Here is a 57671-nt window from a genome sequence, read left to right as displayed (position 1 = left end):
GAAGGCCGCGCGCAGCGCTTCTTCCAGGTTTACGATCCGTCCTACTACGATGACAAAATCCAGATGCTGGAAAGCTGGCGCTGGCTGCACTCGCTGGCCAGCACCATCAGCAGCCGCGAAGTGGACTGGACGCAGCTCGATCACGTGATCGATGCCTGCGTGGCGGCACTGCCGCAGCTGGCCGGGATCAAGGCCGCCGCGCCGGACGCCAGCTTCCGTATTCGCGGTCAGAAACTGGCCCGCTCGCCGATCCGCGCCAGCGGCCGTACCGCGGCTCGCGCCAATATCAGCGTGCACGAACCGCGTCAGCCGCAGGATAAAGACACCATGTTCGCCTTCTCTATGGAAGGGAACAACCAGCCGAATGCGCCTCGTTCGCAGATCCCGTTTGCCTGGGCGCCAGGCTGGAACTCTCCGCAGGCGTGGAATAAGTTCCAGGACGAAGTGGGCGGCAAACTGCGCTTTGGCGATCCGGGCGTGCGCCTGTTCGAAGCGGGCGAAGGCCAGCTGGAATGGTTCACCGCCGTGCCGGAAGCCTTCGCGGGCAAAGAGAACGGCTGGCGCGTCGCGCCTTACTTCCATCTGTTCGGCAGCGAAGAGATGACCCAGCGTTCACCGGTATTCCAGCAGCGTATGCCGCTGCCTTACGTGATGGTTAACCCGCAAGACGCGGCGAAACTGGGCGTCAACGCAGGCGCTACGGTCGCCTTCCGCTGCGCGGGCGAAACGCTGCGTCTGCCGGTTCGCTTCTCGACCGCCTTGCAGGCAGGGCAGGTGGGTTTACCGTTGGGCTTGCCGGGCGTACCGCCGTTCCTGCTGGGGGCAAGTATTGAGGATCTGCAGGAGGCAACACAATGAGCTGGCTGACACCGGAAGTTACAGATGTACTGATTGCCGTCGGCAAAGCGCTGGTGATCCTGTTTGTGGTGGTAGGCTGCGGCGCCTTTATGAGCTTTGGCGAACGTCGCCTGCTGGGCCTGTTCCAGAACCGCTACGGGCCAAACCGCGTCGGCTGGGGCGGTTCGCTCCAGCTGGTGGCGGACATGATCAAAATGTTCTTTAAAGAGGACTGGACGCCGCCGTTTACCGACCGCGTGATTTTTACGCTGGCGCCGATGATCGCGTTCACCTCGCTGCTGCTGGCAATGGCCATTGTGCCGGTCACCTCGACCTGGATGGGCGCGGATCTGAATATCGGTCTGCTGTTTTTCCTGATGATGGCCGGTCTGGCCGTGTACGCGGTGCTGTTTGCGGGCTGGTCGAGTAATAACAAATACTCGCTGCTGGGCGCGATGCGCGCCTCGGCGCAGACGCTGAGCTACGAAGTGTTCCTCGGCCTGTCGCTGATGGGCGTGGTGGCGCAGGCCGGTTCCTTCAATATGGTGGATATCGTCAACAGCCAGCAGCACCTGTGGAACATCATTCCGCAGTTCTTTGGCTTCCTGACCTTTGCCATTGCGGGCGTCGCGGTCTGTCACCGTCATCCTTTTGACCAGCCGGAAGCAGAGCAGGAGCTGGCCGACGGTTACCACATCGAATACGCCGGTATGAAGTTCGGCCTGTTCTTTGTCGGTGAATACGTCGGTATCGTAACCGTCTCTTCCCTGATTGTGACGCTGTTCTTCGGCGGCTGGAACGGTCCGTGGCTGCCGCCCGTTTTCTGGTTCGCGATTAAAACAGCTTTCTTCATGATGATGTTTATTCTGATCCGTGCTGCGCTGCCGCGTCCGCGCTACGACCAGGTGATGTCGTTCGGCTGGAAAGTATGTCTGCCGTTGACGCTGTTGAACCTGCTGGCGACTGCCGCAGTGATTCTGTACAACGCGCAGTAAGAGGTTATTACCATGAAAATAAAAGATATTCTGGTAGGGTTCGGCACCACGGTACGCAGTATCGTCCTGATCGGATCGAATGCTTTTGCCAAGCGTGAAACGCAGATGTACCCGGAGGAGCCGGTCTATTTGCCGCCTCGCTACCGTGGCCGCATCGTGCTGACCCGCGATCCCGACGGCCAGGAGCGCTGCGTGGCCTGTAACCTGTGCGCGGTAGCCTGTCCGGTAGGCTGTATTTCGCTGCAAAAGGCAGAAACGCTGGACGGCCGTTGGTATCCGGAGTTTTTCCGCATCAACTTCTCGCGCTGCATTTTCTGCGGCCTGTGTGAAGAAGCCTGTCCGACCACCGCTATCCAGCTTACCCCCGATTTCGAGCTGGGCGAGTTTAAGCGGCAGGATCTGGTTTATGAAAAAGAGAACCTGCTGATCTCCGGGCCGGGCAAATATCCGGAATATAACTTCTACCGGATGGCGGGCATGGCGATCGAAGGCAAAGACAAAGGTGAAGCGGAAAGCGAAGCCAAACCCATCGACGTCAAGGGTTTGTTACCTTAAGGAGCCAGGCATGGAATTTGCGTTTTATCTTTGCGGACTGGTGGCCGTGCTGACGACGTTGCGCGTTATCACCCACACCAACCCGGTCCACGCGCTGTTATATCTGATTATTTCACTGCTTTCGGTGGCGGGCGTGTTTTTCTCGCTGGGCGCTTATTTCGCCGGGGCGCTGGAAATTATCGTTTATGCGGGCGCTATCATGGTGCTGTTCGTGTTTGTGGTGATGATGCTAAACCTGGGCGACAGCGTGCAGGCGCAGGAGCGCGAGTGGCTGAAGCCGGGCGTCTGGTTCGGCCCCGGTCTGCTGTCGCTGCTGCTGCTGGTGGTGATGGTTTACGCCATCCTGACTATTAATGACCAGGGCATTGACGGCACGATGATCGATGCCAAAGCGGTCGGCATCAGCCTGTTCGGCCCTTACGTTCTGGCGGTGGAGCTGGCTTCCATGCTGCTGCTGGCCGGTCTGGTGGTGGCTTACCATATCGGTCGCGAACAGCGTCCGGGCGAGGTGTTAAGCAATCGCCCTGATGCGGTGAAGAAGGAGGAAAACGCATGATCCCTTTGCAACACGGGCTTATCCTGGCGGCCATCCTGTTTGTGCTTGGCCTGACCGGCGTGGTGATCCGCCGCAACCTGCTGTTTATGCTGATCAGCCTTGAGATCATGATCAACGCGGCGGCGCTGGCGTTTGTGGTCGCGGGCAGCTATTGGGGACAGGCGGACGGTCAGGTGATGTATATCCTGGCGATCAGCCTGGCCGCTGCCGAGGCAAGTATTGGCCTGGCGCTGCTGCTGCAGCTGCATCGTCGCAGCCAGAACCTCAATATTGATAAAGTGAGCGAGATGCGCGGATGAATCTTCTCTATTTAACTATTTTATTCCCGCTGATCGGTTTCGTGCTGCTGGCGTTTTCGCGCGGCCGCTGGTCAGAAAATCTGGCCGCTACGGTAGGGATGGGCTCCGTAGGGCTGGCCGCGCTGGTCACGCTCTATGCCGGACTGGATTTCTTTGCGCAGGGCCAGGCTGTTTTTAATCAGGCGCTGTGGACCTGGATGCACGTTGGCAACTTTGATATCAAAGTCAACCTGACGCTGGACGGCCTGTCGCTGACCATGCTGTCGGTGGTCACGGGCGTTGGCTTCTTTATCCATATGTTCGCCTCCTGGTATATGCGCGGCGAAGAGGGCTACTCGCGCTTTTTCGCCTATACCAACCTGTTTATCGCCAGCATGGTGGTATTGGTGCTGGCCGATAACCTGATGCTGATGTATCTGGGCTGGGAAGGCGTGGGGCTTTGCTCTTACCTGCTGATCGGTTTCTACTATACCAACCCGAACAACGGCGCGGCGGCGATGAAAGCTTTTATCATCACGCGCGTCGGCGACGTCTTCCTGGCGTTTGCGCTGTTTATTCTCTACAACGAGCTGGGCACGCTGAACTTCCGTGAGATGGTCGAGCTGGCGCCTGCGCACTTTGCGGCGGATAACCCTATGCTGCAATGGGCGACGCTGATGCTGCTTGGCGGCGCGGTAGGTAAATCGGCACAGCTGCCGCTGCAAACCTGGCTGGCGGATGCGATGGCAGGCCCGACGCCGGTCTCTGCGCTGATCCACGCCGCGACCATGGTAACGGCGGGCGTTTATCTGATTGCCCGCAGCCACGGTCTGTTCCTGATGACGCCGGAAGTGCTGCACCTGGTGGGGATTATTGGCGCGATTACGCTGGTGCTGGCGGGATTTGCCGCGCTGGTGCAAACCGATATCAAACGCGTGCTTGCCTACTCCACCATGAGCCAGATTGGCTACATGTTCCTGGCGCTTGGCGTGCAGGCGTGGGATGCGGCGATTTTCCATCTGATGACCCATGCGTTCTTTAAAGCGCTGCTGTTCCTCTCGTCCGGTTCGGTGATCCTGGCCTGCCACCACGAGCAGAACATTTTCAAAATGGGCGGCCTGCGCAAAAGCATCCCGCTGGTTTATGCCTGCTTCCTGGTAGGCGGCGCGGCGCTGTCGGCGCTGCCGCTGATCACCGCTGGCTTCTTCAGTAAGGACGAGATCCTGGCGGGTGCGCTGGCGAACGGTCATATTAATCTGATGGTGGCCGGTCTGGTCGGGGCCTTTATGACCTCGCTCTACACCTTCCGCATGATTTTTATTACCTTCCACGGCGAAGAGAAAATTCACGCGCACGCAGGCAAAGGCATTACGCACCATCTGCCGCTGATTGTGCTGCTGATCCTCTCCACCTTTATTGGTGCGCTGATTGTTCCTCCGCTGCGCGGCGTGCTGCCGGAAACCACCGAGCTGGCGCACGGCAGCGTGCTGACGCTGGAAATCACTTCTGGCGTAGTGGCGATTATCGGCATCCTGCTGGCGGCCTTTCTGTGGCTGGGCAAACGCTCGCTGGTTAACAGCATCGCTGGCAGCGCGGTTGGCCGATTCTTCACCACCTGGTGGTTCGCCGCCTGGGGCTTCGACTGGCTTTACGACAAGATTTTCGTCAAGCCTTATCTGTTCGTCGCCTGGGCCCTGTCACGCGATCCGCTGAATGCGCTGATGAATATCCCGGCCCTGTTCTCCCGCCTGGCGAACAAAGGGCTGGTGGTCAGCGAAAACGGCTATCTGCGCTGGTACGTCGCTTCGATGAGCGTCGGTGCGGTCGTGGTGCTCGCGCTGTTGATGGTGGTCTAAAAGTTTGTGAGCGGGGTGGGGTAAACACTCACCCAGAATTAAGAGATGTTAAAAATTACCTGAATGTTGGGCGTCATCGGCGCAGTCAGTTTTGTCACCGCCAGCGCGCCGCACCCGCAGCATACTTTAGTATGTGAGGACTGCGAGCACTGCCGGGGGCAAAAATGGCCAGTAAGATAGCCCATGCAGGTTCAGAAAAGGGAATCAAATCGCCATGTTATTACCCTGGCTTATACTCATCCCGTTCATCGGCGGCCTGCTTTGCTGGCAGTTTGAACGCTTCGGGAGCAAGGTGCCGCGTTGGATAGCGCTGATCTCGATGGGGCTGACGCTGGCGCTCTCGCTACAGCTCTGGCTGCAGGGCGGCTATTCGCTGACCCAGGCCGCCGGGCTGCCGCAGTGGCAATCCGAGTTTCTGGTTTCCTGGATACCGCGTTTCGGTATCAACGTGCATCTGGCGCTGGACGGCCTGTCGCTGCTGATGGTGGTGCTTACTGGCCTGCTGGGCGTGATGGCTATCCTCTGCTCATGGAACGAAATTGAGAAATGGCAGGGCTTTTTCCACCTGAACCTGCTGTGGATCCTGGGCGGCGTTATCGGCGTGTTCCTGGCTATCGATCTGTTCCTGTTCTTCTTCTTCTGGGAAATGATGCTGGTGCCGATGTACTTCCTGATCGCGCTGTGGGGACACAAGGCGTCGGACGGGAAAACGCGTATCACCGCGGCCACCAAGTTCTTTATCTACACTCAGGCCAGCGGCCTGGTGATGCTGATTTCGATTCTGGCGCTGGTCTTCGTTAACTACAACGCCACGGGCGTCTGGACGTTTAACTACGAAGATCTGCTGAAAACGCCAATGAGCAACACCGTTGAGTATCTGCTGATGCTGGGCTTCTTTATCGCCTTCGCGGTGAAAATGCCGGTGGTGCCCCTGCACGGCTGGCTGCCGGATGCGCACAGTCAGGCCCCGACGGCCGGTTCCGTTGACCTGGCGGGCATTCTGCTGAAAACGGCGGCTTACGGTCTGCTGCGCTTTGCGCTGCCGCTGTTCCCGAACGCGTCCGCCGAGTTCGCGCCGATTGCGATGTGGCTGGGGATTATCGGGATTTTCTACGGTGCCTGGATGGCCTTCTCGCAGTACGACATCAAACGCCTGATCGCCTACACCTCTATTTCGCACATGGGCTTTGTGCTGATTGCTATCTATACCGGCAGCCAGCTCGCTTTCCAGGGCGCGGTGGTGCAGATGATTGCGCACGGTCTTTCCGCCGCAGCGCTGTTTATCCTGTGCGGCCAGCTTTATGAGCGTCTGCACACTCGCGATATGCGTCAGATGGGCGGGCTGTGGGCGCGCATCAAGTGGCTGCCAGGTCTGTCGCTGTTCTTTGCCGTAGCGAATCTGGGGATGCCGGGCACGGGTAATTTCGTTGGCGAATTTATGATCCTGACCGGCAGCTTCCAGTCGGTGCCGGTGATCATCGTCATTGCTACCTTTGGTCTGGTGTTCGCTTCCGTATACTCGCTGATTATGATGCAGCGGGCCTATTACGGCGCACCGAAGTCAGAAACGCCGCTGCGGGGGATGTCGCCGCGCGAGTTCCTGATGATTATGGTGCTGGTGGTTCTGCTGCTGCTGCTGGGCGTTTACCCACAGCCGATTCTGGACACCTCACATGCTGCAATGAGCAATATTCAGCAGTGGTTTACCGCTTCAATTTCAACTACAAGGCCGTAATTCGCCATGACAATAACTCCTCAACATTTGATCGCGCTGCTGCCCATGCTGATCGTCGGATTGACGGTGGTAGTCGTGATGCTCTCCATTGCGTGGCGGCGCAACCACTTCGTCAATGCCACGCTGGCGGTAGTAGGGCTGAACCTGGCGCTGTTCTCGCTCTGGTTCGTGGGACACGCGGGCGCGATGGACGTGACGCCGCTGCTGCGCGTCGATGGCTATTCAATGCTCTATACCGGCCTGGTGATTTTAGCCAGCCTGGCAACCTGCACCTTCGCCTATCCGTGGCTGACCAACTACCCGGATAACCAGGAAGAGTTCTACCTGCTGGTGCTCATTGCGGCATTGGGCGGCGTGGTGCTGGCAAGCGCTAATCACCTGGCTTCGCTGTTTATCGGTATTGAGCTGATTTCCCTGCCGCTGTTCGGCCTGGTGGGCTACGCCTTCCAGCTGAAGCGCTCGCTGGAAGCCAGCATCAAATACACCATTATGTCCGCTGTGGCTTCCTCTTTTCTGCTGTTCGGTATGGCGCTGCTTTATGCCAACTCCGGCAACCTGGGCTTTATTGCGCTGGGCCGCAGCCTGAACGACGGAATGCTGCAACAGCCGCTGCTGCTGGCGGGGCTGGGCATGATGATTGTGGGCCTGGGCTTTAAGCTGTCGCTGGTGCCTTTCCACCTGTGGACGCCGGATGTCTACCAGGGCGCGCCTGCGCCGGTGTCGACCTTCCTGGCGACCGCCAGCAAAATCGCCATTTTCGGCGTGGTGATGCGCCTGTTCCTGTACGCGCCGGCCGCCGACAGCGAAGCGGTACGTCTGGTGCTGGCGATTATCGCGTTTGCCTCGATTCTGTTCGGCAACCTGATGGCGATTTCGCAGAGCAATATCAAACGTCTGCTGGGCTACTCTTCCATTGCGCATCTGGGCTATCTGCTGGTGGCGCTGATCGCTATCCAGACGCATCAGCTGTCGCTGGAAACGGTGGGCGTTTACCTGGCCGGTTATCTGTTCAGCAGCCTGGGCGCTTTCGGCGTGGTCAGCCTGATGTCCAGCCCGTATCGCGGCCCGGACGCGGACTCGCTGTATTCCTATCGCGGCCTGTTCTGGCACCGTCCGATCCTGTCGGCGGTGATGACGGTAATGATGCTGTCGCTGGCGGGTATCCCAATGACGCTGGGCTTTATCGGTAAATTTTACGTGATTGCCGTAGGCGTGGGCGCGCAGCTGTGGTGGCTGACTGGTGCGGTAGTGGTAGGCAGCGCAATCGGCCTTTACTACTATCTGCGCGTGACCGTTAGCCTGTATCTGAACCCACCGGAGCTGTTGCAGCGCGATACGCCAGCTAACTGGGCCTTTACCGCCGGCGGCGTGGTTGTACTGATCTCGGCGATTCTGGTGCTGGTGCTGGGTATTTATCCGCAGCCGCTGATCTCGCTGGTGCAGATGGCGCAGCCGCTGATGTAACTCAGCAGGCTGTTAAAAAATCCCGGCTCCTGACTGACAGGCCGGGATTTTTTTTGTGCGCAACCGGGCAGGCTTCAGTCCACCAGGTTGACGCCCAGGCTTTCCAGCAGGCTTAACGCTTCCAGACGGGAAAACGTTGCGCCTGCCACCGAATTGTTCAGTACATTGATGGAGAAATCGCGCGAGTCGGTCAAATCCGCCGCCTGAAGATTGGTTCTGTTAAACAAGCTTCCGGCCAGATCGCAGTTCAGTATTTCGGCTTTGCTCAGATCGCACTCTCTGAAATCCACGTCATGCAATTGGCACTCCATCATTTTCACTTCTTGCAGCGTCAGGCCGAAAAAGGAGACGTTGGACAACAGGCATTGCGTAAAACGCAGCTCGTGATCCAGATTAAAAGCGGGCCAGTAAGCGCGCGTCCAGTCTGTGCCGCTGAGTTTGCATTCGGTAAAGCTGACCTCGTTAAAACGCGAATCGGGCATTTCCATCACGCTGAGATTACACTGGTCGAAGCGGCAGTTAATAAATTTGCAGCGGATAAACCTGGCGGCGGTAAAGTTGCAGTGGCTGAAGTCGCATCCTTCAAAAATGACGCCTTCAAAACAGGCGGACGGCAGCGCCTGCCTGTCGAAGCAGGTATCGAAATACTCTTTATGATCGGTTATTTTTGTCATATAAAACCTTAGCCTGTGCGGAAGGGAATGGCAGTATCCCTCACCTGACAGTAACAAAATTGACGCACATCGGGAGAAAGAAAATGGAGATCCGCTGGCAGAATCTACATCATAGCGAGCTGAATGCAACTCAGCTGTACCAGATCCTGGCGTTACGCAATGCGGTGTTTATCGTCGAGCAGAACTGTCCTTATCAGGACGTGGACGGCGCGGATCTGGCCGGTGAGAACCGTCATTTACTGGGCATAGCGAATAACCAGCTGCTGGCCTATGCGCGCCTGCTTGCGCCAAAAAACGACGAGGAGCCGGTAAAGATTGGGCGAGTGATCGTCTCTGGCGAGGCGCGAGGCCTGAAGCTGGGCAACCGGCTGATGGAGCAGGCGATTGTTGACTGCGAGCGCCACTGGCCGCAGCACGACATCTTTTTATCCGCTCAGGCGCATCTGCAGGATTTTTACGGACAGTTTGGCTTTAAGCCGACGGGCGAGGTCTATCCGGAAGACGGCATCCCGCATGTGGATATGGAAAGGGCGCGGATACACAAATAAGTAAGAGAGCGGAAAGACGCCTTAACAATGGCTTCTTAACAGCACGTCGGCTGCTGACATTTGCCAGCGGTGGCAAGCCCTGCGTTAGCAGGGCTATCCGGGCGGGTCACGCCACTTTTTTTGCTTTCTTGCCGGACTGTTTTTTCATCTCTTCAGAGTGAACCTGGCGTAAAATTCTTTTTTTCTCGCAGTCGGTAAATCTTGTCAGCACCTGCCTGATCAGCGGCTGATAGCCCAGCCCCGCAAGCTCTGCAATCATTTTGAGATCTTCAATCAGCGACTTGTTAAGACGTATTGAGATGGGCTGTAGCTCAAGCGCCTCATTAATCTCTTTTTCAAACGCCGCAGCGCTTGCCTCGCTGGAAATTTTAACATGCGCTTCGCTACGCCCAAGCACGCCTTCTTCCCATGCGGCATCCGTTGAGGCGATGAGAGAGGCGTTTTGGTCTGGCTTGTTAACGTTGTTACTCATAGTTTTTCGTATCCATATTTGTTGTAGATGCGTATTTCGTCATCGTTAGGGGCGTAGGCCGTCCTGATAGCTACCCCTCTACCCGGATAAAAGATAAAAACCACTTTGAGTTTTATTCCATAATCCGTTTCAGCAATAAACCAACGCGTCGGAGGATCTGACTGATGATCCTCTCTGTTATCTTCAAGAAAATGCCCGTCCCTGTTGGAAAAGCACTGGATTATTTCATCTTCCGTTACGGGAGGCTTTTTTTCAGACAGTTTCAGCCTGATTTTCTGAGAAATCATCAGCTCCATGATGTTTCATCCTTCTTCCCTGGTTTTTGTATATACAAGATAAGTCCACTTTATAGCCATTTCAAGTGGTTTTCTTATTTTAATACCAAAGTTAAAGGATTTTTTGTATATACAATTTTCCATTGCGGATATTGGCGATCGGATTGATGACAGAGGCCAGCAAGCTCGATACGGAGTGGCTGGCTTAGAATTACTTAGCTCAACCGGGCGTGAGGCAGGGGCGTCAGGTTGGCTTGCGCTACCCGATGGGATAATGCTGTCCGATTTTTTCTACAGCAGGCAGCGCCGTTCTTCTCGCGCCAGGCATCGTAGCCTGATGTCGGCACAGGACTTTCTTTGTAGGTAACAGAAATTAGCCGGACGGCTTTTGCGAGTACCCCTGTGCCATTTGCCTGAATTGAACAGGGATAAAAAAGGCGAGGAGTTCCTCGCCTGTTAACGTTTAGCCCGCCGTCATCTGCCGGTCATCAACGTATTTACGCTTATCCGGCGCCGGTGGGAAATACTGATAGAGCCAGGTTTCGGTCAGCGTCTGGTCTTTGGTGCGCAGGAACAAACGCAGGTTAACCGGCTCGACGGAATCGCTGTTCGGATACCAGTCAAACAGAATGCGATAGCCGTCAATCGGCTCGACATACAGGATCTCGACCTGTTTAACGGTGCCCGAGGTAACCGTAATCACCGGTTCGATGCCTTTTGGCGCGGCCGCTTTCAGATCGCCGCCGACAAAATCCACCGCAAAACGGCGTGCCCAGACGTCCGGATAATGCTCGCCCGGCGCCCAGCCTTCAGGGAAGCCGCCCATACCGGTGCGGGTTGCCTTCACGCGCGACAGATCGCTGTGAACCGGCGGCAGGCCGCTCCAGTAAAGCTTGTAGCTGAAGCTGTGCGCGCTGCCGGCCTTGATGCTTTCTGTAGGACGCCAGAAGCACACGATATTATCCAGCGTTTCGCCCGTGGTCGGGATCTCCATCAGGTTAATTGCGCCTTTGCCCCACTTGCCGACCGGCTCCACCCACAGGCTCGGACGCTTGTTGTACCAGCCGATCACATCCTGATAATTCTCAAAGTCGTGATCCAGCTGCAACATGCCGAAGCCGCGCGGGTTCTCGTCCTGATAGGCGTTAAACGTCAGCCGCTGTGGATTATTCAGCGGGCGGCAAATCCACTCGCCGCTGCCGGTCCACATCGCCAGGCGATCGGAGTCGTGGATCTGCGGATGGATAGTGTCACACATGCGGCGCTCGTTGGTGCCGCAGCTGAACATGGTGGTCATTGGTGCAATGCCCAGCTGGTCGATATCTTTACGGGCATAAAGGTGGTTTTCCACCTCCATGACTACGCGTTTCTCTTCGCAGTGAATAATAAATTTAAACGCGCCGGTGCAGCTCTCGCCGTCCAGTAAGGTATAGACGGTGAAGGTGGTGTCATCGGCTTTTGGCGTTTCAAACCAGAAGGCGGTAAAGTCCGGAAACTCTTCTTTGCTGCCGAAGGTGTTGATAGCCACGCCGCGTGCGGAAAGACCATACTGATAAGTATCGTCAACCGCGCGGAAGTAGCTGGCGCCCAGAAAGGAGACGATATCACGGCTGGCCAGCTCCGGCTTTTTAAACGCGCGGAAACCGGCGAAGCCTAAATCGGTTTTGCCTTCCAGCTGTTTAGTATCGACTTTGGCGTCGTTGTAGTTAAACAGCTCGGGGCGGAAGTGAATTTCACGCGCCTGCCGATCGGCATCCACGGAGAACATGCGTAAACGGCGTTTAAACCCCATGCCGACGTGGAAAAACTGCACGTCAAGCTCGCGATCGGCGTTGCCGTTCCACAGCGAATGATTCGCATCGTACTGAATTTCGTTGTAGGCCTGCGGCGTCAGGGTGGCCAGCGTTTCGGGCAGGGGAGCGGGCGCGCCGCCGTAAGGTTTCTGCGCAAGGGTTGCGGCCATTTTTTGCAACACGTCAAAATCGAAACGCTTTGCCGAGCCGTCGGCGATATCGGTGTCGGCCCAGGCGGCCTGTGCAAACAACGTCGATAAACCGGACATCCCGCTTACCGTAGCGAAAGCCATTGACGCCTTCATAAACATTCTTCGATTCATGCCAGAGTCATATCCTTTGCTGAACGGAACTGTAAAAACTGCGCTAGATCTGTGGCTATAAGAGCCTGTTTTAGCTGAATTGTGAGCGGGTCACAGGGAGTTACGACAGCGTGTGGCGTCAGAAATTCAGTCAGGCAAAATTTAGCAGATAAATCTGACAAAAGCAGGCATTTAACGGGAATCAATATCAGCCGATTCCTGGGCGGATAAACAAGCAAAGCGGCAAAAAGTGTCTATAGTTAAAGGTATTATTCGCACAAGGAGATGTTATGGCTAAGACAACTGACCCACAAGAACTCGACACCCGCCTGGATGACGATCTGGCTCTGCTGACCGAAACGCTGGAGGAAGTGCTGAAATCATCTGGCGATCCGGCCGATCAGAAATATGTTGAGCTGAAAGCCAAAGCGGAAAAATCGCTGAACGACGTTAAAGCACGCGTCAGCAACGCCTCAGATAACTACTACCATCGCGCTAAACAAGTTGCCAGCCGTGCTGATGAGTATGTTCATGAGAAGCCGTGGCAGGGCATCGGCGTAGGCGCTACGCTGGGCCTGGTGGTAGGACTGCTGCTGGCGCGTCGCTAAGCGATAACGCCGGGCGCTACGCCAGTAATAACGGGCACCTTCAGGGTGCCCGTTTTGTTTTTGCCGCCCAGGTTGCCAAAGTGAAAATAACACGTTAATCCTGCCCTAAATCAAAATCGGCCCGCCTGGGCGCTCTTATACTGCCCGCTGCTTGTTTGATCTGGAGTGGGTGATGTCGCACAGTATCTTCAACCGCCGCTGGGCCGCCGTTATACTGGCAGCCCTTAGCCGTCATGGCGTGCAGCACATCTGTATTGCACCCGGTTCCCGATCCGCGCCGCTGACGCTGGAAGCCGCCGCGGGCAACCTGATCTGTCATACCCACTTTGACGAGCGCGGCCTCGGCTATCTGGCGCTGGGCCTGGCGAAAGCGACGCAGCGTCCGGTGGCGTTAATCGTCACTTCCGGCACCGCCGTCGCCAATCTTGCGCCCGCCGTGATCGAAGCCAGCCTGACCGGCGAACGCCTTATCGTGCTCAGCGCCGATCGCCCGCCGGAACTCATCGGTTGCGGCGCCAATCAGGCCATCATCCAGCCCGGTATTTTCGCCAGCCACGTCGGCGGCGCGCTGGATCTTCCCCGACCCTCTGCGGATATTCCGGCTCGCTGGCTGGTTTCGGCCATTGATGCGCTGCTGCAACAGCATCCTACAGGCGCCGTGCATATCAACGTGCCTTTTGCCGAACCTTTATACGGCGAAGCGTCATCGGCGTTCCAGACCTGGCACGATGCGCTGGGCAAATGGTGGCTCGAAGACACGCCCTGGCTGAACATCCATGCGGAGCGGGCCACGCCTGTGCTCGACAGCTGGCCGCGCTGGCGGCAAAAGCGTGGGCTGATTATCGCGGGCAAAATCACGGCGCAGGAGGGCGTGGCGCTGGCTGAATGGGCAGAGACGCTGGGCTGGCCGCTGCTGGCGGATATACAGTCCCATACCGGCGCGCCGTTTCCCTGTAGCGAACTCTGGCTCCAGGAGGAACATGCGCGGCAGGCGCTCGATCGGGCGGAAATCCTTATTCAGTTTGGCGCCCGGCTTACCGGGAAAAGGCTGACCAGCTGGCTGGCGGCAGCGGATCCGGCGGCATACTGGCTCATCGATCCGCTGTCCGGCCATCTGGATCCCGCCCATCATCGCAGTCAGCGCATAGTGGCCGACATCGGCAAATGGCTTGTCGCGCATCAAGCCGTTTCGCAACCCGCATGGCTGCCTTCTCTACAGGCGCTGGCGCTGGAAACCCATGCAGCGCTCGCCGAAAGGCTACAGGATTTTGGTGAAGCGCAGCTGGCGCAGCGGCTGGCAGAGCTGCTGCCGGAGCAGGGCGCGCTGTTTCTGGGCAACAGCCTGACCATCAGGCTGGCCAACGCCTTTGCCCGCCTGCCTGCTGGCTATCCCGTCTATGCCAGCCGCGGTGCCAGCGGCATTGATGGGCTACTTGCCACCGCGACCGGCGTACAGCGCGGCAGCCGCAAACCGTTGCTGGCGATAGTGGGCGATCTCTCGGCGCTGTATGACCTCAACAGCCTGGCGCTGACCGCCGGGCCGCTGGTGCTGATTGTGGTCAATAACGGCGGCGGACAGATTTTTTCCCTGCTGCCGACGCCTGAAAACGAGCGGGCGCGCTTTTTCACCCTGCCGCAGCAGGCGTGTTTCGCCAGCGCCGCCGCTATGTTCGGCCTGGCTTACCGTCAGCCGGAAGACTGGCCGTCGCTGCAGGCCGCTGTTGAAGCGGGCTGGCGTAGCACCACCGCCACGCTGATTGAGCTGAAGGTTGAGGCGGGCGCACCGTGGCTCGCCGGAGCATGGCGAAAATGATACTGCACGCGCGCTGGCAGGGCGAACACCGCAGCGACAGGCCGACGCTGGTCTGGCTGCACGGCTTTTTGGGCAGCGGTCGGGAGTGGCAGCCGGTGCAGGATTTTTTCCGCGACTGGCCGCAGCTGAGCATTGACCTAGCCGGACACGGCGGCTCACGGGCGCAGCGGGTCAGCGGTTTTGAACAGCTTTCGGCGCGGCTGAACGCCACTTTGCGACAGCATCGCATTCAACGCTACTGGCTGATCGGCTATTCGCTCGGCGGCCGCGCGGCGCTGTATCACGCCTGCCGCTATGCAGATTCGTCGCTGGCTGGCGTGGTGGTGGAAGGCGCTCACTTCGGGCTGGCGTCGCCCCATGAGCGGGCGCAGCGGCTGGCTGACGATCGCCACTGGGCCAGCCTGTTCCGCCAGCAGCCGCTGGGCGACACGCTGCATAAGTGGTATCGCCAGCCGGTGTTTGCCGATCTGCGCGAACCGCAGCGGCAACAGCTGATCGCCCTGCGAGCCGATAACGATCCGCAGGCGCTGGCCGCTATGCTGCTCAATACCTCGCTCGCCCGCCAGCCGTATCTGCTGCCGGAAATCCAGCGCCTTCCTGTTTTCCACTATCTCTGCGGCGAGCACGACCTCAAATTTCAGCGTCTGGCCGCCGGGGCCGGGCTGCCGGTTACCACTATCCCGGCGGCGGGTCACAACGCCCATCGCGCCTGCCCACAGGCCTTTGCCGCCGCCCTGGCGCAAAAGCTCAACCCCGTTTAAGGAGAAATCATGATTTATCCCGATGAAGCGATGCTGTATGCGCCGACAGAGTGGCGGCCATGTGGCGACTACAGCGATATCCTCTATCACAAAACGTCGGACGGCATCGCCAGGATCGCCATCAACCGGCCCGAGGTGCGCAACGCTTTTCGGCCGCAAACCGTTAAGGAGATGCTGTATGCTCTGAGCGACGCGCGGCACGACGAGCAAATCGGCGTCATTATCCTTACCGGATCGGGCGATAAGGCTTTCTGCGCCGGCGGCGATCAAAAAATTCGCGGTGACTACGGCGGCTACCGCGACGAGGCAGGCGTACATCATCTTAACGTGCTGGATTTTCAGCGTCAGATCCGCACCTGTCCCAAGCCGGTAGTGGCGATGGTGGCAGGCTATGCGGTCGGCGGCGGGCACGTGTTGCATATGCTGTGCGATTTAACGATAGCGGCGGACAATGCGCAGTTTGGCCAGACCGGCCCCAAAGTCGGTTCTTTCGACGGCGGCTGGGGTGCGTCTTATATGGCGCGCATTGTTGGTCAGAAAAAGGCGCGTGAAATTTGGTTCCTGTGCCGGATGTACAACGCGCAGCGGGCGCTGGAAATGGGCCTGGTTAATACGGTCGTGCCGCTGGCTGAACTGGAAAAAGAGACGGTGCGCTGGTGTCGTGAGATGCTGCAAAACAGCCCGATGGCGCTGCGCTGCCTGAAGGCGGCGCTGAACGCCGACTGCGACGGCCAGTCGGGGTTGCAGGAGCTGGCGGGCAACGCCACCATGCTGTTCTACATGACGGAAGAGGGCCAGGAAGGGCGCAACGCTTTTAATCAGAAGCGGCAGCCGGATTTCAGCCGCTTTAAGCGAAATCCCTGATGCGCCGGGCGACGCTCTTTAATTACAACATACTAATGACGGCGGGCGTGGTACTGCGCGATCGGCGGGTAGCATCGCGCCACGGGCTGCTGGTCAGGCTGGAAGAGGCGGGCCGGGAAGGCTGGGGCGAGATAGCGCCGCTGCCCGGCTTCAGTACGGAAACGGCGGCGCAGGCGCAGGCTGAAACGCTGCGTTGGCTGCAAGGCTGGCGATCGGGCGCGGAAACGGGACATGGCTTGCTGACGCCCGTGTCGCCATCGCTTTCGTCCTCAGCGCCATTACCAAAAGAGCACGGCCTGTCGCCTTCCGTGGCGTTTGGCCTCAGCTGCGCGCTGGCGGAACTGGCTGGCCTGCTGCCGTCAGCGGGCAACTATTCTGGCGCAATGCTGTGCACAGGCGATCCCGACGAGCTGATTGTTCAGCTTAACCAGCGGCCGCAGCCGGTAGCCAAGCTGAAAGTGGGCCTTTACGAAGCGGTGCGCGATGGCATAACCGCATCGCTGCTGCTGGAAGCGGTACCGACGCTGAGGCTGCGGCTGGATGCGAACCAGCAGTGGAGCCTGGAGAAAGCCAGGCAGTTCGCCCGTTTTGTGCCGGAGCCTCTGCGCTCGCGTATCGCTTTTATCGAGGAGCCGTGCCGAACGCAGGAGGATTCACGTCTCTTTGCGCAGGAAACGGGCATCGCGCTGGCCTGGGATGAGAGCAGCCGCCTGCCGGGATACGTTCCGACCGCGGAACCCCATTTGCGCGCTATCGTGATCAAGCCAACGCTTGTCGGCAGCCTGGCGACGGTTTGCGAAACTATCGCCCGAGCCAGCGAGGCCGGCCTGACGGCGGTGATTAGCTCGTCGGTGGAGTCGAGCCTGGGCCTGACGCAGCTGGCGCGGATAGCCAGCTGGCTGACGCCTGGCGTCGCGCCCGGTCTGGATACGCTTTCGCTAATGCAGCAGCAGCTGGTACGCGCCTGGCCGGGGTCGCCGCTGCCGCTGACGGCTGCTGAAGACCTGGAGGAAGTATGCTGAGCGCTGACTGCTGGCCCTGGCTGTCGCTGACGGCTGCTGAAGACCTGGAGGGAGTATGCTGACTTCAGGCTGCTGGCCCTGGCTGCCGCTGACGCCTGCTAAAGACCTGGAGGAAGTATGCTGAGCGCTGACTGTTGGCCATGGCTGTACTGGGCGAAGCTGGCGCCGACTCGCCTCGCGCTGACGGTTGACGATCGCGCCTACTGCTGGGCGCAGCTGGCAGACCAAATCGAGGCGCTGGCGGCAGGCTTCCACGCGCAGGGCGTAAGCGCCGGAAGCGGCGTGGTGTTACAGGCCGCCAACAGCGAACGGGCCGTGCTGGCCTGGCTGGCGCTGCTGCGCTGCGGCGCGCGCCTGCTGCCTGTCAATCCCCGGCTGCCGGCCTGGCAGACTGCCGCGCTGCTGCCTTCGTTAAATATGGACTATGCGCTGACGCTGAACGGCGAGGGGCCAGCAAATATCCCTGCGTTAAAGATAATCAATCAAGCTGGCCCGATCCCGGCCCGCTGGCAGCGCGACGCCATCGCCACGCTGACGTTAACCTCCGGCTCCATCGGCCTGCCGAAAGCCGCTGCACACACCTTTAACGCGCATTTCGCCAGCGCGCATGGCGTAACAACGAGGCTTAACTTCGGGGCGGACGACAGCTGGCTGCTCTCGCTGCCGCTGTTTCATATTTCCGGCCAGGGCATTTTCTGGCGCTGGCTTTACCGCGGCGCAAGGCTGGTGCTCAGCGATAACAAAATCAGCCCGGAAGCGACTTTTGCCTCGCTGGTGCCTACGCAGCTCTGGCGTTTACTGCAGGAGCCGACGCTGCGGCTGGGCACCGTTTTGCTTGGCGGGGCGGCTATTCCGCCAGCTTTGACCGCTCAGGCGGAAGCGCGCGGCATCGCCTGCTGGTGCGGCTACGGCATGACGGAAACGGCCTCGACCGTGGCGGCGAAAAGGGCGGACGGCGAGCCAGGTGTCGGCGAGCCGCTGCCTGGTCATAGCATCAGGCTAAACGAGGGAGAAATTACGCTACGTTCAGAGGCGTTGGCCTGTGGCTACTGGCAGGACGGGAAGCTGCTGCCGCTTACCGATAAGGAAGGATGGTTTCACACGCGCGATGGTGGTGTGCAGCGCGGTAACAATCTGCTGATTAGCGGTCGTCTGGACAATCTGTTTTTCTCGGCGGGGGAAGGTATTCAGCCCGAACAGCTGGAAGCGGTGCTGGCCCGGCACGAAACGGTGGAGCAGGTTTTTATCGTGCCGCAGCCTGATGAGGAATATGGTCACCGGCCGGTTGCGCTGGTGGCGCTCAAGGGCACGTCTTCGTTCGCGCCGCTCCAGGACTGGGCGGCAAAAAATCTGGCCGGGTTTCAACGCCCGGTGCGCTGGTACACACTGCCGAAGCTGAGCGGCGGCGGCATCAAGCCTTCCCGCAGGCAGCTGGCGGAGTGGGTGTTACGGCAGGAAAAACAGTAATGCCGGAACAAATTCCGGCATTACTGACTGTTGACAAAACTATGCTCAGCCGTCAGTTCGCTACTTCGTTGGGTGAATAGCCGCAGAGACAGAGCGGAACACGGAGACGCCGTGAATACGACTATCCAGGCTTGTTGCCCGTCCGCTCAGCCTCTACCGCTGTGGTGCTGCTGTAAAAAACGGCAATACACCCGCAGGCTTTTAAGTTGGTCATCAAACAATAATGCCGGGAAAATATCCCGGCATGGCTATGCTGACTGACGCTATCGAGGCCGAAGACGGCCCGGCATTTAGCCCTGTTTTGCTTCTTTCAGCGCCTGTTCCACGCCTGCGCCGTAGGCCGGATGCACCTGATAAAAGAGCGCGAGCTGGCGCTGCTGGATAAACTCCGGTATCTGACGCAGCTCTCCGGCGATACGCTGGAACATCCGCTGGTGTTCCTCTTCGCTCAGCAGGTTAAACAGCGCGCGCGGCTGGGTGAAGTAGTCATCATCTTCGCGATGGTTCCAGTGGTCGGCTGCGCCCTCCAGCGACAGCGGCGGCTCGCTGAAATCGGGCTGCTCCTGGAACACGTTAAAGCTGTTGGGTTCGTAGGTGGCGCCGTTGCCGCTGTTACCGTCCACGCGCATCGCGCCGTCGCGATGATAGTTGTGGAAGGGACACTTCGGCGCGTTCACCGGGATCTGATGATGGTTGACGCCCAGACGATAGCGGTGCGCGTCACCATAGGAGAACAGGCGACCCTGTAGCATCCGATCCGGCGAGAAACCGATGCCGGGCACTACGTTAGCCGGGCTCATGGCGACCTGTTCCACTTCGGCAAAGTAGTTGTCCGGATTGCGGTTCAGCTCAAACTCGCCCACTTCAATCAGCGGATAGTCGGCGTGCGGCCAGACTTTGGTCAGATCGAACGGGTTGTAAGGCGTGGAGGAGGCTTCGGCTTCCGGCATAACCTGCACAAAGAATTTCCAGCGCGGGAAATTGCCTTGCTCAATGGCGTCGAACAGATCGCGCTGCGAGCTTTCACGGTCGCGACCAATCAGCAGCGCGGCCTCATCGTCCATCAGGTTCTGAATGCCCTGTTCGCAGCGCATATGGAATTTAACCCAGAAGCGCTCCTGCTGGTCGTTGATAAAACTATAGGTGTGGCTGCCGAAACCGTGGATATGGCGATAGGAAGTGGGCAGGCCGCGATCGCTGAAGTCGATGGTCAGCTGGTGCAGCGACTCCGGCAGCTGCGAGAAGAAATCCCATTTGTAGGTTGGGTTACGCAGGTTGGTACGCGGATCGCGTTTCACCACGTGGTTCAGATCGGGGAACTTCAGCGGATCGCGCAGATAGAAAACGGGGGTGTTGTTGCCGACCAGATCCCAGTTGCCTTCTTCGGTATAAAATTTCATCGAGAAACCGCGAATATCACGCTCGGCATCGGCACCGCCGCGCTCGCCGGCCACGGTAGAAAAGCGCATAAACAGGTCGGTTTTTTTACCCACTTCGGAAAAAATCTTCGCCCGGCTGAAACGGGTAATATCTTTAGTTACGGTAAAGGTGCCGTAAGCGCCGGAGCCTTTGGCGTGCATACGGCGCTCCGGGATCACTTCGCGGTCGAAGTGGGCCAGCTTTTCCAGAAACCAAACGTCCTGTAGCAGCATCGGGCCGCGGCGTCCGGCAGTCATTACATTATTATTATGGGCGACTGGCGCGCCTGAGGCGGTGGTGAGTCCTTTTTTGGTCATGAGCGCATATCCTCGTTAACTGAAGTGATACCTTTCAAAATTTCTTTTTCAATCGGCACTGGCTATTGTGTGAGCTATATTGCCCGCTTCGGTTAATCGACGGCAATCTGGCGTTAGCTATTGCTGCCATTTGCCGTATTGATGGTGAAATGACGTTGTAATTTCCCGTGAGGCTTCATACTGTTAAACAGGTCTGAACAATGCGGAGAAGAACATGATCAGAGTGGAAATGCTATCTACCGGCGATGAAGTGCTGCACGGGCAAATCGTGGATACCAATGCGGCCTGGCTGGCCGAACTGTTGTTTCAAGAGGGATTACCCATGACGAGCCGCCAGACCGTTGGCGACAGTATGGAAGAGCTGGTCAGCGTGCTTACCGAGCGCAGCAAGGTGGCGGATGTGCTGATCGTCAACGGCGGCCTGGGGCCGACCAGCGATGATTTAAGCGCGGTTGCGGCGGCGAAAGCGGCAGGCGTCGGGCTGGTGATGCAGGAAGAGTGGCTGGCGAAGATGGAGGCGTTTTTTGCCGGACGCGGCCGCAAAATGGCCGACAGCAACCGCAAGCAGGCGGAAATCCCGGCGGGTGCCGAGATGATCGACAATCCGATCGGCACCGCCTGCGGTTTTGCGCTTCAGCTCAACCGCTGCTGGATCTTCTTCACCCCCGGCGTGCCGTCAGAATATAAAAGAATGGTCGAGGAGCAAATTCTGCCTCGTCTTAAAGCTCGCTTCCCGGTGTCAGACCCGCCGGTATGCCTGCGGTTGACTACCTTTGGTCGCGGAGAAAGCGATCTGGCGTCAGAAATCGAACCGCTGCCGCTGCCGGAAGGCGTGGTAATGGGCTACCGCGCCTCAATGCCGATTATCGAGCTGAAGCTGAATGGCCCGGCCTCTAAGCTGCCTGAGATGGAGCAGTTCTGGCAGCAGGTGCGCGAGATCGCTGGCGAAAGCACGATTTTTGAAGGTGCGGAAGGGCTGCCCGCGCAGCTGTCGCGTCGCCTGCAGGAGCAGACCCATCGCCTGGCGGTCAGCGAACAATTTACCGCCGGACTGGTGCAGTATCAGCTCGCCTCGGTACAGGCGCCGCTGGCGGCGGGCAACGTGCTGCCGTCACAGGATGAAAGCCTGGCTGAACTGATGCAGCGCGCGCAACGGTTAGCCGAAGCGGATAAAGCCGATCTGGCGCTGGTGGTTGGCGCAGAAAAAGAAAATCACCTCGGCTTTGCCCTCTTTACGCCGCAGGGCTGCTGGAGCCAGCGGGTAAAGTTCAGCAACAACCGGCACGGGCTGAAGGCGCGTCAGGACGTCTCTGCCATGATGGCGCTGAATATGCTGCGGCGCTGGCTGGATGGTCTGGAGGTTACGGGTGGCCACGGCTGGATTGACGTGGTGGAGACGCAGCGGGGCTAAAAAAACCGCGCCGGAGGGCGCGGTTATTCAGCGTACAACTAAAGGTGCAGGATCTCGATCTCAATATCACCTTTAGCCTTGCAGCAGCACGGCAGGATCTCTCCCGGCTGAATAAAGGCCAGCGGTTTCTCCGCATAGCTGACTTCCCCTTTTACCAGGCGCATACGACAGGAGCCGCAGTAGCCTTCACGGCACTGAAACTCCACCTGATAGTTGTGGGCTTCCAGCGTCGTCAGCAGGTTAGGGTGATCCTCAGCGCATTCCAGACGCGTGCCGCAGGCGCTGAGGGTAACGTACATCCGCATGTTACAGCTGGAAGTCGTCGAAGTCGTTTTCGCCTACTTCGGAATCGATCTGCCCAACCAGATAAGAGCTGACCTCTACTTCCTGCGGCGCAACCTGCACGTTGTCCGAAACCAGCCAGGAGTTGATCCACGGGATCGGGTTAGAGCGGGTTTTAAACGGCAGCTCCAGACCCACAGCGTTCATGCGGATATTGGTGATGTATTCGATGTACTGGCAAAGAATATCTTTGTTCAGGCCAATCATCGAGCCGTCGCGGAACAGGTATTCCGCCCACTCTTTCTCTTGCTGCGCGGCCAGCACAAACAGGTCGTAGCACTCCTGCTGGCACTCTTTAGCGATTTCCGCCATCTCCGGATCGTCTTCGCCGCTTCTCAGCAGGTTCAGCATATGCTGAGTGCCGGTCAGGTGCAGCGCTTCATCACGGGCAATCAGCTTGATGATTTTCGCGTTGCCTTCCATCAGTTCACGCTCGGCAAAAGCAAACGAGCAGGCAAAGCTGACGTAGAAGCGGATCGCTTCCAGCGCGTTCACGCTCATCAGGCAGACATAAAGCTGTTTTTTCAGCGCTCTCAGGTTAACGGTCACGGTTTTGCCGTTGACCTGATGCGTGCCTTCGCCCAGCAGATGCCAGTAGTTGGTCATCTCGATCAGATCGTCGTAGTAGCCGGAGATATCTTTGGCGCGCGACAGGATCTGCTCGTTGGTAACGATATCGTCAAACACCACCGCCGGATCGTTAACGATGTTGCGGATGATATGCGTATAAGAGCGCGAGTGGATGGTTTCAGAAAACGCCCAGGTCTCGACCCAGGTTTCCAGCTCGGGGATCGAAATCAGCGGCAGCAGCGCCACGTTCGGGCTACGTCCCTGAATGGAATCCAGCAGCGTCTGGTATTTCAGGTTGCTGATAAAGATATGCTTTTCGTGGTCCGGCAGGCCCTGGTAGTCGATGCGGTCGCGCGACACGTCCACCTCTTCCGGACGCCAGAAAAAGGAGAGCTGCTTTTCGATCAGCTTTTCAAAAATGCCGTATTTCTGCTGGTCGTAGCGGGCGACGTTGACCGGCTGGCCGAAAAACATCGGTTCGTTCAGCTGGTCGTTTTTATTTTGCGAGAACGTGGTGTAAGCCATGACATTATCCAGTGAGGAAGGGCAGGGAAAACCCGGCCCGACGTAAAATCAGGGGGCGAAGCTCGCCCCGCTTTGGTTAAATCTTGCAGGCGCCGCTTTCACAGCCGTCATCCTGAATGGATGGCGCCAGGTCGTCCTGAGCATCTTCCGCGCCGTCGCGGGTGTTCTGGTAATAAAGCGTTTTCACGCCGAACTTATAGGCGGTCAGCAGATCTTTCAGCAGCTGTTTCATCGGCACGCGACCGTTGGCAAAGCGCGTCGGATCGTAGTTGGTGTTCGATGAAATCGCCTGGTCGATAAACTTCTGCATCAGGCCGACCAGCTGCAGATAGCCGTCGTTATTCGGCATATCCCACAGCAGCTCATACTGATCTTTCAGACGCTCATACTCCGGCACTACCTGACGCAGAATGCCGTCTTTGGAAGCCTTGATGCTGATATGGCCGCGCGGCGGCTCAATGCCGTTGGTGGCGTTGGAGATCTGCGAAGAGGTCTCTGACGGCATCAGCGCGGAAAGCGTGGAGTTGCGCAGGCCGTGCGTTTTAATCGCCTCGCGCAGCGCTTCCCAGTCCAGGTGCAGCGGCTCGTTGCTGATCGCATCCAGATCTTTCTTGTAGGTGTCGATCGGCAGAATGCCCTGCGCATAGGTGGTTTCGTTAAACCACGGGCAGGCGCCTTGCTCCTGCGCCAGCTCGTTGGAGGCCTTCAGCAGGTAGTACTGAATGGCTTCAAAGGTTTTGTGCGTCAGGTTGTTGGCGCTGCCGTCGGAATAGCGCACGCCGTGCTTCGCCAGATAGTACGCGAAGTTGATCACGCCGATACCCAGCGTACGACGGCCCATCGCGCCGCGTTTGGCGGCCGGGATTGGGTAATCCTGATAGTCCAGCAGCGCATCCAGCGCGCGCACTGCCAGCGTGGCCAGCTCCTGCAGATCGTCCAGGCTTTCAATGGCGCCAAGGTTGAACGCCGACAGCGTACAGAGCGCGATTTCGCCGTTCTCGTCGTTGACGTCCATCAGCGGTTTGGTCGGCAGCGCAATCTCCAGGCAGAGGTTGGACTGGCGCACGGGCGCGATAGCCGGATCGAACGGGCTGTGGGTGTTGCAGTGGTCAACGTTCTGAATATAGATACGGCCGGTTGAGGCGCGTTCCTGCATCATCAGTGAGAACAGGTCTACCGCTTTTACGCGCTGCTTGCGGATGCTGTCGTCCTTCTCGTATTTGGTATACAGGCGCTCAAACTCTTCCTGATCGGCAAAGAAAGCGTCATACAGGCCAGGCACGTCGGACGGGCTGAACAGGGTGATTTCTTCGCCCTTCAGCAGACGGGTGTACATCAGTTTGTTGATCTGTACGCCGTAGTCCATGTGACGCACGCGGTTGCCTTCCACGCCACGGTTGTTTTTCAGCACCAGCAGGCTTTCTACTTCCAGATGCCACATTGGGTAGAACAGCGTCGCTGCACCGCCGCGCACGCCGCCCTGCGAGCAGGATTTCACCGCCGTCTGGAAATGCTTGTAGAAAGGAATACAGCCGGTGTGGAAGGCTTCGCCGCCACGGATCGGGCTGCCCAGCGCGCGGATGCGGCCAGCGTTGATGCCGATACCGGCGCGCTGGGAAACATATTTCACGATGGCGCTGGAGGTGGCGTTAATCGAATCCAGGCTGTCGCCGCACTCGATCAGCACGCAGGAGCTGAACTGGCGGGTTGGGGTGCGCACGCCGGACATAATCGGCGTCGGCAGGGAAATCTTAAAGGTAGAAATCGCGTCGTAGAAACGTTTTACGTAATCCAGACGCGTCTCACGTGGATAGCCGGAGAACAGGCAGGCCGCCACCAGAATATAGAGGAACTGCGCGCTTTCGTAGATATCGCCGCTCACGCGGTTCTGCACCAGATATTTGCCTTCCAGCTGCTTAACGGCGGCATAGGAGAAGTTCATATCGCGCCAGTGGTCGATAAAGCCGTCCATCTGCTCGAACTCTTCCACGCTGTAGTCTTCCAGCAGGTGGCGATCGTATTTACCCAGATCGACCATGCGCTTCACCTGATCGTAAAGCTTCGGCGGCTCAAACTGGCCGTAGGCTTTTTTACGCAGGTGGAAGATAGCCAGGCGCGCGGCCATGTACTGATAGTCCGGCGCATCGCGGGAGATCAGGTCGGCAGCAGACTTGATGATCGTCTCGTGGATGTCGGAGGTCTTGATGCCTTCGTAAAACTGGATATGGGAACGCAGTTCAACCTGAGAGACGGAAACGTTTTGCAGACCTTCTGCAGCCCAGTCAAGCACGCGGTGGATTTTATCCAGATTGATGCGTTCGGTGCGGCCATCGCGTTTAGTGACAAGCAGGCTCTGATTCATGTGGCGTTTTTATCCTGTCCGTGAGATCGAAAATATCCCCCGTTTATACACAGACTGCTCACGTGTGAGTAACTCTGTGGATAAACACTATATATAGGGGGTGGATGAAGTATTGATAACAATATGGTGGTTATTTTAGTAATTTCTGCGATCTTAACAAGCCTTGACGCAGCGGCAATTTTACTGATCGCGGGCTGGCCGTTTTCCTAAGTCCGCGTTTCTCAAGGCCCTGGGTCCATGTCAACAGGGCGAGAAATTTTTTCTTATTTTTCCTGAATGCGGGATCTTTGCGCACCCTTGATCCGCCGCCTTTTTTTTTGGCCAAAAAGTATACTTCAGATGCTGAAAATATCCTGACGAATGGCGAAAAAAGCGACGCAGGCACGAAATAAAATTTACGCCGAAGCTAATAAGAAATTCCTGCAAAGGCAGAAGGACAAAAAGTGCGGTGCGAGAAGGGAAGTGCAGCCAAAGCGGAGGCAGGAAAAAATTTCCCTTAAGAAACAGCGTCCTTAAGGGAAGAGGCGTTATTCCGCAGGGCGGTGCGTATGCACCATATAGTTAACGTCGACGCCCGGCGCCAGCTTGAACTTGTTGGTCAGCGGATTGTAATGCAGGCCAATCATATGACGCTCGCGCAGCGAGGTTTCATCAACCCAGTTCAGCAGCTCGCCGGGGCGGATAAACTTTTTAATATCGTGCGTACCGCGCGGCACCATGCGCAGCACATACTCCGCACCGATCACCGCCATCAGCCAGGATTTGCTGTTGCGGTTAAGGGTGGAAAAGAACACTTCGCCGCCGGGCTTAACCAGCTTCGCGCAGGCGTGCACCACCGAGCGCGGATCCGGCACGTGCTCCAGCATCTCCATACAGGTCACCACGTCGTACTGACCGGCGAACTGCTCCGCATGCTCTTCAACGGTTTGCTGTACGTAGTCGACCTTCACGCCGCTTTCCAGCGCATGGAGACGGGCGATCTCCAGCGGTTCCGCGCCCATATCCAGGCCGGTCACTTCGGCGCCTTCACGCGCCATGCTTTCCGCCAGGATGCCGCCGCCGCAGCCGACGTCCAGCACCTTTTTGCCAAACAGGCCGTCGCTGTGCTGAGCGATATAACCCAGGCGCAGCGGGTTAATGCGGTGCAGCGGTTTAAACTCGCCTTCCAGATCCCACCAGCGCGACGCGACCGCCTCGAACTTGGCAATTTCCTGATGATCCACGTTAGCCGTGGCGCTGTTTTGCTCTGCCTTCATTGTTTCTTACTCCCTGGAAGTTTGGCTTCAGTATACATCTTTCCGCAGGCGAACGGCCGACAGGATAAAAGCGCGCGATTAAAGCGGGCGGAACGACGCTTTCCGTTCACCATAGTGCCTAAAGGTGATATACTTTCGCACCTTTAAATCCGGGTATAATTTAGAAGGAAAGCGCCTCCATGAGTGACCTGGCCAGAGAAATCACACCGGTCAATATCGAAGAAGAGCTAAAGAACTCTTACCTTGATTATGCCATGTCGGTCATCGTTGGCCGTGCATTGCCAGACGTCCGCGATGGCCTGAAGCCAGTACACCGTCGCGTGCTCTATGCCATGAACGTGCTGGGCAATGACTGGAACAAACCTTATAAAAAGTCAGCCCGTGTTGTCGGCGACGTTATTGGTAAATATCACCCGCATGGCGATACCGCCGTGTATGACACTATCGTGCGTATGGCGCAGCCTTTCTCGCTGCGCTACATGCTGGTAGACGGCCAGGGCAACTTCGGTTCCGTTGACGGCGACTCCGCTGCGGCAATGCGTTATACCGAAGTGCGCATGTCTAAAATCGCTCACGAGCTGCTGGCGGATCTGGAAAAAGAAACCGTCGACTACGTGCCGAACTATGACGGCACCGAGCAGATCCCGGAAGTCATGCCGACCAAGATCCCGAACCTGCTGGTTAACGGTTCTTCGGGCATCGCCGTGGGCATGGCGACCAACATTCCGCCGCACAACCTGACGGAAGTGATCAACGGCTGTCTGGCCTATATCGAAGATGAGAACATCAGCATTGAAGGGCTGATGGAACACATTCCGGGGCCGGACTTCCCGACCGCCGCCATCATCAACGGCCGTCGCGGCATTGAAGAAGCCTATCGTACCGGGCGCGGCAAAATCTATATCCGCGCGCGTGGCGAAGTGGAAGTGGACGCTAAAACCGGCCGCGAAACCATCATCATCCACGAAATTCCCTATCAGGTGAACAAAGCGCGCCTGATCGAGAAAATGGCGGAGCTGGTGAAAGAGAAACGTCTGGAAGGGATCAGCGCGCTGCGCGATGAGTCCGATAAAGACGGGATGCGCATCGTGGTGGAAGTGAAGCGCGATGCGGTAGGCGAAGTGGTGCTGAACAACCTCTACTCGCTGACCCAGCTGCAAACCTCTTTCGGCATCAACATGGTGGCGCTGCATCAGGGCCAGCCGAAGATCATGCCGCTGAAGGATATTCTGGAAGCCTTTGTTCGCCACCGCCGTGAAGTGGTGACGCGCCGGACTATCTTTGAACTGCGCAAGGCTCGCGATCGCGCGCATATCCTTGAAGCGCTGGCGATCGCGCTGGCCAACATCGATCCTATTATCGAGCTAATCCGCCACGCGCCAACGCCAGCGGAAGCGAAAGCGGGTCTGGTGGCGCGTCCGTGGGAGCTGGGCAACGTTTCCGCCATGCTGGAACGCGCGGGCGACAACGCGGCGCGTCCGGAGTGGCTGGAAGAAGAGTACGGCATTCGCGACGGCCAGTATTACCTGACCGAACAGCAGGCCCAGGCGATCCTGGATCTGCGTCTGCAGAAGCTGACCGGCCTGGAGCACGAAAAGCTGCTGGACGAGTACAAAGAGCTGCTGGAGCAAATTGCCGAGCTGATCCGCATTCTGGAAAGCGCAGAGCGCCTGATGGAAGTGATCCGCGAAGAGCTGGAGCTGGTGCGTGACCAGTTTGGCGACAAACGCCGCACGGAAATCACCGCCAACAGCGCCGATATTAATATTGAAGATCTGATCAACCAGGAAGATGTGGTCGTGACCCTGTCGCATCAGGGCTACGTGAAATATCAGCCGCTGACGGATTACGAAGCGCAGCGTCGCGGCGGCAAAGGCAAGTCGGCAGCACGCATCAAGGAAGAAGACTTTATCGACCGCCTGCTGGTGGCCAACACCCACGATACGATCCTCTGCTTCTCCAGCCGTGGTCGTCTCTACTGGATGAAGGTCTATCAGCTGCCGGAAGCGAGCCGTGGCGCGCGTGGACGTCCTATCGTCAACCTGCTGCCGCTGGAAGCGAACGAGCGCATCACCGCAATTCTGCCGGTGCGTGAATACGCGGAAGGCTGGAACATCTTTATGGCGACCGCCAGCGGCACCGTGAAGAAAACCGCGCTGACCGAGTTCAGCCGTCCACGCAGCGCCGGCATTATCGCCGTCAACCTGCGCGAAGACGATGAGCTGATTGGCGTGGCGCTGACCAACGGCAACGATGAAGCGATGCTCTTCTCTGCGGCGGGTAAAGTGGTGCGCTTCGCCGAGAACGCGGTGCGCGCGATGGGCCGTACCGCATCGGGCGTGCGCGGCATTAAGCTGGCGGAAGGCGATCGTGTGGTCTCGCTGATCGTGCCGCGTGATGACGGCGCTATCCTGACGGTGACGCAGAACGGCTACGGTAAGCGTACCGCCAACAGCGAGTACCCGACCAAGTCTCGTGCGACCCAGGGCGTTATCTCGATCAAGGTTACCGAGCGCAACGGGCCGGTTATCGGCGCGGTGCAGGTGGTCGACAGCGATCAGATCATGATGATCACCGATGCCGGTACGCTGGTGCGTACCCGCGTGTCTGAGGTCAGCGTGGTTGGCCGTAACACCCAGGGCGTTATTCTGATCCGTACTGCGGAAGATGAAAACGTGGTGGGCCTACAGCGCGTGGCCGAGCCGGTTGCCGAAGAAGAGCTGGATGCTATCGACGGCAGCGTGGCCGAAGGCGACGAGGACATCGCGCCGGAAGTGATGGAAGACGACGCGCCAGAAGGCGACGAAGAAGAGTAATTTCTTCCGCTTAAGGTGCCAGAGGCCGGTTCAGTGAACCGGCCTTTTTTTATGCGCCGAAGAAAATGCGGAAGACGCTACGCAGGATTGGCGTCCGAAACGGACAGCGGCGAAGAGGATTGCTATACACGCAGGGCGAACTACGGAGGGTTGCCATGCAAATCAAAGCCGAACGTTATTTTTCTCCGCTGACGGGCAGGGGAGAATGTTATCTGGTCAGCGTAATTAAGCGGGACGGAAGAAACCGGGAATACATTGTTGAGATCAATCCATTACACAGGGCAATGTACTTTCTTTTTACTGGAAACTGGACGCATGATTATGTTGAAAATTTCGCCTGGATAGTAAGCTTTTATCCGCACGATGCGCTATTGTTGCCAGGCAAAGAGGGACGTTTTAAGCCTGACGGCGGCATGAACTTTACGCGTAGCGAGCTGGAGAAGTTTATGGTGCAGGGAATTGGGGCCGCCATAGAGGATTTTTCGCAACGGCATCGGCCGATGATGCTGGTAGCGGTGGCGATCCGGAAAAAGCTGGGCAGGTTGTATCATCGTCTTCTTATCCGGCACGCAGAGGCGGCCGGTTATCTTTATCATCAGACATATGTGCAGGAGGCTATTTATGTTATCGAGAAAAAATCAAAAAGCGCAAAGCCAGAGCGCGCGCCGACCTTCCAGAGAGGAGATTATTGCGCTATCGCTGGGTTGTATGAATGAATCTGCCGAGAAACTGGCCGCGCTGGCGCAAAAAAGCGACGTTTTTGCGGCCTGTCGCCGTTCCGCTGACGGTTATCCAGAAAAGTCTTAAGTAAGCGCGGCGTTTTACGCAGAAAACAGCGCGTTGAGCGTACGGGTAACTGGCTTTTTAACGGCTCTGGCGGTACTGTAGCGGGATCGTATTTGTCATCCCGACCAGCCGCCACTGTAGGTTCCGTTTGAAATATTTAGTCTCGTTCAGAACAACGTTAAGGATCTCTCGCTATCTGTTCCGGGCGCTGGCGCTGATGCTCTGGACGCTCGGTGCGCTGCTCACCACCTTTTATATTATTAACGTGCTGCACGAGAAAGAGGCGCAGGTACGGCAGGAGTTCAACGCCAGCTTTGAGCAGGCGCAGTGGTATATTCGCCATTCTACAGACGTTACGCGAGAACTGAAATATATCGCCGAGAACCGGCTGAACGCGTCCGCCAATGGCCTTGACGTGCTCAACGGCGTTTTTCCCGGCAAAACGGCGCTGCCACAGTTCTATCCGCTCTATTCCGACTCTGACTGTAGCGCCATGAGCGATGTCTGGCGCAATTCGCTGGAGTCGCTGAGCTATTTCCTGCACTACTGGAAAGCCAATTTCGCTTCCGCCTATGAGCTGAACAGGGTGTTCTTTATTGGCGGTGAAAGCCTGTGCCTGGCAGACTTTGGCGTCGGCAACGCCTCCGCCGACCGCGAGCGCGCGCTGAAAGCGCTGCACGAACGCATCCTGAAATACCGCAGCGGCAATGATGAAGAGCGCAAAAACAGCTTCTTCTGGATCGCGCCGGCCAGCCAGCCCGGTACGGGCTACTACTATATGGTGACGCCGGTGTATGTCGCCAGCAAAATGGCGGCGCTGCTGGGCATTGAGCAAACCATCCGCCTGGATGATTTTGTGGTGCCGGGCAGCTTCCCGGTCAATGCTATGCTGCTGGACGCAGACAATCAGCGCGTGCTGGCCTCTTCCCGGCCCGGCAGCCGGGTATCGCTGGACGATCTGCCCGACGACAGTACCTGGTTCGGCTATATCAACGGCTACAAACAGCTGGTGCTGAAAAAAACGCTGACGCCGTCTTCGCTGACCATGGTCTATTCGGTGCAGACCAACGAGATGGTCGAAAAGCTGAAAATGCTGATCATCAATGCCATCCTGCTGAACGTCATCAGCGCCATTATTCTGTTTACGCTGGCCTGGCTGTTTGAGCGGCGCATGTTTTTGCCCGCCGAAGATAATGCCCATCGCCTGGAAGAGCACGAGCAGTTTAACCGTAAAATCGTCGCCTCTGCTCCGGTCGGCATTTGCATCCTGCGCACCAGCGACGGCACCAATATCCTCAGCAACGAGCTGGCGCATAACTACCTCAGTATGCTGACGCAGGAAGACAGGCAGCGCCTGACCGAAATTATTTGCGGCCAGCAGGTTAACTTTGTCGACGTGCTGACCGGCAGCAATACCAATTTGCAAATCAGCTTTGTGCATTCGCGCTATCGCAACGAAAACGTGGCGATTTGCGTGCTGGTGGACGTCAGCGCACGCGTGAAAATGGAAGAGTCGCTACAGGAAATGGCACAGGCTGCCGAGCAGGCCAGCCAGTCGAAATCCATGTTCCTGGCCACGGTCAGCCACGAGCTGCGCACGCCGCTGTACGGCATTATCGGCAACCTGGATCTGCTGCAAACCCGCGCGCTGCCGAAAGGCGTAGAGTCGCTGGTCACGGCGATGAATAACTCCTCCAGCCTGCTGCTGAAAATCATCAGCGATATTCTCGACTTCTCTAAAATTGAGTCCGAGCAGCTGCGTATTGAACCACGGGAATTCGCGCCGCGCGAGGTGATCACCCATATCGCCTCTAACTATCTGGCGATGGTGGTGAAAAAACGCCTGACGCTCTGGTGCTTTATCGACAGCGACGTGCCGGTCACGCTGGACGGCGATCCGATCCGCCTTCAGCAGGTCATCTCTAACCTGTTGAACAACGCAATTAAGTTTACCCACACCGGCGGCATTATTTTGCAGGCCTACGTTAAAGACGGCTATCTGGCTTTCCGCGTGCGTGATACCGGTGTGGGCATACCGGCCAAAGAGATCACCCGCCTGTTCGATCCGTTCTTTCAGGTCGGCACCGGCGTGCAGCGTAATTTCCAGGGCACCGGCCTGGGGCTGGCTATCTGTGAAAAGCTGATCAATATGATGGACGGTGATATTGAGGTCGATTCCGAACCGGGAATGGGCAGCCAGTTTATCGTGCGCATTCCGCTTTATAACAGCAAGGTGAAAACCCCGCAGCGGCACGAAGGCCTGGAAGGCAAAACCTGCTGGCTGGAACTGCGTAACGAGGCGCTGGCCGCTTTCCTGGAAAAATTGCTCGACGGGCACGGCCTGAAGGTGCAGCGCCTGCATGAGCTAAGCCGCTGCGAGCCGGATGACGTGATCGTGACCGATTACGACTTCCAGAGTCAGCAGGTGCACCGGGCGACTATCCGCTTTGACGGCAGCCATAACGATGGCCCGCAGGAGCTCTCGCCGGGGCGTTGGGTTTACGGCACCACCACGCCGCACGAGCTGCCCGCGCTGTTGGGACGCATCTATCGTGTTGAAGTAGAGATGCCGGACGCTTCGTCAGAGCTGCCGGAAACGGACGAGAAAAGCGTCACCAACGAAGATATTCTTATCCTGGTGGTGGACGATCACCCTATCAACCGCATGCTGCTGTCCGATCAGCTTGGCTCGCTGGGCTATCGGGTGAAAACGGCGCAGGATGGCGTGGATGCGCTCAACGTGCTGAGCCGCAACGAGATTGATATTGTCCTGACCGACGTCAACATGCCGAATATGGACGGTTATCGCCTGACGCAGCGCCTGCGGCAGCTGGGCCTGACCTTCCCGGTGGTCGGCGTCACCGCCAACGCGCTGGCGGAAGAAAAACAGCGCTGTATGGAAGCGGGTATGGATAACTGTCTGTCGAAGCCGGTTACGCTGGACACGCTACAGCAGACGCTGGCGTTTTACGCGGATCGGGTCAGGAAAAGCCGGGAAGGGTAACGCGGACAATAAAAAAAGCCTGGCGGGAGCCAGGCTCAGGACAAGCCCTGGGGGTTTAGTCTTTATCCACCGGCATGGTGCTGACGGATGAAAGATAGTTCAGCAGCGCGATATCGTTATCCACGCCCAGCTTCATCATCGCCGACTTCTTCTGGCTACTGATGGTTTTGATGCTGCGGTTCAGCTTCTTGGCGATTTCGGTTACCAGGAAACCTTCCGCAAACAGGCGCAGCACTTCGCTCTCTTTCGGGGACAGGCGCTTGTCGCCGTAGCCGCCCGCGCTGATTTTCTCCAGCAGTTTAGCCACGCTTTCCGGCGTATACTTCTTGCCTTTTTGCAGTGCGGCCAGCGCCTTAGGCAGGTCGGTTGGCGCGCCCTGTTTCAGCACGATCCCTTCAATGTCCAGGTCCAGCACGGCGCTGAGGATGGCCGGGTTGTTGTTCATGGTCAGAACGATGATCGACAGGTCCGGATAGTGACGCTTGATATACTTAATCAGCGTAATACCGTCGCCATATTTTTCACCAGGCATCGACAGATCGGTGATCAGGACGTTGGCGTCGAGCTTGGAAAGGCTGTTGATTAATGCTGTGGAATCTTCGAACTCACCGACAACATTGACCCATTCAATCTGTTCAAGTGACTTGCGAATGCCGAACAGAACAATAGGATGGTCATCGGCAATAATTACGTTCAGGTTGTTCATATTATTGGTTACCTTGCTGCAGCAGTTCGTTGACGTAGCGGTCAATTTCACTGGTGGTATTTTTAATGTTTGAATTGTCACACTCGGTTATGTGCTGTTCTAACGTTTCACAAAGCTGCTTGCCCGGTGTCAAATTAAGCATGGCAAACACACCCTTCAGGCGATGCGCAGTCTGAGCAAGCGAACTCAAGTCCCTTTCTGCTGCCTCATTATACAATCTCTTTACATCATCTGGTACTGTCTCAACAAACAGCTGGAAATAGCCTGGCGCGAACAGCTGCGCAGGCGTCTCCTCTTCTTCGGTCTCATCCAGGGCCAGCTGAAGCTCAATAAGCTGCAGTAACGCATCCTGCATAGCGCTGCTGATATTGAAATTCACCCTGAAGCGATCGCGGGAAAGCGCGGTGTAGCCCGCCTCATCATCCGTCAGCAGCAGCGACCAGGCCGTCAGGCTGGCCGGGTCGTCCGTGACCAGCACATCGTGATCCTGTCCGGAAAAGCGCTCGTCCGGCGTAATACAGCTGGCGCCCCAGTTTTCTAACTGGTGCACCACAATTTTTCTGACCTCATCCACGTTGATATCAATTAACGCGGTCAGACCTTCCAGCAGCTTCTCTTCCTGAGCCTGCTGGTGTTCCTGCGGCGCATGAACCTGGATGCTGTAACGGGTGCCGATATCGGGACGCGCGACAATTTCAAGATGCCCGCCAAGCTGTTTGCACAGCTGCTTACAAAGGAAAAACGCCAGCCCCGAAGCCTGACCAAAACGGTCAAAGCTGGTTTCGCCGAGGAAAGGAAAATCGGTGTTGCCCATCTCGTCCACCGTCAGTCCGGCGCCGGTATCCACCATTTCAATCGCCAGCCTGTCCGGCCGATCGGCAGGATGGCTGACCTCAATAGAGATGCGGCCCCAGCTGGTGCTGGTAATGGAATAGTGCAGCAGGGTGGTCAGGATTTTGTAAATAGCGCGCCGATCGCCAAAACGGTTCTCGTCGCTGTTCAGACGGTTGCTGACCACCAGTTTCAGCCCCTTACGCCGCAGCGAGGGCAGGGCCTCGGTCACCAGCTCATCAAGCACGCTTTGCAGGTTAAAGGCTTCGGCGTCCGGCGCCCAGTCGTGCGTTTCCAGACGATTTAACAGCACGATATCATCCACCAGCCGACGCAGCGCCTGCGCTTCCTGCAGCGCGTCTTCCAGCTGCTCGCCAGGCTGCGCGGATTCGATAGCCTGCAAATGGCCGATCACATCGCCCAGCGGCCGGTTCAGCGCGTGTCCCAGATTCTGCAACAGCTGCTGACGCGTCTGGTGGCTTTTATCCAGCACCTGCTGCGCTTTTTGCAGCTTTTTATTCACCAACAGCTCGCGATCCTGATCGCGCATCATAAACAGCTGGGTGCTGGCCGCCAGCATACTGCGCGCATGGCGGATCTCATAAACTTCGTTGTTGACGGTAGCCTGCAACACGCCCTGATGCTGATCGGACATATTGATAATCTTTTGCAGATTGAGATGCGGCAGCAGGTGCTCGGCGATTTTGTTGCTGATAATCGTGCGGTTGCTGGCAAAGTCATACACCAGCAGGCCAACCGGCAGGCTGGCCACAATCTCTTCGTTGAGGATGCGCAGCGACTCCAGTTCGGCGCTCTGGTTTTCGCTGGGGCGCAGCGACTGCTGGCGCAGCAGCAGCAGACCGGCCAACGAAAGCAGCAGCAGCACAAAATTCGCCAGCAGCGGCCACATCAGGTTACGCAGCGTGTCGGCGATCAGGCCGAGGATCGGCACGCGATAAACCAGCTGCAACGGCGTGCTGGACAGCGAGGCGGCGATTTCTACATTGGGATTCAGCAGCGTGACTTTAGTGCTGTGCGTACTGTCTTCATCCACGCTGGCGCTGCTGCCGGTACCGGCCATATCCTGCTTCAGCTGGAAATTTTCCAGCGGCATATTCAGTGGGATCAGATCGTTAATCGGCAAATCGAAGGCGACCACGGTGGCCAGGTGGCCCGGCTGGTTAAAGGTGGTGCGCACGGTAAAATAGTGGTCATTCTGCCAGGTAAAGCGGCGCAGCGGCGAGAAGCTTTCCCGCTCGTCCAGCGCGTTGGCCTGCTGGAGCATCTCCGCGCGGCGCGCATCGACAATAGTGCTGATGGCGCTCTCTTTATAACGCGTCGCCATATCTTTTAACGGCAGCGTCGAAATTAAAATCAGGCTGTTATCCTGCCCGTTGAGAAAATACATTGACCAGGTGCTGTTTTCGGCGCCCCATAGCGTATCCAGATAGTTAGACATACGCAGCGTCATATCCAGCGTGCTGCTGTCGTGCGAGCCAAAAATCAGCGCTTCGGTTTTACGGCGGGTTTTCTCAAGATAATAGACATCGGGACGCAGGCGGGTTTCCTGCAGGCTGTTCGGCGGCGAGCCTGCGGCATTGGCCGCAAGATTTTCATAAATCTGCCAGGTAGCGAACCGGTAGGTGTCGATACGCTTCTGCATAACGTGAGCGATATCCGCCATCGCATAGCGTTTATCGGTCAGCCAGGCGTTAACGGCGTTGTGGATCATAAATCCGGATGCCAACAGCAGTACCAGGATAAACATCACGAAAAACCGGGTGACGTTACCGGAAGTCAGTGGAAATTTGTAGGGCATCATAGCCGTGGAACCCCAGTTAACGAGCCATCAGTCAGGCACAGGTAAAGGCAAGCCGCGAACAAAAGGCCGGATGAGACAACGGAAGACGGGCAGTGGCTGCCTGGCGATTCATGGGAACACACGGATCTGTTGTGCGGCCACGCGCGCGTAAACAAAGAAATCGCGTGGGGTGCTGCCAGCGCGCAGGCGCTTGCGGGTCTGGCATCCTGAATCGTCATAGGTTCCGTTAAAAGCTTGTCGCGGTAAACACTACTTTTTATCACATTTCGCTAAATTAAAGAAGAACGCGCCACGGGCAAGGCGCATATTATATCGCGACAAAACCATAGCGACGCGGGCGTTTGTGTTAAATAACCTGAAAAAAAGCCCCTGTTAATCAAATATTGAGGCTAAAGGTGATTTTACAGATAACTCCTGGTGGATAGCGCGCGATCTTCGCTTAACTCAAATCATTGGCTAAAGGTAAAAAAAACGTTTTGACGCGCTTTAGCTCCGCTTTACGCTCTTGCTGTTTTTTTGTACTACCCCTGCCGTTTGCCTTTGCCGATTTCTGCACGCTGATATGAAAATTTGCGCGCGGTCAAAAAAAACGAGCCGCAGCAGCGGCAGAAAATTTTCTGGAAACTGTTACAGTTTTTACACTTCCTTAAAAAAATTCCTTAAGTTAAATCAATTTATTAATGCGTTATTTCATCAATTTTACTTGATAGTTGACAGTTTCCAGAATTGTAAACTAAGTCAAATTATAAATTATGTTTATCCTGTCGATAAATATTAATCAAGGCGAGTGGCGGGGTTTTTCATACTATCAGAAAGATAAAAGTTAAAAAAAATAGCGTATCAGCGCCTCTTTTTAGATTGTTTTTAACATTTCTACGCCGTCCGGAAATGTCGTTGCACCAGGTAAAGCCGCCTGCCCTCGGGTAAGGCGATCTATTACTTTGCGCGTAAAGCTGAAGGTTTTCTTCATGTTTACGTGCGAAACATCCAATGTCTGGTGTACACGAGGTTACTATGGCTCAGCTTACTGATGGCAGCGTGGAAATACTTTCGCGCGACGATGGCAGCATTCTTTCTCAGGTCGCAGCAGGGAATTCCAACAATACCATCCTCCTGAATCAACCCAGCGTAGTGCGCATTCACGGAACCCGCGCCATGGTGACCGAGTTCGAACGCCAGGGTAACGATCTCATCGTCCACATGCGTGACGGCAGCGTTAAACGCTATCAGCAATTCTTCCTGGATGACGTTGACGGCGATCACAGCGAGCTGGTTTTTGATGACGGCGTCAATCCGCCTGAGCACGCACTCTTCCCGGTCACCAACGAATTCGCCGATGCGCAGGCGGTGGTAGCGATTACGCCACAGTATGAGTCGCTTGGCTCGCTGGAACCGCTGCTGCTGGCTGATACCGGTGCTACCACCGGCGTTATCACCGCCGCAGGTATTGGCGCGCTTGGTCTTGGCGCAGCAGGCGTCGCCGCACTGGCGGGCGGCGGCGGTGGCGGCGGTGATGATGCAGTGACAGTAGCGCCATCCCTTACCGTCAATCCGTTAACCGGCGATAATACCCTGTCGACGGCGGAAAAAAATTCTGACCAGACGCTGAACGGCACCACCAGCGGCACGGAAGCGGGCAACACCGTTACCGTCGTGCTCAACGGCGTGACCTATACCACCACGGTCGGGGCAGACGGCAGCTGGAGCATCACCTTACCGGCCGCCGCGCTGGCTACGTTGCCGGAAGGCAGCAATACGCTGACCATCAGCGTGACCAACAATGCAGGCGCCACGGCGACCACCGCTGAAACCTTTACGGTAGAGGCCGGTGCGGTCACGCCCACCACGCCTTCCATCGCTATCGCCGCTTTTGCAGGTGACGACGTGCTGGATAACGGCGAGCAGCAGCAGGCGCAGATCATCAGCGGCACCACCACCAACGTGCAGCAGGGCCAGACCGTTACCGTTACCCTGAACGGCCAAACCTACACCACCACCGTTGACGGCAGCGGCGCGTGGAGCGTGGCCGTTCCGGCTGCGGCCGTGCAGGCGCTGGCGGCGGGCACCACGACCATTACCGCCACCGTTACCGATGCGGCGGGCGCGGCGGCAACCACCACGCACGATTTCACCGTTAACGCCCCGGCGACCGTACCGGCCATCACCATCGCCGCCTTTGCGGGCGACGACGTGCTGGACAACGGCGAGCAGCAGCAGGCGCAGATCATCAGCGGCACCACCACCAACGTGCAGCAGGGCCAGACCGTTACCGTTACCCTGAACGGCCAAACCTACACCGCCACCGTTGACGGCAGCGGCGCGTGGAGCGTGGCCGTTCCGGCTGCGGCCGTGCAGGCGCTGGCGGCGGGCACCGCGACCATTACCGCCACCGTTACCGATGCGGCGGGCGCGGCGGCAACCACCACGCACGATTTCACCGTTAGCGCCCCGGCTACCGCTCCGGCCATCACCATCGCCGCCTTTGCGGGCGACGACGTGCTGGACAACGGCGAGCAGCAGCAGGCGCAGATCATCAGCGGCACCACCACCAACGTGCAGCAGGGCCAGACCGTTACCGTTACCCTGAACGGCCAAACCTACACCGCCACCGTTGACGGCAGCGGCGCGTGGAGCGTGACCGTTCCGGCTGGCGCCTTACAGGCGCTGGCGGCGGGCACCACGACCATTACCGCCACCGTTACCGATGCGGCGGGCGCGGCGGCAACCACCACGCACGATTTCACCGTACCAGCCTTTGGCATCGGCAGCATTAGCGTTAATGCGCCGGGCGGCGACGGCTATCTCAGTATTACCGAAGCGCAGTCCGATCTCACCGTTTCCGGCTCTTCAGCCGATCTTCCTGCCGGCACGGTTATCCGGGTATCGCTGGGCGGGCGCGAATATACTGCCACCGTGGCGGCAGACGGCAGCTGGAGCGCCACCATCCCCGCCGCCGATCTGCAACAGCTGTCGCAGGGTCAGAATCTCATTATCGCGTCAGCCACCCTGGCGGACGGCACCGTCGTACAAAATGGCTCTGCCGCTTCGCTTAACGTTATTACCACCGAACCGAACGCCGGGCTTAATGTGCCCTTCGGCGACAGCGTTATTAGCGGCAGTGAAGCGGGCGCCGATCAGACGCTGACCGGCAATACCGGCGTGGCGGGCGCAGGCCAGTCGGTCACAGCGACAATAGGCGGCACGGACTATACCGGCACGGTCAACAACGACGGTAGCTGGAGCGTGACGCTGCCGGCCGGCTCGCTGCAAAACCTGCCGCAGGGCAGCAACGATATCACCGTAGTGATTACCGATCCGGCAGGCAACAGCAGCACCTCGACCACGCCGGTAAACGTAGCGACCGCCGCGCCAGCTCTTACCGTTACGCCACCGGATGCGACGCTGAACCAGGACGATGTAACCCAGCCGCTGATCCTGAGCGGCGTCAGCGCTGACAGTCAGAGCGTCACCGTCACGCTGAACGGCGTGACCTATAACACCACCGTTAACCCGGACGGCAGCTGGAACGTGAATATTCCGGCTTCCGATCTGCAACAGCTTGCCGATGGTGATTACACGCTGGGCGTGGTCGCTACCGACGGTTACGGCAACAGCACCACGCAAAATATTCCGCTGGCCGTGGACGCCACGCCGCCGACGGCGACGGTTAATCCGCTGGGCGGTGACGGCTATGTGAATGCGGGCGAAGTTGGTCAGCCGCTGGTTATTACCGGCACCACCCAGCCGGGCAGCACGGTGCTGGTGCGTTTTGACAGCGTTGACGTGCCCGCCACTGTCGACCCGGTTACCGGCGCCTGGACGGCGACGTTAAGCCCGGACAGCCAGGCCGCCATTGCTGACGGCACCTACGTCGTCACCGTCGTTACCACCGATGCGGCCGGTAACGCCAGCGAGACCTATACCACTGTAACCTATGCAACCACCACGCCGATCGTGACGGTTAATGAACTCACCGCCGACGGCTCGCTGAACAGCGCAGAAGTCACGGTCGATCAGGTGCTGACCGGGACGGCCACTAATGTCGCCCCAGGCAGCCCCGTGACCCTGCAGCTGGCAGACGGCACAATCTTTACCGGCAGCATTGAGCCGGGCGGCAACTGGAATATCACGCTGCCTGCGGCCACGCTAACGGCGCTGGCGAACGGCACGCAAAACTATACCGTTAGCGTCAGCGATGCGGCGGGCAATACCGGCAACGCCACCGGCAGTTTTGCGGTGGCCGTTGATAACACCGTGGCCGCGCTGGCTATTGCGCCGGTCAGCGGCGATAACGCTATTAACACGACAGAAGCGCAGGCGGATCTGGTTATCAGCGGCAGCAGCGCTGGCCTTGCCGCCGCCACGCCGCTGACGGTTACCTTTAACGGCGTGGATTACGCCTCTACGGTTAATCCGGACGGCAGCTGGACGGTAACCGTGCCTGCCGCCGCCTTGACCGGCATTGCCAACGGCAGCTATGCCGTTACCGTGACGGGCACGGACGCCAACAGCAATCCGATCGCCGGCACCAGCGACGTGAACGTGCGTACTTCGTTCCCGACAGAAATTATCCTTAACTCGCCGTTTGGCGACGGCGTGCTGAACGCGGCTGAAAGCACGGCGGCGCAAACGCTGACGGGCAATACCGGCGTCAACTTCCCGGATCAGGCGGTAACGGTAACCGTTGACGGCGTAAGTTATCCCGCTACCGTCGATACCCTTACCGGCAGCTGGAGCGTGGCGCTGCTGCCGCCGGCGTTGGCCTCGCTACAGGACGGCACCGCAGATATTGTCGTTACCGTTACGGATTCGCTGGGCAATACGGCCAGCTCAACCACGCCAATCGTGGTCGATACCGCCGCGCCAGCGTTGGACGTCGCCATTCCGGGCGATAACGGCGTGATTAACGCGCAGGCGCAGAACCAGCCGCTGACCGTGAGCGGCACGGCGGAAGCGGGCAGCACGCTCAGCATAGTGCTGGCGGGCGTCACTTATTTAACCGGCGCAGATGCGGACGGCAACTGGAGCCTGGCGATTTCGCCTTCCGCACTACAGTCGCTGCCGGACGGTAAATATGATATTACCGTGACCGCTACGGACGCGGGCGGTAACCAGACCACCTCATTGACGCCGGTAACCCTGGATACCGCGACGCCTGCATTGACCATTGCGCCGGTTTCCGGCGACGGCTATCTGAACGCGGCGGAACACGACGCCGCGCTCAGCGTAACGGGCACGGCCGATGCGGGATCGGCGATTGTCGTTACGCTTAATAACGTTACCTATAACGCCGTGTCCGACGCCAACGGCAACTGGAGCGTCAGCGTGCCTGCTGGCGACGTCAATGCGCTGACGGACGGCACCTATGCGGTGAGCGTGCAGGCCACGGACAGCGCGGGCAACGCTACGTCAAGCCTGCAACCGCTGACGGTAGTGGCGGGCGCGGGCGCGCAGCCAACGATCGCCGTAGACGCCTTCACGGGCGACGGCGTGCTGGACGGCGCGGAGCAGGATCTCAATCAGCTGGTTACCGGCACCACGACCAACGTTCAGGCAGGCCAGATCGTTACGCTGACCATGAACGGCGCGCAGTATACGGGTACCGTACAGGCGGACGGCAGCTACAGCGTGCTGGTGCCGGCTACGGCCTATTACGGACTGGCCAACGGCACGCAAACCTTTACCGTTGATGTGGCCGACGTCGCGGGCAATCCGGCCACGGCGACCAGCGGCTATACCATCGATAATACCTTTAGCTCAATTGCTATTGGCGTCATCAGCGATGATAACGCTATCAACACCGTTGAAGCGCAAAACCCGCTGGTGATCCACGGCAGCACCCGCTTTGTCGCCTTTGGTGCGCGCATCCTGGTGCGCTTTAACAATGCGGATTATGAAACCACCGCCAATAATGACGGCAGCTGGAGCGTGACCGTTCCGGCCAGTGCGCTGAGCGGCCTGCCTAACGGCAACCAGACGATCACCGCGACGGCGACCGACGTTAACGGCAACCAGATCGCTACCACGCAGAGCCTGGATTCCGCTATTAATCCAGACTTTACCGTGACGCTGAACGAGCCGTTTATCGATGGTGCGCTGAACGGCACGGAGGCGCTCAGCGACCAGTCCCTTTCCGGCTCGACCGGCATTACCGGCAGCGGCCAGGCCGTTAGCCTGCTGCTGAACGGCATCACCTATACGGCAAACGTGGATGCGGACGGCAACTGGTCGGTCACGCTGCCCAATGCGGTGCTGCAAGGCCTGCCGCAGGGCGATAACACGCTGACCGTGACCGCCACCGATCCGGCTGGCAATACTTCTTCACTGACCAATACCTTTACCGTAGATACCTCAACGCCGACGCTGACGCTGAATGCGCTGGCGGAAGATAACCGCCTGAGCCTGGCGGAGCAGGGCCAGGCGCTGACGGTAACGGGCGACGGCGAGCCGGGCAACGTGGTCACGCTGGTGCTGAACAACACCACCTATACCGCGACGGTGACCGGCACCGGCAGCTGGAGCATTGAGCTGCCGGCGGCGGCGCTGCTGGCGTTAACCGACGGCAGCTATCCTGTTTCGGTCAGCGTGGTTGATGCGGCAGGCAACGTCTCTGCGCTGACCCGCACGCTGGATGTGGATCTGACGCCGCCAGCGTTGACGGTGAACCCCGTCTCCGGCGATGGCTATCTTAACGCTGCCGACACCAGCCAGCCGCTGGTGGTCAGCGGCACGGGCGAAACCGGCAACACTATCGCCGTCGAGCTGAACGGCACCGTTTACAACACTATTGTTGGCGCTAACGGTCAGTGGACGCTGACCGTGCCCAACACGGCGGTAAATACGCTGGCGGAAGGTAACTATACGCTTGCCGTTACCGCCAGCGATGCGGCCGGTAACGTGACCACCGCCAGCACGCCGCTGGTGGTGGATACCAGCGCGCCGGTTATTGCCGTTAACGATCTGACCGCTAACAATATTATCGACGGCGCGGAACAGCAGACCGACCAGCTGCTCAGCGGGACGGTAACCAATGCGGAAGTGGGGCAAACGGTCACCGTAACGCTTAACGGTGCCGATTATGTGACCACGGTGCAAACCGGCGGCGGCTGGCAGGTGGCGATCCCGGCCGCCGATCTGAGCGCGCTGGCCAACGGCACGCAGACGCTCAGCGTCACCGTGGCCGATCTGGCAGGCAACAGCAGTACCGTTGCCAAAACCTTTACCGTCGACAGTACGCTCAGCAGCGTGGCGTTCGATCCGCTCAGCGGCGACGGCTATCTGAACGCGCTTGAGGCGCAGACGGATCTGACCGTTACCGGCTCTACGGCGAACGTGGCGGCTGGCAGCACGGTCACCTTTACGCTCGGCGGCCAAACCTACACCGGCACCGTAGCGGCAAACGGCAGCTGGACAGCGACTATCCCGGCAGCAGATTTGCAGGCGCTGGCAGAAGGGCCGCAAACCGCGACGGCCAGCGTTATCGCACAAAACGGCAATACCGTGACCAGCGAAAACACGCTGAACGTGTACGTCGATCGCGTGCCGGATCCCACGCTGCAAACGCCGTTTATTGACGGCACCCTGACCGGCCAGGAAGCAGGCGTCACGCAGACGCTGACCGGCACCACGGGGCAGGAAGGCGTTGGTCAGACCGTAACGGTCAACATCGGCGGCACCGATTATGCCGCCACCGTTAACAGCTCCGGCGTCTGGACGCTGGATCTGGCGCCGGCGGTGCTTCAGGCGCTGCCACAGGGACAGTCTGCCGTGACGGTGACGGTCACCGACGTGGCGGGCAACGTTTCCGCCATTACGCCAGCGCCAGTTATCACCGTGGCCACTGCGCTGCCAACGCTGACGCTGGATCCGGTCGCAGGCGGCGATAACATTATCAACGCCGACGAGCAGGGCGCAGCGCTGGCTATCAGCGGCACGGGCACGGCTGACAATGACGTTACCGTTACGCTGAACGGCGTAACCTATACCACCACGGTCAATACGGACGGCAGCTGGAGCGTAACCGTTCCGGCGACCGATCTGGCGGCGCTGGCCGACGGCCCTTATGCGCTTCAGGTCAGCACCAGCGATGCCTTTGGCAATACCGCTACGCAAAACCTGGGTCTTTCCGTGGATACCGCGACGCCAGCCTTTACGGTGGATCCGGTCACCGGCGACAATACCATTGACCAGGTCGAACAAGGCCAGGCGCAGAACATTACCGGCAGCGGCAGCGAAGGCGACACTATCTCCGTTACGCTGGGCGGCGCTACCTATACCACTACCGTCGGCACTGGCGGGCAGTGGACGATTAGCGTACCGGCCAGCACGCTGGCTAACCTCACGGAAGGCGCTAATACGCTGACCGTAACGGCGACCTCGCCTGCGGGCAACGTCGCGAGCCAGGACACCACGCTGACGCTGGATACGGCGGTAGACGTGACTCTGATTATCAATGCCGTTTCCGGCGATGATTTAATCAACGCCGCCGAAGCCGCCCAGGGCTTTACCGTGACCGGCAGCGTGCCTGATGACACCAGCACGGTAGTCGTAAGCTTTAACGGCACGGATTATCCGGCGACCGTGGGCGCAAACGGCCTGTGGAGCGCGGCGATCCCGGCCGCGGCGCTGGCGGGCGTAGCGGACGGTGATTACACCCTGACCGTTACCGCCTCGCCTGCCAGCGGCGGCAGCCTGGCGCTGCCTCACGCCATTACCATAGATACCGCTGCGCCAGTTCTGACCGTTGCGGCTATCGCTGAAGACAACTTCCTGAACGTCGCCGAACAGGGTCAGCCGCTGGCTATTACCGGCACCGGCGAAGCGGGCGACAGCGTGCGCGTGGCGCTGAACGGCAGCGTCTATACCGCCACCGTAGACGGCGACGGCAACTGGACGGTTACGGTTCCCGCGACGGCGACTATCGCTTTAACCGGCGGCAGCTATCCGGTCACCGTCACCGCGACGGATCCGGCGGGCAACGCCGTCACGCAAACCAGCGCGCTGGTTGTGGATGTCAGCACGCCTGTGCTGACGGTTAATCCGCTGAGCGGCGACGGTATCCTGAACGCCGAAGAGCAGGCGCAGCCGCTGACCGTTAGCGGCACGGCAGAGAACGGTTCAACCGTTACCGTCACGCTGGAGGGCACGGACTACACCGCCACGGCAGGCGCTAACGGCCAGTGGTCGCTGGCTATTCCGGCTGCGGATCTGGCCGGGCTGGCCAACGGCGACTACACGCTGACCGTAGCGACCGCCGACGCGGCAGGCAACGTGACGACTCAGGAGAGCACGCTGACGGTAGTGGCCGATGCCGCTACGCTGCCAACGCTGACGCTGGACAATTTTGCGGGCAACAACATTCTGGACGGCGCAGAGCAGCAGGTCAGCCAGACAATCAGCGGCACCACCACTAACGTCCAGGCGGGCCAGGTGGTGACGGTGACGCTGAACGGCTCGGTTTACAGCGGTCTGGTGCAGGACAGCGGCGCGTGGAGCGTCACTATTCCTGCTGCGGTACTGGCAGCGCTGCCAGCGGGCACGCAGACCTATAGCGTTTCCGTGGGCGATGCGGCGGGCAATGGGGTTACGGCAGGCGGCAGCTTCGATGTTAATACTGATATCAGCTCGGTAGCCATTAACCCGCTTAGCGATGACGGCTACCTGAACGCCACGGAGGCGCAGGGCGATCTGACCGTGAGCGGTGCGGTTTCTAACGTGCCGGAAGGCAATACCGTGACGGTAACCCTGAACGGCATTGACTACACCACTACGGTAACGACGGGCGGTACGTGGAGCCTGACGGTACCGGCGGCGGATCTGGCGGCGCTGGCTGAAGGCCCGGTGACCGTCAGCGCCAGCGTGCCTGACGTGGACGGCAACGCCGTGACCAACGAGGCGACGCTGAACGTAGCGACCACGCTGCCGACGCTGGCTATCGAGACGCCGTTTACCGACGGCGCGCTGAATGCGGGCGAGGCGGGAACGGCGCAAACGCTGACCGGTACGACCGGCCTCACGGGCGACGGTCAGAACGTCAGCATCGCTATTAACGGCAGCACCTATGCCGGCACCGTTGACGGCGACGGCAACTGGCGCATCGTTCTGTCGCCGGAAGTGCTACAGGCGCTGCCGCAGGGCGATACCCTGGCGACCGTTGCCGTCAGCGATGCGGCGGGCAACTCGGCGACTGCTCCGCTGACCTTGAGCGTGGACACGCTGCCGCCTGCGGTTGCGGTTAACGCTATCGCTGGCGACAACATTCTTAACGCGGCGGAACAGGGCAGCGATCTGCCCGTTAGCGGCACAGGTGAAGCTAATGCCGCTATCGTGGTAACGCTGAACGGCATCGACTACACCACCACGGTGGGCACGGATGGCCAGTGGACGGTAACGGTGCCGGCAGCCGATCTGGCCGCGCTGGCGGACGGCAGCTATGTGATCACCACTACCGTGACCGATCCGGCAGGCAACAGCGCAACCGCCGACAGCCCGCTGACGGTTAAAGCCAGCGCGGCCGCGCTGCCAACCCTTTCTGTCGATCCTTTCACCGGCAACGATACGCTTAACGGCGCCGAACAGCAGACTACGCAATATCTCAGCGGTACGACCACTAACGTCGAGGCTGGGCAGCAGCTGACCGCCACGCTTAACGGCGTGGCTTACACCACGCGCGTGCTGGCCAGCGGTGCATGGCGCGTGGCGATCCCTTCTTCCGCGCTGGCGACGCTGGCTGACGGCACGGCGACCTTCAGCGTGGCGGTCAGCGACGCGGCGGGCAATCCGATCACCGTCAGTCATGATGTAACCGTGGACAGCACGGCGGCGGGCATCAGCCTCGATCCACTCAGCACCGACGGCTACCTGAACGCTGCGGAAGCCCAGGATGCGCTGATTGTTACCGGCACTACCACCGGCCTGGCGCAGGGCGCGCCGGTGACCGTCACCTTTAACGGACAAACTTTTACCGGCGTGGTCGGCACCGGCGGCACATGGAACGCCGTGATCCCGGCCGCCTCGCTGGCTGGCCTGGCGGACGGTGCTAACACGCTGACCGTCACCGCGACCGATGCCAGCGGTGCTACGGCAACCGGCACCGCTACGCTGAACGTGCAGGTCAACGATTTGCCTGCGGTCGCGGCGGATACGCCATTTAACGGCGGCGTGCTGAACGGCGCACAGGCGGCGACGGATCAGACGCTGACCGGTTCTACTGGCGTAACGGGCGACGGGCAAACCGTTGCCGTGGCGGTGGGCGATACCACCTATACCGGCACTGTAGACGCGAACGGCAACTGGAGCGTCACTATCCCGACCGCTGAACTTCAGGCGTTGCCGCAGGGCGCAAACGCGCTACAGGTTACCGTAGCCGATGCGGCCGGCAACGCCAGCACGGTGGCGGTGCCGGTCACCGTGGATACCGTCGCGCCGACCCTGACGCTTAATCCGGTGGCGGGCGACGGCGTGGTCAACGGTAGCGAAGCAGCGGCGGATATCACCGTCAGCGGCGGCAGCACCGGCGCGGAAGAAGGTCAGCTGGTCACGGTTTCGCTGAACGGCCAGACTTACACCACCGCCATCGCGGCGGACGGCAGCTGGAGCCTTGCGCTGCCGGCCGGTCTGCTTCAGGCGTCGCCGAACGGCACTTATCCTGTTACCGTTTCCCTTAGCGACGCGGCGGGCAACACGGCTTCAACCGCTGCCGATATCACGCTGTCGACCGTGGCGCTACAGCCAACGCTGGATACGCCATTTATCGACAGCTACATCAACGTTACCGAGTCGCAGAGCGATCAGACGCTGAGCGGCACGACCGGCGCGACCGGCGCAGGCCAGACCGTAACGGTCAATATTGCCGGAACGGACTACACCGCCACGGTGGATAACGCCGGCAACTGGACGCTGCCGGTCAGCGCCGCCACGCTACAGGCGCTGGGCGAAGGCGTTCAGGGCATCACCGTGACCGCCACGGATGCCATCGGCAATACGGGCACCGCGACGACTTCTGTTAGCGTTGATTTGACTGCGCCAACGCTGACGGTCAATCCGGTCGCGGGCGATAACATTATCAACGCGGCGGAAAGCGTAGGGCCGGTAACCATTACGGGCACTGCTTCAGCCAGCGAAGCGGGCCAGCTGGTGATCGTCACCTTCAACGGCGTCGACTATCAACAGTCGGTGCAGGACGACGGCAACTGGACGGTCAATCTGCCCGCCAGCGTCACTCAGGGCATTGCGGACGGGACTTATCCAGTGAGCGTCAGCCTGACCGATGCGGCGGGCAACGTGTCCACTCAGGCGCTGACGGTCGTGGTCGATGCCAGCCTGGCAAGCCAGCCGACCGTGGCGCTGGATGCCATCAGCGGCGATAACTACCTTAATCAGAGCGAAGCGGGCGCGGATCTGGCCGTTACCGGCACCACCACCAACGTGACGGCAGGGCAGACCGTGACCGTCACGCTTAACGGCGTCGCCTATACGGCGCTGGTGCAGGCGGACGGCAGCTGGTCCGCGACGGTTCCGGCGGCGGATCTTGCCGCGCTGACCGACGGCGCGCAAACGCTGACCGCCACGGTCGCCGATGTGGCGGGCAACACGGGCAGCAATTTTGCGGAGTTTACCGTGGTCGCCCAGGCCGCCAGCCTGCCGACTATCTCAATCGATCCGGTCACCAGCGACGATGTGGTCAATAATCAGGAAGCGCAGAGCGATGTGCTGATCACCGGCTCCAGCCAGCGCATCCCGGAAGGCGGCACCGTGACGGTAACGCTGAACGGCGCGACCTATACCGGCACCGTTGACGCCGACGGCAACTGGAGCGCTACTGTGCCGGCTGCTGCGGTACAGGCGCTGACGCCGGGCGCCAATACGCTGACCGCCAGCGGCAGCGACGTGGCGGGCAACGTGGCGACGACAGCGGATAACTTTACCGTTGATACCACCGCGCCGGTGCTGAACGTGGCGTTAAGCGCGGGCGTGGATAACGTGCTGAACGCGGCGGAAGCGGCGGCCGGTCTGGTCGTCAGCGGCACCACCGATGCGGGCCTGCCGGTGAGCGTCACCCTTAACGACAAGGTGTACGCGACCACGGCAGATGCGGACGGCAACTGGAGCCTGACTATCGCCAGTGGCGATCTGACGGCGCTGGGCGACGGCACCACTCCGCTCAGCGTGGCGGTAACCGACGCCAGCGGCAACGTCGCTACCAGCGTCACCAACCTGACCGTGGCGGTCAATGCGCTGCCGGCTCTGACGCTGAATACGCCGTTCGTCGATGGTCTGGTCAACGCGACCGAAGCGGCGGCAGAACAGACGCTGACCGGCACGGCGACCAACCTTGCCGTCGGCACGGCGGTAACGGTTACGCTTGGCGATCAAACCTTTACCGGCGCGGTCAATGCGGACGGCACATGGAGCGCCGCCGTGCCGGCAGGCACGCTTGCCGCCCTGACCGACGGGCTCTATCAGCTGACGGTCGCCAGCGCGGATGCGGCGGGCAACCCGGCGACGGCCGAAGCCAGCATCGAGGTGCTGGTCACGACGCTGCCGACGGCCGCGATCAATACGCCGTTTATTGACGGCCTGCTGAACGCTGGCGAAGCGGGCGTCGATCAGGTAATTAACGGCACCACCGGCATTACCGGCGCGGGCCAGACGGTTACGCTGAATATCGACGGCAACGCCATTGCCACTACGGTCGACGACAACGGCAACTGGACGGCCACGCTGACGCCTGCGCTGGCGGCCACGCTGGGCAACGGCGAGCACACCATTAACGTGACGGTTGCCGATGTGGCGGGCAACAGCAGCACCGATTCGCTGGCCTATACCGCTATCGTTACCGGTCTGCCGACGCCGACGCTGACCCAGCCTTTCGTCGATGGCATATTAAACGCCGCCGAGGCGGCAGCGGGCCAGACGCTGGCGGGCACCACCGGCATTACCGGTGCGCAAACCGTTAGCGTGGATATCAACGGCACCGCTTACCAGGCGAACGTCGATCCGGCTACGGGTGACTGGACGCTGCCTCTGGAGGCTGGCGTGCTCTCTGCGCTGCCGGACGGCACGCTGCCGATTACGGTGACGGTCACGGATGCCGTGGGCAACGTCGGGACGGCCGGCGATTCGGCACTGGTCGCCGTTAACGCGCTGCCGGCGGTCACCATCGATCTGCCATTTACCGATGGCCTGCTCAACGTGGCTGAAGCTGCCACCACGCAGACGCTGAGCGGTAACACCGGGCTGGTCGCGGCGGGGCAGACGGTCACTGTTGCTATCGACGGCGGCGCGCCGCTAACGGCGACGGTCAACGCCAACGGCAACTGGACGCTCGATCTGACTTCGGCACAGCTGACCGCGCTGGGCAGCGGCACCCATACTTTTGCGGTCACCGCGACCGATACCGCAGGCAATGCCAGCACGGCCACGCTTGATTTTGACGCGCTGCTGGCGCTGCCGCAGCCGACCATCGGTTCACCGCTGTTTACCGACGATATCCTGAATATTGCCGAGGCGGGAACGGCTATCACTCTGGCGGGCACCACGGGCGTCACCGGAGCGAATCAGGGCGTGCAGCTGCAAATCGACGTAGCTGGTATTACTTATACCGGCAGCGTGGACGCCAACGGCAACTGGGCGGTGGCGCTACCAGCCGGGGCGCTGAGCGCGTTGGCTGACGGCGCGCACACCGTAGATGTTACCGTGATTGACGCGGCGGGCAATATCAATACCAGTTCGCTCGGCTTCACCGCCGCGCTGACCGCACCAACGCCGACGCTGGATGTGCCTTTTGATGATACCTGGCTTAACGCGGCCGACGTGGCTGCGGGCGTGGCGCTTACCGGCACTACCGGGCTGGCAGGCGCGGGCCAGGCCGTTACGGTCACGCTGGGCGGCGTTAACTACGACGCAACGGTAGATGCAGACGGCAACTGGACGCTGCCGCTCTCCACGGCGCAGCTGGGCGCGCTGGATCAGGGGCTGCAAAACTATACCGTGGTGGCGGCAGATATCGGTGGTAACACGGCGACGGCGACGGGCAGCTTTACCGTCGACACGTCCGTGCCAACCATCGCCATCACGCCATTCACCGGCGATGGGGCGCTGGACTATCTGGAAAGCCTGACCACCCAGACGCTGAGCGGCACCACGACCGGCGCGGGCGAAGGCCAGGTGGTGACGGTCACCATCGGCACGGCGACCGTGAGCGGCGTGGTAGCCGCAGACGGTAGCTGGTCGGTTAACCTGACGCCGGAAGCGCTGGCGCAGCTGGGCACGACAGGCGATACCGGCACCATCAACGCTTCGGTCGTGGATGTCGCAGGCAATACGGGCACCGCGACCGCTGCGGTCACGGTCGACCTGACGCCGCCTCCAACGCCGCTGCTGACGCTGGCGCCGGTTTCCGACGACAACATCATCAACAGCACGGACGGCGCGACGCTGACGCTGAGCGGAACATTCGCTAATCTGCCTGTCGACGGCGGCGGCGCGGTGACGGGAACCGTAGCGGTCAGCATCAACGGCGTGGCGCAGGCCGGAACGGCCGTGGTCAATAGCGTCGACGGTACCTGGACGCTCACCGTGCCGAACACGGCGGCGAATATCGCCGACGGCATCGCCACCGTAACCGCGACGCTGACCACCGATCAGAACACTACGCTGGAGGCAAGCAGCCAGGTGCTGGTGGATCGCTCCGTGCCTGTCGTCACCATCAACGCCTTTGCCGGCGACGACGTGCTGAACGGCGCGGAAGCGGCGGTTACCCAGATAATTAGCGGGACGGCGTCCGCCAGTGAGGCGGGCAGAGCGGTAACCCTCACGCTGAATGACAAGACCTATACGGCCATCGTTCAGGCGGACGGCAGCTGGTCTGCCACGCTGCCGTCAGGTGATTTGCAGGCGCTGGGCCAGGCGGGCCAAACTCTGACCGCCACGCTGACCGATGCGGCGGGCAACACCGGCACCATTACGCGCGACTTTACCGTAGACACCGGCGCACCGCTGATTGCGGTGGACGCGCTGGTGGGCGATAACGTATTGAACGCTGCGGATATCCTGACCACTCAGGTAGTGACGGGAACAGCTAGCGGTGCCGAAGGCCAGACTATCGGCCTCTATCTGGGTGACGGCGCGCCGATCGCCACGGCGCTGGTCAATGCCGACGGCACCTTCAGCCTTGATCTGACGCCGGAGGTGTTGGGCAGCCTCACTGACGGCACGCTGGTGTTCGGCCTGCGGGTTAACGACGCCGCGGGCAACGCCACCGACGCCACGCTGACGGTAAATAAAGTGGTCAACGCGGCGCTGAATCTGGTGGTGGATTCCGTCTTCGGCGACGGCTTCCTGAACGCGGTCGACACCACGGTAGCGCAAACCATTACCGGTCTGGCCAGCTCCGCCGGGATTGGCGCGACCGTATCGCTGACGCTGGGCGGCACCACGCTGACGGCGGATGTCGGTCAGGATGGACGCTTCGCGTTGGTCGTACCGCCAAGCCTGCTTGGTTTGTTAAGCGATGGCGACACCGCGCTGAACATTGTGCTGACCGATGGCGCAGGCAACACCCGCACCGTGGGTGAAACCGTCACCGCCATTCTGGAAGCGCCGACCATCAGTGCCATCACCGGCCTGTTTGGCGGCGACAACCTGCTGAACATCGCCGAAGCGGCGCTGGCGCAGACGGTTGGCGGCACCATTGACGGCGCGGTCGGCTCCACGGTGACCGTGACGCTGGGCAGCAAAACCTACCAGACCACGCTTCAGGCGGGCGGCGCATGGAACGTGACTATTCCGCCGCTGGATCTGGCGGCGCTGACCACCGGCAACCAGACGCTGGGTGTCTCGGTGACCGATCCGGCGGGCAACACCTCGTCAACGTCGGCCACTATCGGCATCTTTACCGCCCAGCCATCCATTACGCTTAACCCAATCTTTGGCGACGGCATTCTGAATATCGCCGATGCGCTGGTTAACCAGACCATCAGCGGCACGGTCAATAACGTAGCGGCCGGTTCGACCATTAACCTGACGCTGGGCAATTCTACGGTGCAGGCGGCGGTAGGGCCGAACGGCGCCTTTACCGCCACGGTCACGCCGGACATTCTCGGTACGCTGACCAGCGGCACCCTGGCGGTGGGCGCCAGCGTGACCGATGCGGCAGGCAACATCGCCACCACCACCGGCAACCTGGTGGCCAAGCTGACCGCGCCGGTAGTCAATATCGCGCAGCTGTTTGGCGACGGCCTGCTTAACGCGGCGGATGCGGCGCTGGGCCAGACCATCGGCGGTACCATTACCAATGCCGAGCCGGGATCGCGGGTGGTGGTTAACGTAGCCGGGACGCAATTTGTGACCGCCACGGCAGCGGACGGCACCTTTAACGTGGCGCTAACGCCGACGTTATTGAAAGGGCTGCTGGACGGCAACCTGACCGTGGGCGTCAGCGTAACGGACAGCGCAGGCAACACTACTACCGCTAACGCCGGCGCGACGGTCGGCGTCAATACGCTGCCAACCGTGACGCTAAACCCGGTCTTTGGCGGCGATGGCGTGCTGAACCTGGTGGAATCGCTGGTCACGCAGACCATCAGCGGGACGGCCAGCAATGTAGCGCCGGGATCGACCGTTACCATCAACCTCGGCAACACCATTGTTACCACCACGGTCGGTGCGAACGGCGCCTATAGCGCCCAGGTGTCGCCTGCTCTGCTCAGCACGTTGCTGGACGGTAATCTTACCGTGGGCGTCGCCGTTACCGATGCGGTAGGCAACACCGCCAGCGCCAGCACGGGCGTGCGGGTTGGCATCCAGACTACGCCAACCCTGACGGTCAATACGGTATTTGGGGACAGCGTGCTCAGCGCCAACGATATCAACACCGTCCAGACTATCAGCGGTATAGCCCGTAACGTTACGGCCGGCTCCATTGTGACCGTTACGCTGAACGGTAAAACCTACACGGCGCCGGTTAACAGCAGCGGCGGCTGGACGCTGAACGTGCCGAAAGCCGATCTCAGCGCGCTGGCGAACGGCGTGCTGACGGTCAACGCCTCGGTAACGGACAGCTACGGCAACGTGGCGACCAATACCGGACAGCTGGTTGTGATTGCGCAGACGCCGCCGTCGGTCACTATCTCCAGCATCTTTGGCGATGGCCTGCTGAGCGCGGTCGATGCGCAAACCGCCCAGACGATTACCGGTTCGTCTACCAATGCCGAAGGCTCGATCCTGAACGTGCGCGTAGGCACCTCGACGTTGACCACCACTATCGGCGCGAACGGCACCTGGAGCGTGCTGGTGCCGGCCGCGACGCTGGCCGCGCTGCCGGATGGCAACGCGACAGTCACCGCCAGCGTAACCAATGCGGTAGGGAATATCGGTTCCGGTACCGATACGGCGGTGGTGAAAACCCATACGCTGCCAAGCGTGACTATTAATAACAGCACCATGTTTGGCGGCGACCACTACCTCAATCTGAGCGAGGCCAACACGCCGGCCACCATTAGCGGCAGCTCGGTTAATGCGGTCGGCAGTACGGTGACGGTTAATATTGCGGGCAACCTTTACACCACAACCGTGGGTTCTACAGGTGCATGGAGCGTCACGGTGCCTTCCGCCACGCTGAAAGGCATCGCAGACGGCAGCTATACCGTCACGGCTACCGTATCTGATGTGGTAGGCAACACCGCCACCGGCAGTAATACCTTTACGGCCATTACCCATAACCTGCCGGCTATTGGCGTCGATCCGGTGCTGAGCCTGGTCAACGTGCTGCTGACAGGGCTGACCGTGACCGGCGGCACGCTGAACCTGCCGCAGGGCACTACGCTGAGCGTCACGCTGAACGGTTCAACGCAGACCACCACCACGGATGCGCTTGGCCGCTATAGCGTGAAGTTCACCGGCGGCCTGTTAACCTCTATAAGCCTGAACTCTATCGTTACCGTAACCGCAGCAGATGTGGCAGGCAACCGCGCCACCACCAGTAACACCCTGCTGTTGGGATCGCTGTTGCCGGCTGCGGGCACCTCTTCTGCGGCGGCGGCAACGGCGCTGTTGGCAATGGCGGCGGATGATGCCACGGCTATCGCCTCTGCGGATACCAGCGACGCCGGCAACGCCTCTGTGGCTACGGCTTCCGCACAGGTGGCGACGGCGAACGCGGCACACAGCGAGTCAGACAGCGCGACGGCCAGCAGTACGGCGGATGCCACCACCACGGCAGATGCCACCACCACGGCAGATGCCACCACCACGACAGATGCCACCACCACGACAGAGACTACGGCTACAGCGGATGCATCCGCTACGACCGCCGTAGCCGATGACGGCAGCTACAGCATCGGTGGGTTAATCGCGGCGCTGGCGGATGGTCAGATGGTAGAGGGTGCGTCGGTCGCGGGCAGCAGCGGCGAAGATACCGTAACGCTTAATACGCTGAACTTTACGCATATTGATGGCGGTGCGGGTACCGATACGCTGGTGCTCAACGGCGAGCATATGACGCTGGATCTCACCACGCTCGGGCTGAAGGTGGAGCATATCGAAATCATCAACTTAGGGCAAAGCGGCACCAACAGCGTCAAGCTGGATCTCAACGAGGCGCTGAATATTACCGATAAACAGACCGACGATCTGATGATCAAGGGGGTAACCGGCGATCAGGTTACGCTGGCCAACGGCGACGGCGGCACCTGGGCTGCCACTGCGCAGCGTACGGTAGACGGGCAGGTATTCGACGTTTACCACAACTCGGCGCTGGATGCGGCAAACACCCTGGGCGATGTGCTGATCCAGCATAATCTTCAGGTTCATCTGGTATAACAAGACCTTCCCTGCGCGAGGGCGGTATGGCTCGCGCAGGGATGTTAACGTTAAGGAGGGTTTATCATTTGTAACAACAAAAAAAGCATAAACGAAAATAAAGAATGGCGAGGTTTTGTCATTTTTGCGTAAAGTGACGTTAAAGACATTAATAAGAAAAAATTGCCGTTTGGAACCACTTTCCAGATTTACGCCAGTAGTAAAGTGTGTATTAGCGGACTAGGTTATCCACTATCCAGCGTCGACTGCTCGCCTTTTTTTGACGATAAGTTATTGAGGTAAAAAGTGGTAAGTCGGGCCGAATCTCGGTTATGGCAAAGAGTGGTACTGTTTTTTTTTGCCGGCGAAATAAAATCCTCGCCTTGTCGTTAGCATTTTTTTTGGAAATTTTTTTTACCATTAGCCTTGTTGTGGATTATTTTGTAAATCCAGAAAGCACCGGGTCTGGCCTGGCACCTTTTTTGAGGCGCTGGCCGCTGCATGTCCGCTTTAAGTAAAGTAAATCTTTACTTTTACGCGGCGTCACTTTACTCATTTAACTGGTGCACAAGGGGATTTTTATGGCGTATTCAGGCTCAGGCCGCGTCAATATCGTGTCGCTGGCAAGCGGTGAAACACTGCTCGTCGAAAACGATTCACAGGCTTACACCCTCAGCGAACCCAGTATCGTCACCTTACAGGGCGCGCCTTCTCAGGTTTCTGCCTGGCAGAGGCAGGGCAGCGATTTGATCCTGTATCAGGATGGCGGCGTCTCGCGTTTTCAGCAGTTTTTTAGTACCGATCCACAATCGCAAAGCCAGCTGATTTT

Annotated in this window: 32 protein-coding genes (2 of these 32 cut by a window edge); 21 read left to right on the top strand and 11 right to left on the bottom strand. The window is 59.2% G+C overall.

The features are described from left to right. The 8 genes from nuoG to nuoN form a co-directional block, all read left to right on the top strand. Positions 1–858, top strand: partial view of an NADH-quinone oxidoreductase subunit NuoG gene (nuoG, locus tag ACVWZ0_RS15435; RefSeq protein WP_253459784.1) — the 3' portion only. 1869 nt of this gene lie to the left of the window's left edge; 858 of the gene's 2727 nt are visible here — the last part of the coding sequence; its start codon lies off the left edge, out of view; it ends in the stop codon at positions 856–858. Continuing rightward, positions 855–1832, top strand: coding sequence for an NADH-quinone oxidoreductase subunit NuoH (gene nuoH / locus ACVWZ0_RS15430; RefSeq protein WP_253459787.1), 978 nt, complete (start codon positions 855–857; stop codon positions 1830–1832). The genes nuoG and nuoH overlap by 4 nt, the downstream gene beginning before the upstream one ends. A gap of 12 nt (positions 1833–1844) precedes the next feature. Beyond that, a complete protein-coding gene (gene nuoI / locus ACVWZ0_RS15425) occupies positions 1845–2387 on the top strand; it encodes an NADH-quinone oxidoreductase subunit NuoI (protein ID WP_253459790.1) in 543 nt (180 codons plus the stop codon). 10 nt (positions 2388–2397) lie between these two features. Next, the gene (gene nuoJ, locus ACVWZ0_RS15420) at positions 2398–2943 is read left to right on the top strand and encodes an NADH-quinone oxidoreductase subunit J (RefSeq protein ID WP_125288247.1); all 546 of its coding nucleotides are present in this window, start codon (positions 2398–2400) and stop codon (positions 2941–2943) included. Further along, the gene (gene nuoK / locus ACVWZ0_RS15415) at positions 2940–3242 is read left to right on the top strand and encodes an NADH-quinone oxidoreductase subunit NuoK (RefSeq protein ID WP_034894855.1); all 303 of its coding nucleotides are present in this window, start codon (positions 2940–2942) and stop codon (positions 3240–3242) included. The genes nuoJ and nuoK overlap by 4 nt, the downstream gene beginning before the upstream one ends. Then, positions 3239–5077, top strand: coding sequence for an NADH-quinone oxidoreductase subunit L (gene nuoL / locus ACVWZ0_RS15410; RefSeq protein WP_253459793.1), 1839 nt, complete (start codon positions 3239–3241; stop codon positions 5075–5077). The genes nuoK and nuoL overlap by 4 nt, the downstream gene beginning before the upstream one ends. Before the next feature lie 214 nt (positions 5078–5291). After that, the gene (gene nuoM / locus ACVWZ0_RS15405) at positions 5292–6812 is read left to right on the top strand and encodes an NADH-quinone oxidoreductase subunit M (protein ID WP_253459796.1); all 1521 of its coding nucleotides are present in this window, start codon (positions 5292–5294) and stop codon (positions 6810–6812) included. Between the two features lie 6 nt (positions 6813–6818). After that, complete coding sequence (gene nuoN / locus ACVWZ0_RS15400) at positions 6819–8276, top strand: NADH-quinone oxidoreductase subunit NuoN (protein ID WP_253459799.1); 1458 nt, start codon at positions 6819–6821, stop codon at positions 8274–8276. Positions 8277–8350: 74 nt separating this feature from the next. Here the strand turns inward: nuoN and ACVWZ0_RS15395 are convergent, their stop codons facing one another. After that, positions 8351–8950, bottom strand: a complete 600-nt coding sequence (locus ACVWZ0_RS15395; protein ID WP_253459802.1) for a pentapeptide repeat-containing protein — start codon at positions 8948–8950, stop codon at positions 8351–8353. Positions 8951–9033: 83 nt separating this feature from the next. Between ACVWZ0_RS15395 and ACVWZ0_RS15390 the strand changes: the two genes are divergently transcribed. Then, a complete protein-coding gene (locus ACVWZ0_RS15390) occupies positions 9034–9498 on the top strand; it encodes a GNAT family N-acetyltransferase (protein WP_253459804.1) in 465 nt (154 codons plus the stop codon). A 106-nt stretch (positions 9499–9604) separates the two neighbouring features. On the opposite strand, the gene ACVWZ0_RS15385 is transcribed toward ACVWZ0_RS15390, so the two are convergent. From ACVWZ0_RS15385 to ACVWZ0_RS15375, 3 genes are all read right to left on the bottom strand, one after another. Then, the gene (locus tag ACVWZ0_RS15385) at positions 9605–9970 is read right to left on the bottom strand and encodes a hypothetical protein (RefSeq protein WP_125288240.1); all 366 of its coding nucleotides are present in this window, start codon (positions 9968–9970) and stop codon (positions 9605–9607) included. After that, positions 9967–10266, bottom strand: a complete 300-nt coding sequence (locus tag ACVWZ0_RS15380; RefSeq protein ID WP_125288239.1) for a hypothetical protein — start codon at positions 10264–10266, stop codon at positions 9967–9969. The genes ACVWZ0_RS15385 and ACVWZ0_RS15380 overlap by 4 nt, the downstream gene beginning before the upstream one ends. Positions 10267–10708: 442 nt before the next feature. Then, positions 10709–12361, bottom strand: coding sequence for a glucan biosynthesis protein D (locus tag ACVWZ0_RS15375; protein WP_125288238.1), 1653 nt, complete (start codon positions 12359–12361; stop codon positions 10709–10711). Positions 12362–12630: 269 nt separating this feature from the next. Here ACVWZ0_RS15375 and elaB point away from each other — a divergent pair, with 269 nt between their 5' ends. The 6 genes from elaB (at position 12631) to menE (ending at position 18875) form a co-directional block, all read left to right on the top strand. Next, positions 12631–12948, top strand: coding sequence for a stress response protein ElaB (gene elaB / locus ACVWZ0_RS15370; protein WP_253459807.1), 318 nt, complete (start codon positions 12631–12633; stop codon positions 12946–12948). A gap of 172 nt (positions 12949–13120) precedes the next feature. Further along, positions 13121–14761 carry a 2-succinyl-5-enolpyruvyl-6-hydroxy-3-cyclohexene-1-carboxylic-acid synthase gene (gene menD, locus ACVWZ0_RS15365; protein ID WP_253459810.1) on the top strand — a complete coding sequence of 547 codons (1641 nt, stop codon included), beginning with the start codon at positions 13121–13123 and terminating at the stop codon, positions 14759–14761. Beyond that, positions 14758–15522: a 2-succinyl-6-hydroxy-2,4-cyclohexadiene-1-carboxylate synthase gene (gene menH / locus ACVWZ0_RS15360; RefSeq protein ID WP_253461266.1), complete on the top strand. Its 765-nt coding sequence runs from the start codon at positions 14758–14760 to the stop codon at positions 15520–15522. Before menD ends, menH begins: the two co-directional genes overlap by 4 nt. Before the next feature lie 9 nt (positions 15523–15531). After that, positions 15532–16386, top strand: coding sequence for a 1,4-dihydroxy-2-naphthoyl-CoA synthase (gene menB, locus ACVWZ0_RS15355; RefSeq protein WP_253459813.1), 855 nt, complete (start codon positions 15532–15534; stop codon positions 16384–16386). Beyond that, entirely contained in the window at positions 16386–17408 is a 1023-nt protein-coding gene (menC, locus tag ACVWZ0_RS15350) for an o-succinylbenzoate synthase (protein ID WP_253459816.1), read from the top strand. Before menB ends, menC begins: the two co-directional genes overlap by 1 nt. 120 nt (positions 17409–17528) lie before the next feature. Next, on the top strand, positions 17529–18875 hold the full coding sequence (menE, locus tag ACVWZ0_RS15345) for an o-succinylbenzoate--CoA ligase (RefSeq protein ID WP_253461267.1): 1347 nt from the start codon (positions 17529–17531) through the stop codon (positions 18873–18875). Positions 18876–19165: 290 nt separating this feature from the next. Here the strand turns inward: menE and ACVWZ0_RS15340 are convergent, their stop codons facing one another. Further along, on the bottom strand, positions 19166–20611 hold the full coding sequence (locus ACVWZ0_RS15340; RefSeq protein WP_253459819.1) for a catalase: 1446 nt from the start codon (positions 20609–20611) through the stop codon (positions 19166–19168). A gap of 214 nt (positions 20612–20825) precedes the next feature. Here ACVWZ0_RS15340 and ACVWZ0_RS15335 point away from each other — a divergent pair, with 214 nt between their 5' ends. Continuing rightward, positions 20826–22022, top strand: coding sequence for a nicotinamide mononucleotide deamidase-related protein YfaY (locus tag ACVWZ0_RS15335; protein WP_253459822.1), 1197 nt, complete (start codon positions 20826–20828; stop codon positions 22020–22022). Between the two features lie 38 nt (positions 22023–22060). On the opposite strand, the gene yfaE is transcribed toward ACVWZ0_RS15335, so the two are convergent. The 4 genes from yfaE to ubiG all read right to left on the bottom strand — a co-directional run bounded on the left by yfaE (position 22061) and on the right by ubiG (position 27077). Beyond that, positions 22061–22321: a class I ribonucleotide reductase maintenance protein YfaE gene (gene yfaE, locus ACVWZ0_RS15330; protein ID WP_199746382.1), complete on the bottom strand. Its 261-nt coding sequence runs from the start codon at positions 22319–22321 to the stop codon at positions 22061–22063. A 7-nt stretch (positions 22322–22328) separates the two neighbouring features. After that, positions 22329–23459, bottom strand: coding sequence for a class Ia ribonucleoside-diphosphate reductase subunit beta (nrdB, locus tag ACVWZ0_RS15325; RefSeq protein WP_253459825.1), 1131 nt, complete (start codon positions 23457–23459; stop codon positions 22329–22331). Positions 23460–23535: 76 nt separating this feature from the next. Continuing rightward, positions 23536–25821 carry a class 1a ribonucleoside-diphosphate reductase subunit alpha gene (gene nrdA / locus ACVWZ0_RS15320; protein ID WP_253459827.1) on the bottom strand — a complete coding sequence of 762 codons (2286 nt, stop codon included), beginning with the start codon at positions 25819–25821 and terminating at the stop codon, positions 23536–23538. A gap of 527 nt (positions 25822–26348) precedes the next feature. Then, entirely contained in the window at positions 26349–27077 is a 729-nt protein-coding gene (gene ubiG / locus ACVWZ0_RS15315) for a bifunctional 2-polyprenyl-6-hydroxyphenol methylase/3-demethylubiquinol 3-O-methyltransferase UbiG (protein WP_125288228.1), read from the bottom strand. 179 nt (positions 27078–27256) lie between these two features. Here ubiG and gyrA point away from each other — a divergent pair, with 179 nt between their 5' ends. The 3 genes from gyrA (at position 27257) to rcsC (ending at position 33683) form a co-directional block, all read left to right on the top strand. Then, a complete protein-coding gene (gene gyrA, locus ACVWZ0_RS15310) occupies positions 27257–29893 on the top strand; it encodes a DNA topoisomerase (ATP-hydrolyzing) subunit A (protein ID WP_253459830.1) in 2637 nt (878 codons plus the stop codon). Positions 29894–30048: 155 nt separating this feature from the next. Next, positions 30049–30609 (top strand): hypothetical protein, encoded by a 561-nt coding sequence (locus tag ACVWZ0_RS15305; RefSeq protein ID WP_253459833.1) that lies wholly within the window; start codon positions 30049–30051, stop codon positions 30607–30609. A gap of 218 nt (positions 30610–30827) precedes the next feature. Beyond that, a complete protein-coding gene (rcsC, locus tag ACVWZ0_RS15300; RefSeq protein WP_253459836.1) occupies positions 30828–33683 on the top strand; it encodes a two-component system sensor histidine kinase RcsC in 2856 nt (951 codons plus the stop codon). 55 nt (positions 33684–33738) lie between these two features. Here the strand turns inward: rcsC and rcsB are convergent, their stop codons facing one another. Both rcsB and rcsD read right to left on the bottom strand, forming a co-directional pair. Then, complete coding sequence (rcsB, locus tag ACVWZ0_RS15295; RefSeq protein WP_034938033.1) at positions 33739–34389, bottom strand: response regulator transcription factor RcsB; 651 nt, start codon at positions 34387–34389, stop codon at positions 33739–33741. Position 34390: 1 nt separating this feature from the next. Further along, positions 34391–37042 carry a phosphotransferase RcsD gene (gene rcsD / locus ACVWZ0_RS15290; RefSeq protein ID WP_253459839.1) on the bottom strand — a complete coding sequence of 884 codons (2652 nt, stop codon included), beginning with the start codon at positions 37040–37042 and terminating at the stop codon, positions 34391–34393. A gap of 1014 nt (positions 37043–38056) precedes the next feature. On the opposite strand from rcsD, the gene ACVWZ0_RS15285 reads away from it, so the two are divergent. Both ACVWZ0_RS15285 and ACVWZ0_RS15280 read left to right on the top strand, forming a co-directional pair. Beyond that, positions 38057–56863, top strand: coding sequence for an Ig-like domain-containing protein (locus tag ACVWZ0_RS15285; RefSeq protein WP_253459842.1), 18807 nt, complete (start codon positions 38057–38059; stop codon positions 56861–56863). 560 nt (positions 56864–57423) lie between these two features. Next, a protein-coding gene (locus ACVWZ0_RS15280; protein WP_253459845.1) for a BapA/Bap/LapF family prefix-like domain-containing protein crosses the window boundary here: on the top strand, positions 57424–57671 show its 5' end (the start). 3841 nt of this gene lie beyond the right edge of the window; only the first 248 of its 4089 coding nucleotides appear in the window; it begins with the start codon at positions 57424–57426; its stop codon lies beyond the right edge, outside the window.

The sequence above is a fragment of the Erwinia sp. TECH1 genome (genome assembly GCF_054057575.1).
The sequence above is the reverse complement of the archived record's forward strand: the minus strand, read 5'-3'. Positions and strand labels throughout refer to the sequence as shown.

Bases quoted from the DNA above. Each gene is read 5' to 3' on its own strand.
- ACVWZ0_RS15335 (WP_253459822.1), top strand. From the start codon at position 20,826: ATGATCAGAGTGGAAATGCTATCTACCGGCGATGAAGTGCTGCACGGG.
- nuoH (WP_253459787.1), top strand. From the start codon at position 855: ATGAGCTGGCTGACACCGGAAGTTACAGATGTACTGATTGCCGTCGGC.
- nrdA (WP_253459827.1), bottom strand. From the start codon at position 25,821: ATGAATCAGAGCCTGCTTGTCACTAAACGCGATGGCCGCACCGAACGC.
- ACVWZ0_RS15385 (WP_125288240.1), bottom strand. From the start codon at position 9,970: ATGAGTAACAACGTTAACAAGCCAGACCAAAACGCCTCTCTCATCGCC.
- ACVWZ0_RS15390 (WP_253459804.1), top strand. From the start codon at position 9,034: ATGGAGATCCGCTGGCAGAATCTACATCATAGCGAGCTGAATGCAACT.
- rcsD (WP_253459839.1), bottom strand. From the start codon at position 37,042: ATGATGCCCTACAAATTTCCACTGACTTCCGGTAACGTCACCCGGTTT.
- gyrA (WP_253459830.1), top strand. From the start codon at position 27,257: ATGAGTGACCTGGCCAGAGAAATCACACCGGTCAATATCGAAGAAGAG.
- nuoK (WP_034894855.1), top strand. From the start codon at position 2,940: ATGATCCCTTTGCAACACGGGCTTATCCTGGCGGCCATCCTGTTTGTG.
- nuoI (WP_253459790.1), top strand. From the start codon at position 1,845: ATGAAAATAAAAGATATTCTGGTAGGGTTCGGCACCACGGTACGCAGT.
- ACVWZ0_RS15285 (WP_253459842.1), top strand. From the start codon at position 38,057: ATGGCTCAGCTTACTGATGGCAGCGTGGAAATACTTTCGCGCGACGAT.
- ubiG (WP_125288228.1), bottom strand. From the start codon at position 27,077: ATGAAGGCAGAGCAAAACAGCGCCACGGCTAACGTGGATCATCAGGAA.
- ACVWZ0_RS15375 (WP_125288238.1), bottom strand. From the start codon at position 12,361: ATGAATCGAAGAATGTTTATGAAGGCGTCAATGGCTTTCGCTACGGTA.
- menB (WP_253459813.1), top strand. From the start codon at position 15,532: ATGATTTATCCCGATGAAGCGATGCTGTATGCGCCGACAGAGTGGCGG.
- yfaE (WP_199746382.1), bottom strand. From the start codon at position 22,321: ATGTACGTTACCCTCAGCGCCTGCGGCACGCGTCTGGAATGCGCTGAG.
- nuoM (WP_253459796.1), top strand. From the start codon at position 5,292: ATGTTATTACCCTGGCTTATACTCATCCCGTTCATCGGCGGCCTGCTT.
- ACVWZ0_RS15305 (WP_253459833.1), top strand. From the start codon at position 30,049: ATGCAAATCAAAGCCGAACGTTATTTTTCTCCGCTGACGGGCAGGGGA.
- nrdB (WP_253459825.1), bottom strand. From the start codon at position 23,459: ATGGCTTACACCACGTTCTCGCAAAATAAAAACGACCAGCTGAACGAA.
- nuoN (WP_253459799.1), top strand. From the start codon at position 6,819: ATGACAATAACTCCTCAACATTTGATCGCGCTGCTGCCCATGCTGATC.
- nuoJ (WP_125288247.1), top strand. From the start codon at position 2,398: ATGGAATTTGCGTTTTATCTTTGCGGACTGGTGGCCGTGCTGACGACG.
- nuoL (WP_253459793.1), top strand. From the start codon at position 3,239: ATGAATCTTCTCTATTTAACTATTTTATTCCCGCTGATCGGTTTCGTG.
- ACVWZ0_RS15340 (WP_253459819.1), bottom strand. From the start codon at position 20,611: ATGACCAAAAAAGGACTCACCACCGCCTCAGGCGCGCCAGTCGCCCAT.
- menH (WP_253461266.1), top strand. From the start codon at position 14,758: ATGATACTGCACGCGCGCTGGCAGGGCGAACACCGCAGCGACAGGCCG.
- ACVWZ0_RS15380 (WP_125288239.1), bottom strand. From the start codon at position 10,266: ATGGAGCTGATGATTTCTCAGAAAATCAGGCTGAAACTGTCTGAAAAA.
- rcsB (WP_034938033.1), bottom strand. From the start codon at position 34,389: ATGAACAACCTGAACGTAATTATTGCCGATGACCATCCTATTGTTCTG.
- menD (WP_253459810.1), top strand. From the start codon at position 13,121: ATGTCGCACAGTATCTTCAACCGCCGCTGGGCCGCCGTTATACTGGCA.
- ACVWZ0_RS15395 (WP_253459802.1), bottom strand. From the start codon at position 8,950: ATGACAAAAATAACCGATCATAAAGAGTATTTCGATACCTGCTTCGAC.
- elaB (WP_253459807.1), top strand. From the start codon at position 12,631: ATGGCTAAGACAACTGACCCACAAGAACTCGACACCCGCCTGGATGAC.
- menC (WP_253459816.1), top strand. From the start codon at position 16,386: ATGCGCCGGGCGACGCTCTTTAATTACAACATACTAATGACGGCGGGC.